This is a genomic window from Phyllobacterium sp. 22229, from assembly GCF_052056495.1.
GTDB classification, from domain to species: Bacteria; Pseudomonadota; Alphaproteobacteria; order Rhizobiales; family Rhizobiaceae; genus Phyllobacterium; species Phyllobacterium myrsinacearum.
The window spans coordinates 1-57,671 of record NZ_JBQEPA010000025.1 but is presented as its reverse complement, the minus strand read 5'-3'; the positions used below and the strand labels follow the sequence as shown (position 1 = coordinate 57,671).

General features: G+C 57.7%; 52 protein-coding genes (1 of these 52 running past the window's edge). 29 read left to right on the top strand and 23 right to left on the bottom strand.

Annotation, left to right across the window (positions count from 1 at the left end; translation table 11 throughout):
* The 3 genes from ACTJJ7_RS24120 to ACTJJ7_RS24110 all read right to left on the bottom strand — a co-directional run.
* Positions 1–453, bottom strand: partial view of an ABC transporter permease gene (locus tag ACTJJ7_RS24120; RefSeq protein ID WP_440969085.1) — the beginning only. Its footprint begins 492 nt before the window's first position; only the first 453 of its 945 coding nucleotides appear in the window; the start codon lies at positions 451–453; the stop codon falls past the left edge of the window.
* A gap of 32 nt (positions 454–485) precedes the next feature.
* Positions 486–2,027: an ABC transporter substrate-binding protein gene (locus tag ACTJJ7_RS24115; protein WP_440969084.1), complete on the bottom strand. Its 1,542-nt coding sequence runs from the start codon at positions 2,025–2,027 to the stop codon at positions 486–488.
* Between the two features lie 67 nt (positions 2,028–2,094).
* The gene (locus tag ACTJJ7_RS24110; protein WP_440969083.1) at positions 2,095–3,240 is read right to left on the bottom strand and encodes a C45 family autoproteolytic acyltransferase/hydolase; all 1,146 of its coding nucleotides are present in this window, start codon (positions 3,238–3,240) and stop codon (positions 2,095–2,097) included.
* A 111-nt stretch (positions 3,241–3,351) separates the two neighbouring features.
* Here ACTJJ7_RS24110 and ACTJJ7_RS24105 point away from each other — a divergent pair, with 111 nt between their 5' ends.
* The 6 genes from ACTJJ7_RS24105 to ACTJJ7_RS24080 all read left to right on the top strand — a co-directional run bounded on the left by ACTJJ7_RS24105 (position 3,352) and on the right by ACTJJ7_RS24080 (position 10,239).
* Complete coding sequence (locus ACTJJ7_RS24105; RefSeq protein ID WP_245421153.1) at positions 3,352–4,230, top strand: GntR family transcriptional regulator; 879 nt, start codon at positions 3,352–3,354, stop codon at positions 4,228–4,230.
* A gap of 160 nt (positions 4,231–4,390) precedes the next feature.
* Positions 4,391–4,642, top strand: coding sequence for an acyl carrier protein (locus tag ACTJJ7_RS24100; RefSeq protein ID WP_105735275.1), 252 nt, complete (start codon positions 4,391–4,393; stop codon positions 4,640–4,642).
* A complete protein-coding gene (locus ACTJJ7_RS24095) occupies positions 4,642–5,814 on the top strand; it encodes an acyl-CoA dehydrogenase family protein (RefSeq protein WP_105735276.1) in 1,173 nt (390 codons plus the stop codon). The genes ACTJJ7_RS24100 and ACTJJ7_RS24095 overlap by 1 nt, the downstream gene beginning before the upstream one ends.
* 14 nt (positions 5,815–5,828) lie before the next feature.
* Positions 5,829–6,737 carry an amino acid--[acyl-carrier-protein] ligase gene (locus ACTJJ7_RS24090; protein ID WP_130272304.1) on the top strand — a complete coding sequence of 303 codons (909 nt, stop codon included), beginning with the start codon at positions 5,829–5,831 and terminating at the stop codon, positions 6,735–6,737.
* An 8-nt stretch (positions 6,738–6,745) separates the two neighbouring features.
* Complete coding sequence (locus tag ACTJJ7_RS24085) at positions 6,746–7,753, top strand: DUF1839 family protein (RefSeq protein WP_440969082.1); 1,008 nt, start codon at positions 6,746–6,748, stop codon at positions 7,751–7,753.
* A 14-nt stretch (positions 7,754–7,767) separates the two neighbouring features.
* On the top strand, positions 7,768–10,239 hold the full coding sequence (locus ACTJJ7_RS24080; protein ID WP_440969081.1) for a beta-mannosidase: 2,472 nt from the start codon (positions 7,768–7,770) through the stop codon (positions 10,237–10,239).
* Positions 10,240–10,242: 3 nt separating this feature from the next.
* Here the strand turns inward: ACTJJ7_RS24080 and ACTJJ7_RS24075 are convergent, their stop codons facing one another.
* Positions 10,243–11,898, bottom strand: a complete 1,656-nt coding sequence (locus ACTJJ7_RS24075; protein ID WP_440969080.1) for an alpha/beta hydrolase — start codon at positions 11,896–11,898, stop codon at positions 10,243–10,245.
* Between the two features lie 408 nt (positions 11,899–12,306).
* Between ACTJJ7_RS24075 and ACTJJ7_RS24070 the strand changes: the two genes are divergently transcribed.
* From ACTJJ7_RS24070 to ACTJJ7_RS24050, 5 genes are all read left to right on the top strand, one after another.
* Positions 12,307–12,534: a hypothetical protein gene (locus ACTJJ7_RS24070; protein WP_105735280.1), complete on the top strand. Its 228-nt coding sequence runs from the start codon at positions 12,307–12,309 to the stop codon at positions 12,532–12,534.
* A gap of 191 nt (positions 12,535–12,725) precedes the next feature.
* Positions 12,726–13,628, top strand: coding sequence for an amino acid ABC transporter substrate-binding protein (locus ACTJJ7_RS24065; protein ID WP_105735281.1), 903 nt, complete (start codon positions 12,726–12,728; stop codon positions 13,626–13,628).
* A 194-nt stretch (positions 13,629–13,822) separates the two neighbouring features.
* Positions 13,823–14,560 (top strand): amino acid ABC transporter permease, encoded by a 738-nt coding sequence (locus tag ACTJJ7_RS24060; RefSeq protein ID WP_440969079.1) that lies wholly within the window; start codon positions 13,823–13,825, stop codon positions 14,558–14,560.
* Entirely contained in the window at positions 14,560–15,252 is a 693-nt protein-coding gene (locus tag ACTJJ7_RS24055) for an amino acid ABC transporter permease (protein ID WP_105735283.1), read from the top strand. Before ACTJJ7_RS24060 ends, ACTJJ7_RS24055 begins: the two co-directional genes overlap by 1 nt.
* Before the next feature lie 19 nt (positions 15,253–15,271).
* Positions 15,272–16,009: an amino acid ABC transporter ATP-binding protein gene (locus ACTJJ7_RS24050; protein ID WP_105735284.1), complete on the top strand. Its 738-nt coding sequence runs from the start codon at positions 15,272–15,274 to the stop codon at positions 16,007–16,009.
* 37 nt (positions 16,010–16,046) lie between these two features.
* On the opposite strand, the gene ACTJJ7_RS24045 is transcribed toward ACTJJ7_RS24050, so the two are convergent.
* The 8 genes from ACTJJ7_RS24045 to ACTJJ7_RS24010 all read right to left on the bottom strand — a co-directional run bounded on the left by ACTJJ7_RS24045 (position 16,047) and on the right by ACTJJ7_RS24010 (position 23,749).
* Positions 16,047–16,805 (bottom strand): AraC family transcriptional regulator, encoded by a 759-nt coding sequence (locus ACTJJ7_RS24045; protein ID WP_440969078.1) that lies wholly within the window; start codon positions 16,803–16,805, stop codon positions 16,047–16,049.
* A gap of 157 nt (positions 16,806–16,962) precedes the next feature.
* Positions 16,963–18,057, bottom strand: coding sequence for an ABC transporter ATP-binding protein (locus ACTJJ7_RS24040; RefSeq protein ID WP_440969077.1), 1,095 nt, complete (start codon positions 18,055–18,057; stop codon positions 16,963–16,965).
* A complete protein-coding gene (locus ACTJJ7_RS24035) occupies positions 18,057–19,103 on the bottom strand; it encodes an NAD(P)-dependent alcohol dehydrogenase (RefSeq protein WP_440969076.1) in 1,047 nt (348 codons plus the stop codon). The genes ACTJJ7_RS24040 and ACTJJ7_RS24035 overlap by 1 nt, the downstream gene beginning before the upstream one ends.
* Before the next feature lie 5 nt (positions 19,104–19,108).
* Positions 19,109–19,924, bottom strand: a complete 816-nt coding sequence (locus ACTJJ7_RS24030; RefSeq protein ID WP_105735287.1) for a carbohydrate ABC transporter permease — start codon at positions 19,922–19,924, stop codon at positions 19,109–19,111.
* A complete protein-coding gene (locus ACTJJ7_RS24025; protein ID WP_440969075.1) occupies positions 19,915–20,784 on the bottom strand; it encodes a carbohydrate ABC transporter permease in 870 nt (289 codons plus the stop codon). The genes ACTJJ7_RS24030 and ACTJJ7_RS24025 overlap by 10 nt, the downstream gene beginning before the upstream one ends.
* Before the next feature lie 98 nt (positions 20,785–20,882).
* Entirely contained in the window at positions 20,883–22,148 is a 1,266-nt protein-coding gene (locus tag ACTJJ7_RS24020) for an ABC transporter substrate-binding protein (RefSeq protein ID WP_440969074.1), read from the bottom strand.
* Between the two features lie 238 nt (positions 22,149–22,386).
* Positions 22,387–23,169 carry a hypothetical protein gene (locus ACTJJ7_RS24015; RefSeq protein WP_130502116.1) on the bottom strand — a complete coding sequence of 261 codons (783 nt, stop codon included), beginning with the start codon at positions 23,167–23,169 and terminating at the stop codon, positions 22,387–22,389.
* 193 nt (positions 23,170–23,362) lie between these two features.
* Entirely contained in the window at positions 23,363–23,749 is a 387-nt protein-coding gene (locus ACTJJ7_RS24010) for an ester cyclase (protein WP_105735291.1), read from the bottom strand.
* Positions 23,750–24,008: 259 nt separating this feature from the next.
* On the opposite strand from ACTJJ7_RS24010, the gene ACTJJ7_RS24005 reads away from it, so the two are divergent.
* Both ACTJJ7_RS24005 and ACTJJ7_RS24000 read left to right on the top strand, forming a co-directional pair.
* Complete coding sequence (locus ACTJJ7_RS24005; RefSeq protein WP_440969073.1) at positions 24,009–24,401, top strand: SH3 domain-containing protein; 393 nt, start codon at positions 24,009–24,011, stop codon at positions 24,399–24,401.
* A 230-nt stretch (positions 24,402–24,631) separates the two neighbouring features.
* Positions 24,632–25,804 carry a DUF2865 domain-containing protein gene (locus tag ACTJJ7_RS24000; RefSeq protein WP_440969072.1) on the top strand — a complete coding sequence of 391 codons (1,173 nt, stop codon included), beginning with the start codon at positions 24,632–24,634 and terminating at the stop codon, positions 25,802–25,804.
* 60 nt (positions 25,805–25,864) lie between these two features.
* On the opposite strand, the gene ACTJJ7_RS23995 is transcribed toward ACTJJ7_RS24000, so the two are convergent.
* Both ACTJJ7_RS23995 and ACTJJ7_RS23990 read right to left on the bottom strand, forming a co-directional pair.
* Positions 25,865–26,971, bottom strand: a complete 1,107-nt coding sequence (locus tag ACTJJ7_RS23995) for an NAD(P)/FAD-dependent oxidoreductase (RefSeq protein ID WP_440969071.1) — start codon at positions 26,969–26,971, stop codon at positions 25,865–25,867.
* A gap of 24 nt (positions 26,972–26,995) precedes the next feature.
* Positions 26,996–27,271: a hypothetical protein gene (locus ACTJJ7_RS23990; RefSeq protein WP_105735295.1), complete on the bottom strand. Its 276-nt coding sequence runs from the start codon at positions 27,269–27,271 to the stop codon at positions 26,996–26,998.
* 378 nt (positions 27,272–27,649) lie between these two features.
* On the opposite strand from ACTJJ7_RS23990, the gene ACTJJ7_RS23985 reads away from it, so the two are divergent.
* A complete protein-coding gene (locus tag ACTJJ7_RS23985; RefSeq protein WP_440969070.1) occupies positions 27,650–29,122 on the top strand; it encodes an oligosaccharide flippase family protein in 1,473 nt (490 codons plus the stop codon).
* A 39-nt stretch (positions 29,123–29,161) separates the two neighbouring features.
* Complete coding sequence (locus tag ACTJJ7_RS23980) at positions 29,162–30,166, top strand: glycosyltransferase family 2 protein (protein WP_440969069.1); 1,005 nt, start codon at positions 29,162–29,164, stop codon at positions 30,164–30,166.
* On the opposite strand, the gene ACTJJ7_RS23975 is transcribed toward ACTJJ7_RS23980, so the two are convergent.
* Complete coding sequence (locus tag ACTJJ7_RS23975) at positions 30,161–31,414, bottom strand: polysaccharide pyruvyl transferase family protein (protein WP_440969068.1); 1,254 nt, start codon at positions 31,412–31,414, stop codon at positions 30,161–30,163. The genes ACTJJ7_RS23980 and ACTJJ7_RS23975 overlap by 6 nt on opposite strands.
* A gap of 200 nt (positions 31,415–31,614) precedes the next feature.
* On the opposite strand from ACTJJ7_RS23975, the gene ACTJJ7_RS23970 reads away from it, so the two are divergent.
* The 5 genes from ACTJJ7_RS23970 to ACTJJ7_RS23950 all read left to right on the top strand — a co-directional run bounded on the left by ACTJJ7_RS23970 (position 31,615) and on the right by ACTJJ7_RS23950 (position 38,116).
* Positions 31,615–32,811 (top strand): glycosyltransferase family 4 protein, encoded by a 1,197-nt coding sequence (locus ACTJJ7_RS23970; RefSeq protein ID WP_440969067.1) that lies wholly within the window; start codon positions 31,615–31,617, stop codon positions 32,809–32,811.
* Positions 32,812–32,848: 37 nt separating this feature from the next.
* Positions 32,849–34,219: a glutamate-1-semialdehyde 2,1-aminomutase gene (locus ACTJJ7_RS23965; RefSeq protein WP_440969066.1), complete on the top strand. Its 1,371-nt coding sequence runs from the start codon at positions 32,849–32,851 to the stop codon at positions 34,217–34,219.
* Entirely contained in the window at positions 34,212–35,546 is a 1,335-nt protein-coding gene (locus ACTJJ7_RS23960; RefSeq protein ID WP_440969065.1) for an apiosidase-like domain-containing protein, read from the top strand. Before ACTJJ7_RS23965 ends, ACTJJ7_RS23960 begins: the two co-directional genes overlap by 8 nt.
* A 142-nt stretch (positions 35,547–35,688) precedes the next feature.
* Positions 35,689–36,759 (top strand): NAD-dependent epimerase/dehydratase family protein, encoded by a 1,071-nt coding sequence (locus ACTJJ7_RS23955; RefSeq protein ID WP_440969064.1) that lies wholly within the window; start codon positions 35,689–35,691, stop codon positions 36,757–36,759.
* 25 nt (positions 36,760–36,784) lie between these two features.
* A complete protein-coding gene (locus ACTJJ7_RS23950; protein WP_440969063.1) occupies positions 36,785–38,116 on the top strand; it encodes a DUF4910 domain-containing protein in 1,332 nt (443 codons plus the stop codon).
* 64 nt (positions 38,117–38,180) lie between these two features.
* On the opposite strand, the gene rfbC is transcribed toward ACTJJ7_RS23950, so the two are convergent.
* Positions 38,181–38,723: a dTDP-4-dehydrorhamnose 3,5-epimerase gene (gene rfbC / locus ACTJJ7_RS23945; protein WP_440969062.1), complete on the bottom strand. Its 543-nt coding sequence runs from the start codon at positions 38,721–38,723 to the stop codon at positions 38,181–38,183.
* A 314-nt stretch (positions 38,724–39,037) separates the two neighbouring features.
* Between rfbC and ACTJJ7_RS23940 the strand changes: the two genes are divergently transcribed.
* The 6 genes from ACTJJ7_RS23940 to ACTJJ7_RS23915 all read left to right on the top strand — a co-directional run bounded on the left by ACTJJ7_RS23940 (position 39,038) and on the right by ACTJJ7_RS23915 (position 46,565).
* Entirely contained in the window at positions 39,038–40,333 is a 1,296-nt protein-coding gene (locus ACTJJ7_RS23940; RefSeq protein ID WP_440969061.1) for a methyltransferase domain-containing protein, read from the top strand.
* On the top strand, positions 40,330–41,142 hold the full coding sequence (locus ACTJJ7_RS23935) for a glucose-1-phosphate cytidylyltransferase (RefSeq protein ID WP_105735305.1): 813 nt from the start codon (positions 40,330–40,332) through the stop codon (positions 41,140–41,142). Before ACTJJ7_RS23940 ends, ACTJJ7_RS23935 begins: the two co-directional genes overlap by 4 nt.
* On the top strand, positions 41,139–41,807 hold the full coding sequence (locus ACTJJ7_RS23930; protein WP_440969060.1) for a PIG-L deacetylase family protein: 669 nt from the start codon (positions 41,139–41,141) through the stop codon (positions 41,805–41,807). Before ACTJJ7_RS23935 ends, ACTJJ7_RS23930 begins: the two co-directional genes overlap by 4 nt.
* Before the next feature lie 562 nt (positions 41,808–42,369).
* Positions 42,370–43,020 carry a response regulator transcription factor gene (locus ACTJJ7_RS23925; RefSeq protein ID WP_245421155.1) on the top strand — a complete coding sequence of 217 codons (651 nt, stop codon included), beginning with the start codon at positions 42,370–42,372 and terminating at the stop codon, positions 43,018–43,020.
* A gap of 51 nt (positions 43,021–43,071) precedes the next feature.
* Positions 43,072–45,270, top strand: a complete 2,199-nt coding sequence (locus tag ACTJJ7_RS23920; protein ID WP_440969059.1) for a GumC family protein — start codon at positions 43,072–43,074, stop codon at positions 45,268–45,270.
* 8 nt (positions 45,271–45,278) lie between these two features.
* On the top strand, positions 45,279–46,565 hold the full coding sequence (locus ACTJJ7_RS23915; RefSeq protein WP_440969058.1) for a polysaccharide biosynthesis/export family protein: 1,287 nt from the start codon (positions 45,279–45,281) through the stop codon (positions 46,563–46,565).
* 33 nt (positions 46,566–46,598) lie between these two features.
* On the opposite strand, the gene ACTJJ7_RS23910 is transcribed toward ACTJJ7_RS23915, so the two are convergent.
* On the bottom strand, positions 46,599–47,588 hold the full coding sequence (locus ACTJJ7_RS23910; RefSeq protein WP_440969057.1) for a GDP-L-fucose synthase family protein: 990 nt from the start codon (positions 47,586–47,588) through the stop codon (positions 46,599–46,601).
* On the bottom strand, positions 47,572–48,642 hold the full coding sequence (gene gmd / locus ACTJJ7_RS23905; protein WP_440969056.1) for a GDP-mannose 4,6-dehydratase: 1,071 nt from the start codon (positions 48,640–48,642) through the stop codon (positions 47,572–47,574). The genes ACTJJ7_RS23910 and gmd overlap by 17 nt, the downstream gene beginning before the upstream one ends.
* 373 nt (positions 48,643–49,015) lie before the next feature.
* Between gmd and ACTJJ7_RS23900 the strand changes: the two genes are divergently transcribed.
* From ACTJJ7_RS23900 to ACTJJ7_RS23890, 3 genes are read left to right on the top strand one after another with little or no spacing between them, the layout of a single operon-like run.
* Positions 49,016–50,272 (top strand): glycosyltransferase family 4 protein, encoded by a 1,257-nt coding sequence (locus ACTJJ7_RS23900; RefSeq protein WP_440969055.1) that lies wholly within the window; start codon positions 49,016–49,018, stop codon positions 50,270–50,272.
* Positions 50,272–51,522 (top strand): glycosyltransferase family 4 protein, encoded by a 1,251-nt coding sequence (locus ACTJJ7_RS23895; protein ID WP_440969054.1) that lies wholly within the window; start codon positions 50,272–50,274, stop codon positions 51,520–51,522. Before ACTJJ7_RS23900 ends, ACTJJ7_RS23895 begins: the two co-directional genes overlap by 1 nt.
* A 55-nt stretch (positions 51,523–51,577) precedes the next feature.
* Complete coding sequence (locus ACTJJ7_RS23890) at positions 51,578–52,756, top strand: glycosyltransferase (protein ID WP_105735312.1); 1,179 nt, start codon at positions 51,578–51,580, stop codon at positions 52,754–52,756.
* Positions 52,757–52,774: 18 nt separating this feature from the next.
* Here ACTJJ7_RS23890 and ACTJJ7_RS23885 read toward each other — a convergent pair whose 3' ends face one another.
* From ACTJJ7_RS23885 to ACTJJ7_RS23865, 5 genes are read right to left on the bottom strand one after another with little or no spacing between them, the layout of a single operon-like run.
* On the bottom strand, positions 52,775–53,362 hold the full coding sequence (locus ACTJJ7_RS23885) for a putative colanic acid biosynthesis acetyltransferase (RefSeq protein WP_130272329.1): 588 nt from the start codon (positions 53,360–53,362) through the stop codon (positions 52,775–52,777).
* A gap of 58 nt (positions 53,363–53,420) precedes the next feature.
* On the bottom strand, positions 53,421–54,713 hold the full coding sequence (locus ACTJJ7_RS23880) for a hypothetical protein (RefSeq protein ID WP_440969053.1): 1,293 nt from the start codon (positions 54,711–54,713) through the stop codon (positions 53,421–53,423).
* Positions 54,710–55,372 carry a YdcF family protein gene (locus ACTJJ7_RS23875; RefSeq protein WP_440969052.1) on the bottom strand — a complete coding sequence of 221 codons (663 nt, stop codon included), beginning with the start codon at positions 55,370–55,372 and terminating at the stop codon, positions 54,710–54,712. Before ACTJJ7_RS23875 ends, ACTJJ7_RS23880 begins: the two co-directional genes overlap by 4 nt.
* On the bottom strand, positions 55,369–56,202 hold the full coding sequence (locus tag ACTJJ7_RS23870) for a glycosyltransferase family 2 protein (protein ID WP_130272331.1): 834 nt from the start codon (positions 56,200–56,202) through the stop codon (positions 55,369–55,371). The genes ACTJJ7_RS23875 and ACTJJ7_RS23870 overlap by 4 nt, the downstream gene beginning before the upstream one ends.
* Before the next feature lie 22 nt (positions 56,203–56,224).
* On the bottom strand, positions 56,225–57,394 hold the full coding sequence (locus tag ACTJJ7_RS23865) for an MraY family glycosyltransferase (protein WP_440969051.1): 1,170 nt from the start codon (positions 57,392–57,394) through the stop codon (positions 56,225–56,227).
* Positions 57,395–57,671 lie beyond the last annotated feature (277 nt).

Here is a 57,671-nt window from a genome sequence, read left to right as displayed (position 1 = left end):
CAGGAGCAGCCCCATCCAGAACGCCGGAATGGAGAGCAGGATGGTTGCACCGCCGACCAGTGCCACGTCCGTCATGCTGTTTTGCCGCCAGGCCGCGATCATCCCTGCCGGTACGGCAACAATGCTGGCCAGGAAAACCGCAATCAGCACGATTTCCGCACTGATGCGCAGGCGTGACAGTATCAGCGGCAGAACCTCCTGCTGATTGGTGATCGACCGGCCAAAATCCCCGTGCAGCAGATTACCGAGCCAGATCGCAAACTGGGCGGGAATGGGCTGATCGAGCCCCAGCCTGGCGCGCAGATCCGCAAGGCTCGCCGGATCCGCCAGGTCACCCAGCATCAGCGATGCCGGATCACCGGGAATGAGGCGGATGAGAAAGAACACGGACACCGCCACGATGAACAATGTCGGGATTGCTGTGCCAATGCGGGTAATGGCGAACTTCAGCATGCTGACCTCTCAAGCCTGCGGGAACGCGGCCACTATTGTTCGAGACTGAGTTCCCAAAGACGCAGCTTGGACTGCCAGACAGGCGTGCCCTTCAGCCGTTTGCCGTTGACGGTTTCGCCGGTCCCGTTGCAGTAAATGATCAGGGGAACATCGTGCAGCAGCTTTTTGTGAAGCTCGTCGAAGATGGCCTGCCGCTGCGCCTGATCGGACACTTCCATGGCCTTGGCAATCAGCTCCAGCACTTCGGGGTTGTCCCAGACCTTGCGCGGCTGTTTGTCCTTGGGCCCGGAGAACTGCTCGAAGCTCAGAGCCGGATCGAGGCGCGCGGAATAGGAGAAGGACATCATCTGGTATTTGCCGGAATTGTAGCGGTCGAGCTGTGTTGACCAGTCGAGGACCTCAATGCGGGCATTGATCCCCACGGCCTGAAGCATGGCCTGTGCCACCACCGCCGCATCGAAACTTGGTGCGGTGGGCCGCTTGTTGGCGATGATGTTGATTTCCTCGCCCTTGTAGCCGGCCTTGGCGAGCAGGTCCGCCACCTTTGCCGGATCAGGGGCGAAGGCTTCTTTCTGGATGTCGCTGTAGTAGCGCGAGCCGGGGAAGATGGCGGAATTGTTGGGACGGCCGGTACCGTTGGTCGCCTGTGCGACAAGGGTCGGAAGATCGAGCGCCGCAGCGATGGCTTGCCGCATCTCCACCTTGGAAAGCAGCGGATCTTTGGTCTGCATCAAGAATGTATGCTTGGAGGCTTCCGCTCCTGCCGTCACGGTGAAATTCGCATTGGCTGAAAACTCCGGAATGTCGGTGCTTAGAACCGATGCGACGTCAAGGGCGCCGGACAAAAGTCCGGCTTTCACCGTGGCCGGATCGGGCACGACGAGGAATTTGATTTCCTTGATCAGCGGGCGCTTGGAGCCGACATAGCCATCGGCCTTGTCTCCCGCTGGCGACACGTAGTTTTCAAAGGCGTCGAGGGTGATGTATTCCCCGCGCTTCCAATCACCGAACTTGTAGGGCCCGGTGCCGATGGGCCTGTCCCAGCTTCCGTCAGCCTTGACAGACGCTTTCTGCAGCACGGCGGTCATTCCGCAATCCGTGCGCGCCAGCGTGTCGAGAAAAATCGCACTCGGGTGATTGATCTTCATGACCACGGTTTGCGGATCAGGCGTCGTGACGGCATCCACCTTGAGACCGTTGCGGCCGTCAAATTCCGGCAGGCAGCGCCACTCGGTCTTGGGGTCCATGTAGCGGGTCCAGCTCCACAGCACATCGGCGGCGGTCAACGGTTCGCCATTGTGAAAGGTGACGCCGGACCTGAGCTTGAATGTATAGGTCAGCCCATCCGGCGAAAGCTCGAAGCTTTGCGCAAGCAGCGGACCGACGGAGCCGTCTTCCTTGTAGCCGACAAGCCCCTCCACCGTGTGCAGAACCACCGCATCCGTATAATCGTCACGGTTGACACCGGGATTGGAACTGCGAATGTCAGCCGGAATTGCCGCCGTGATCGACTGGGCGGCGGCGGGGACCGCAAGCAGCCCCAATGCCAATGACATCAAAATAGCATTCTTCATGTTCTGAACCCCATTATTCATCCGGGCTTAGGTGCCCGTTGGTTGAAGAAGGAAAGATTTCCGTCCTTTAAGCGGCTGCGACTTGAACCGGCTCCGACCGAAGGCTGTAGCGGGTGAAGTTGCGGTTGATGGCCGGCAGGCATGCAACCTCCATGGTGCCGCTGGCGGGGTGCATGATGACCATGGCAACCGTGGCCGAAAGATTGCCTTCGGTGTTCAATCTCGGCGGCCTGCAAACGGCATAGGGCGTCAGAAAGTCATCGAAGAAGGCGCGCTTCATATCGGCGATGCCGAGTTTTTCCCCGGCTTCCTCCAGTATCTTGCGCACGCGCCAGTCCCGGTATGGGCTTTCCGGCACATGCGGCAGCCCCGTATCCCGCAGTTTCGACAGTGCCACGGGACTCACCCAGTGATTGGCGTGAACAACCAGACCATTGGCCGGCAATATCTGGAACACCTCGTCAGGTGCGCATTCAAGATCGATGGCAAAGCCCGCGCCGGTCGAGAGGATCATGTTGTTGGAACAGGCCTTCGGCGTTCCCGCCACCGCCCGCATCGCAAGGGCAAAATGCTCCTGCTCCAATGCCTTGCGACGGATCAGCGCCAGGGGAACACCCTGCTGCCGGTAGTCGCGATCGGATTCAAGATAGTTTGCAGTGATGCAGACGCCGGCGCTGTTCATGCCGTTCCGCGCAAGACCGCCCGCTTCGACGAATGTCAGGAAATCAGGGCCGTCCTCCTGCAGAACCCGCAGGACAATGGCCGTCTCGGCGCACTCCGTCTTCCAGTCCCAGTTCTGGCCATGAATGACGGTGCCATCCAGGCTTCTCTCGGGAAGAATGACCGCCCCGGTGCATCCGTCATCGATCTCATCCTCTTCGTCCAGCGGCGCGTTCTTTTCCAGACGCGCCTTGGCAATGACTTCGGTGCGGGCATTGATCATGACGATATCGTCGAAAGCAACGCCGGCGCCCTCGGCGATGCCGCGCATCTCCTCGATATAGTGCGCACCGAAATTCGCAATTTCTCCGGCAAACTCCTCGATGAGGCGGGTCTTTTCCGCTGCGCTGTAGCCCAGCTTGGCAAGCTGGTCGCCATACAGCGCAACACTTTTTTTCACGCGCTCGGGTACCGCAGCGCCGTATTGGCGCCCGCGCTCAAATGGCGTCCCGGAGACAGTTACGAAGGGAAAGGATGTCGGATAGGAATTCATCGCTGCGCCTTATAGTGTATTTTGTTTGATTTACGTACACTTTAATACACAATGATTGCGTGTCAATTGGCTTTTATGCAAAAATAAGCCGCATAGGATATGGAGCCAGAATTGACCGTCAGTGACCTGCAAATAGAAATCGCCCGCCAGATCGTTTCCTTGGCCTCGTCGGAGCGGTGGCCTGTCGGAGAGCGCGTGTCGGATTTTGCCCTGGCCAGAAGGCTGGGTGTCTCGCGGTCACCCATCCGCTCGGCCCTTGCCTTGCTGGCAAGCCGCGGCGTTCTAGCCCACGCGCCTGGACGGGGCTACGTCCTCGCTCTCCTGCCGGATGGCAATGGCGATATCGATGGCATCGCCCCGCCTTCGGAACTGGAGGATATCCACAAACGGCTGATGGCCGACCGGGCGACGGGCGCAATACCGATGGAGGTGTCAGAGACGCAGCTGGCGGAGCGTTATGACGCCACGCGGGGTACCATTCGCAAAGTCCTGCTGCGGTTTGCCGCCGAGGGTCTCGTCCAGCGCCAGAGAGGCCATGGCTGGGCTTTTGCCGAAAGCCTCGATACCGACCAGGTTGAGGAGGAAAGCTATCAGTTCCGCATGATCCTGGAATGCGGCGCTCTGCGCCATCCCGGTTTCAGGGCGGACAAGGATCATCTTGCATCCATCCGCGCGGCGCAGGCGGATATCATGCGCATTCCGCCCGCATCGGTCCAGCGGGATCAGTGGTTCAGCGTCAACGCGTCGTTCCACGAAGCCCTGGCCGTCTGGTCCGGCAATCGTTTTCTTGTCCAGGCCGTTCGCCAGCAGAACAGCCTGCGGCGTATTACCGAATATGCCTATTTCGAGCGGCTTCCGCACGAACGCATCCGTCAGGTCTGCATCGAACACATCGCCATTCTCGACGCCCTTTCCGAAAACGACCTGACCTTTGCCGAGGCGCTTTTGCGCCGTCACATCGAAGGCGCCAGCCGCTATGAGGTGGACTAACGGGATGCTGGGAAGACCATCCGCCCGGTCATAATCAACCCGTTTTTCCAGTGATTCCCAAAAAAACAACCATAACTAGAAATAAAGACTCCAGACGATAGAAACTGCCGGCATATTCGCGTATTGCAGACAACGATAAATATGTGCGGGGGTGCATCCAATGAATGAAGCCATTCGGGAACTTTTGGCTAAGGTAGGCGGCTTGCCGGTCGCCGTCGAACAGATCAGCGATGAAGAAGACCTATACAATGCCGGGTTGTCCTCATTCGCGTCTGTCCAGCTGATGCTGGGCATCGAGGACAGATTCGACATTGAATTCTCGGACCAGTTCCTCAACCGCAAATCCTTTGCCAGCATCAAGGCTATCGAGCGGACAGTGGAAGCGATCCTCAAGAACAATGAGGATGCCTGATGAACGCCGGCGCCGGTAACAGCCTACAGCAGCGCGCAACACGCGTTGCCGCCATCGCCGCCCAGTTCGCCGACAATGTCGACACCCAGGCACGCTTTCCGCGCGAAGCTATCAGCGCGATGAAGGCCGAACATCTGCTTGGTATCCAGATTCCCGCCGATCTTGGCGGCGAGGCGGCACAGGTCGAGCAGATTGCAGAAATATGTTCCATCATCGGACAGTCCTGTGCTGCCAGCGCGATGATTTTCGCGATGCATCACATCAAGCTGTCGAGTCTTGTCGAACATGGCCAATCTGCGCAATGGCACCGGGCCTTTATGCGCCGGGTTGCGGCCGAGCAGTTGCTGCTGGCATCTGCAACCACCGAAGGCGGCATTGGCGGGGATTTGCGCAACAGCATATGCGCCATCGAAATTGACGGCGATGTCTGCCGCCTTGAAAAGAATGCGACAGTCATTTCCTACGGCACCGAAGCCGATGCGATCCTGATCACCTCCCGCTCGGGCGCGGAGGCCGCATCCTCAGACCAGGTCATGACCGTTTTTGTCAAGGATCAGTATACGCTCGAGAAGACAAACGGCTGGGATACCCTCGGCATGCGCGGCACCTGCTCGGAAGGGTTCGTTTTCCGGGGAGCTGGCAGCACGGAGCAGATCCTGCCCCACCCTTTCGCTGAAATCGCGGCGCAATCCATGCTTGCCATGGCGCATCTCCTCTGGAGCGCGCTCTGGTACGGGATTGCAGTCGATGCCGTCACCCGGGCCCAGTCCTTCGTCAGGGCAGCAGCCAAGCGTGCGCCCGGCGTTCAGCAGCCGGGAGCATTGCGCGTCGCCGAAGCGTCGAACATGCTGCAGATGCTGAAGTCCGAAATCGTCGCCTGCCTCAACACCTACCGGCATGCCAAGGACGACAGCGACAAGCTTGCCTCCATGGGCTTTGCCATCACGATGAACAACCTGAAGGTTGGCGCATCGCAATCCATTCTGCAGATCATCAATCATGCCATGCTTGTCTGTGGCATCATGGGTTACAAGAACGGAACACCCTACAGCCTCGGCCGGCATTTGCGCGACGCCAATTCGGCACAGCTCATGGTTTCCAATGAGCGCATTCTTGGCAACACCGCCACGATGCTGCTCATCCATAAACAGAACACCAGTCTTTTGGGGTAACGGGGTAACACGGCATGGACGCTCAAATATCTTTTCTCGACCGCCTGTTTTCGGCCGGTCTCCTGCTCGATACCGGCGTTGACGGTCTTTATGGACGCAGCGGCCGTTTCGAGGACGTCATCGCCGCATTCGAGCGGCTGATTGACCGCACCGGCGGCGGCGATGGTGCAGAAGCCATCCGCTTCCCGCCCGGGATGAACCGCGCCATCTTCGAAAAAAGCGGCTACATGAAGAGTTTTCCGCAATTGGCCGGAACCATCCACAGCTTCTGCGGATGCGAGCTTGACCATGTCAATCTCATCCAGTGCATGGATGCGGGCAAGGACTGGACGAAGGAACAGGAAGCGACTGATATCGTGCTGACGCCGGCCGCCTGCTATCCGCTCTATCCCGTCATTGCCCAGCGCGGCGACCTGCCGGCAGACGGCGGACTGTTCGACCTGCAATCCTATTGCTTCCGGCACGAACCGTCGAAAGACCCGGCACGCCAGCAGATGTTCCGCATGCGTGAATATGTCCGCATGGGCAAGGCCGACGACGTGATGGAATTCCGCCAGCTCTGGATCGAGCGGGGCACGGACATCATGCAGCGGGTGGGTCTTCCCGTTCACATCGACGTTGCCAACGATCCCTTCTTTGGCCGCGCCGGGCGCATGCTCGTCAACAATCAGCGCGATCAGAACCTGAAGTTCGAACTGCTTATCCCGATCACGTCAATCGAAAACCCGACCGCCTGCATGAGCTTCAACTATCATCAGGATCATTTCGGCACGAAATGGGGCATTCAATTCGCCGATGGCACGACGGTCCATACTGCCTGTGTCGGATTTGGCCTGGAGCGGATTGCACTCGCCCTGTTCCACCACCATGGCCTCGACATCGAAGCGTGGCCGGAGCAGGTTCGCCAGGAATTGTGGGGCTGACCGGCGGCATGCAAGCTGTTTTTCCCCATATCGATCCGCAGACATACCGGCCGCATGCCCTGCATGCGCAGGACCGGATTTGGCCGGAGACCAACTGCTACGTTGATCTGTGGATCGAGGTTCTTGCCGCACAGAACCTGCCGCCAGAAGCAATGCTGGGCTTCACCCTGAACCAGGATTTTGAAGGCGACCAGTTTACCTTTTTCAAGGTGCCGCTGGAGGATCTGGAGACGCTCTATGGCATTCGCGTCGGCGAGCTTGCCATCTTTGACACGGTGGAAAGCCACGTGGCCGCACAGATGGCACGGGGCCGCCTCACCCTCGTGGAAATGGACAGCTATTTCATGCCGGACACCCATGGGGTGGGCTACCGCAGCGAGCACGGCAAGACGACGGTTGCCATCAACCGCATGGATACGCAAAACCGCAGCCTCGATTATTTCCACAATGGCGGCTTCTTCCGCCTGGACGGCGACGATTTCGACGGCCTGTTCCAGCGTCATCTGACCGCTGAGGATATGCCGTTCCTCCCCTACACGGAATTTGCAAAATTCCCGGACAGGCCAGCCGATGCCGCGTCCATACGCGAGATATCCGCGCGTCTCTTGCCCGGCCATTTCACCCGCCGGCCCGCAGCAAATCCCATTCGTGCGTTCATGGACGTGTTTCCGCTGCAGGCCGAGGCCGTGGCGGAGCGGCCCTTTGCATTCTTCCACAAATACGCCTTCAACACGATGCGCCAGCTGGGCGCAAACTTCGAACTCGCCGCCAGCCATCTCGCATGGCTGCGCCCGGACGGGGCCTTTGCAGCGGCCGCAAACGACGCGATCCGCATTGCCGAGGTTGCCAAGGCGGCGCAGTTCCAGCTTGCCCGTGCCGTCACGCGCAAGAAATTTGCTCCGCTGGCCGATGCGCTCATGCCCGCCGCCGATGCGTGGGATCGCATGATGGATGTTCTGGCTTCGGAACTCGGCCATCCCAAAGTGCATGCCGCCGAAAGCCGCGTGGACGCTTGACGCGGATGGAGAGCGTGCCGCGGCCGATCAGCACCGGAGACGGCCAGCACCTCGACGATGCATGGCATCTCATCCTGACGGCGTCGGGCGAGGCATCCGGGCCGGATCAGCTGCGCCGCGAAAGCGCTTTGCCGGATGTCCCGGTACCGGGCACGGTGGCCGAAGCCCTGGAACGGGCCGGCCGCTTTGAACGCGGCGCTCCCTTTCCGCTCAATCAACAGGATGCCTGGTACATCCGAGCGTTCGGCAACGAACCGGCGGGAATGGCCATTCTTCGTTTCGAAGGGCTGGCGACAATTGCCGAAGTCTATTGGAACGGCAGCCGAGTTTTGCAGTCCGCCAATATGTTTCTGGCATCGGACGTTACAGTCGAATTGACCGGCAAGGACGAGCTTGCCATATGCTTTCGCGCATTGGCGCCTCTTCTTAACCGGAAAGGCCCCCGCGCACGCTGGCGCACCCAACTGATGAACGAACCGGGCCTGCGCCTCCTGCGGACCACACCTCTGGGCTACATGCCCGGCTGGTGTCCTGAAATTCATCCGGCAGGTCCATGGCGTCCTGTAAAGCTGTTGCGGCTGGACGAAGAGCCGATAGCCAACATCGACATCCACAGCGAATTGACCGGCGGAGGAGACGGCATCCTCAGCGTAAGTTTCGCTTATTCGGGATCGTTTGAACGTCCCGTTGTGGAATGTTCCGGCTGCAGCATCGAAGCCGTTCTGAACGAAGACGGCCGCTGGCATGCGCGTCTTGATATACCGGGCGCCACTCCGTGGTGGCCCCACACACATGGTTCACCGGTGCTGCATGATGTCGTGCTGCACGCCGGGCAGGAAACATATCGGATGGGGCGCACCGGCTTCAGGAGCCTGGAAATCGACCGGGGTGGGGACAGCCAGGGCTTTGCCTTGATTGTCAACGGCAAGCGCATTTTCTGCCGGGGCGCGGTCTGGAGCTCCGCCGACATTGTCCGCCTGCCGGGCAAACGCAGGGATTACGCACCCTGGCTGCGCCTTGCCGCGGATGCCGGAATGAACATGATCCGCGTCAGCGGCATAACGGCCTATGAAAGCAATGATTTCTTCGATCTGTGCGACGAACTCGGCATCCTGGTCTGGCAGGATTTCATGTTCGCCAATTTCGATTACCCGGTGAAGGATGCCGAATTCGCAGCGCAGGTCGGCGCGGAAGCCCGGCAGTTCCTCAAGCGAACGCACGCGGCCCCATCCCTGGCGGTCCTGTGCGGCGGCAGCGAAATCTACCAGCAGGGCTCCATGCTGGGCTTGCCGGAAACCGTTTGGAAAGGGCCTCTGACCGAGGAAATCCTGCCATCCCTGTCACGCAGCCTGCGTCCAGACGTGCCGTACGTTGCCAATTCACCATGCGACGGTGCCCTGCCCTTCATTGCCAATGCCGGCGTCAGCCACTATTACGGTGTCAGCGCCTATTGCCGGCCGCTGGACGATGCGCGCCGCGCCAATGTCCGCTTCGCTACCGAATGCCTGGCGTTTTCCAACGTTCCGGAAGCCCGCACATTGACAGCGCACCTGAATGTGCCCGCAGTCCACCATCCCCGCTGGAAAGCAAGGGTGCCCCGCGACAACAATGTATCCTGGGACTTCGAGGATGTGCGGGAAGCCTATCTTGCCATGCTGTACGGCTTCGATCCCACGACACTGCGCCGCGAAGACATGCCATCCTACCTGCACCTGTCCCGGGCGGTAACCGCCGAAGTGATGGAAGCCACTTTTGCCGAATGGCGGCGGCCAGGAAGCAGTTGCTGGGGCGGACTGGTCTGGATGCTGCAGGATCTTCTGCCGGGGGCGGGCTGGGGCATCATCGACAGCACGGGTGAACCGAAGGCCGCGTGGTACGGTTTGAAACGCGCCTGGCGCGCCGTCAATCTCACCCTCACGGACGAGGGCGTTAACGGGCTGGCGCTTCACATCGTCAATGAACGGCCGCAAGGGCTGGAAGCCAGCGTGGAGGTCACATCCCTGCGCGCCGGGAAACAGCCGGTTGTATCGGGCCGCCGTGATCTGACGCTCAAACCGGGCCAATCCATGACACTGGCGGCAACGGATCTGTTCGGCGCCTTCTTTGATACAACCTATGCCTATCGTTTTGGCCCGCTTTCCCATGATGTGACCGTAGCGCGCTTGAAGGACCCGCAATCCGGTACGGTTCTCGCCGAGGCTTTCCATTTTCCGCAAGGCCGCACGAAAGCCTTCCATGACGCGGCAATTGAAACCGCCCTTACACTGGAAGGGAATGTCTGGTTCCTTGAGCTGACGACGCCCGTGCTCGCCCAGTCAGTGCACGTGGATATCGAGGGCTATCGCCCCGATGACAACTGGTTTCATCTGGCGCCTGGCGAGCCCAAGCGGCTCGGACTGAGCCCCCGGGACGGCACCACGCTTTCGACCCGCCCAACCGGCGAGATCCGTATTGCCGGAAGTTCCCGCATCGTCTGGTTTGAGTGATCGTCAACCCTGAAAACGCAGTGCCATCCGTTCGAGCGCGTCAATATAGATAGTGCGGGCATGCTGCGGTGTGAGATTGTGATCCGCATCGGGGATCTTCTTGACCGACACATTGGGATACCCGGCAATCCTGTCTTCCCGCGCATCGAAATAATAGCCGAAATATTCAAGCCCCGGATCCCGGTAGCTATAGAGCAGTTCAACGGGAATCTGCCTGTCCTTCAGCACGCCGAATGCCTTGTAAATCGCCCGGCCTTCCGTCGTCCGGCCGCGAAGCAGATGCCGTGCCCGTTTGGCAATGCGCCGGCCCATTCCTCCGGCAACGTTTCGGGCAATGCCGGCAAAATCCAGTTCGCCGCGGACAAGACGTTTGAATGTCGAGGCGCGCAACAGGCGGCTGCCATATTCTTCCAGGGTTCGGCTGCCTTCGCGCACGGCCTCGTCGACCGAACGTCCCGGTTCCCAGTAAAAGGTAATGGGATTGACGAGGACCGCACCGGACAGCCGCGGGTCGGCAACGGCGCTCTGAAACCCGAGATAAGCGCCGCTGCAGCGGCCCGCAGCGATGATCGCCGGCGTGCCGAGGCCATTGAGAAAAGACAGCGCTTCGGCAACATCGGCATTCTGCGCATCATGATAGAGTACCTGATCGGGAACGCCGGGGACTGGCGGACTATCGGATGCATTGGCCGTATCAAACCGGAGCGAGGCGACGCCGCGCCGTGCCAGCGCGCGCGCTATGGTGACAATCGTTCGTCCCCATCCCGCATGCCGGTCATAGGCAGAGGTCAGGAACAAGACCGTCGCGCCGCGCCTTGCCCCCTGCGGCTCGCACAGCACGCCATAAAGCCGGTCACCACGACCGAAACGCAGCGGGGTTTCGCAGAAGTCATCGCCCTGCAGCATTCCAGGCTTCACATCCCGTATGACAGGTGCTTGGACTTCAGGAGACGCGATGCGTCCCGCAACACCAGCAGCCCAGTCGGCAATGCGGCCGGCAACCGCAAGCGGCAGCTGCGAAATGACAGGATTGGAAACCAGCTTGTCGTAGCTGGTATAGTCCTCAATTGCCGTGTCGATGCCGAGCTGGCTGAGATGCGCTGCGAACTCCCGGTCGGACGGCCGGTCCACCCGCGCCAGAACCAGACATTCCGGCGCAATTTTGCTGCCAAGCGTCATCAGGTTTGCCCGGCGCAATCCTTCCGCCACTTCCGCGGGCAGTTTCAGCGACGCAATAGACACACCAGTTTTGTCGCGCTGGGCTTCCGGCAAGCCAAGGTCGGCGTCGACCATGCCGGACCAGATCGACAGTTCGCGCGTATAATGGCGGCCTGAAACGACCGGAGCCATGAACGCAATAGCGTCGAGCCCGTCGATGCGGCCCGCAGCATCGGCGGCAATCACGCAACCCAGGCCCTGGCTCAGAACAATGACGCGCTGGCAGCCTGAGAGGTCCTTCAGCAATGCCGCCCCGGCCACAAGCGCATCACTCCAGACCGCCAGCCCTTTGGAAAAGTCACCACCATCCAGCGCGTCGCCGGTTCCCGGCCAATCGAAGCGGAAGGAGGGAATGCCCTTCTCTGCCAGTTGCTCCGCAATGATGCGCCAGAATTTGCGGATGCACAGTTCTTCAAGCCCCCATGGGCTGGCGAAAAGCACAGCTGTATTACCCGAATGATCCGCATCAGCCTGTTGAAAAAGTCCAATCGTCTGATTGAAAACAACAGGCTGCGCGGCCGCCCGCCCCCCTATCCTTACAGCGTCCGCAAATTCCCCAGACTGCCTATGGATTTCCTTGTTCATGGTCCGCCTCGCCCCCGATGCTGAATGGATTGATCTAGCAGAGGAACAGGGGCAATGGCCACCCGCGCTTGTCATTCCGGTTACCAAACACATAAGAATTCGGCCGGCTGCGCGTGAGGGCAAACAGCTGTAGTGACAATCGGCCCGAGTCTCCATTAACATCAGGCCCGGATTACCTTGGGGCGGCCAATGGTTGAATCAGACTGTATGCCTGCTTCGCGCCGGACACCGCTGACCCGTATAGTGACATCGCGGGAGAAAAACATGGCCTCATACAAATATGGAAAATACCTGCTGAGATACGAGAGCGATCAGTTTGACAAGGAATTCGAGCCTGGGTCTGTCCCCTACAATTCCGGTATTTACCGCTGCAAAAACTGCGGGGAGGAAATAGCGGCACCGGAAGGCGTGCCGCTCCCGGCGCAACACCGGCATTCGAACAGCCTGCCAATCGTCTGGCAGCTGCTCGTCTATGCGGCTCCGAGAGACTGAACATCCGCACATCGCCAGCGGGCGGCGGGCCTATTACATCGCTGCCCATGGGCCGGCCGCGCGCGCCAGGAGCCTTTCACAACAATGAGTGTTCCACAGCCAAGCTGCCCGGATTTGCAAATTGGAAGCCTAAACGCTTTTCAATTACGCCGAATGCGGCCATAGTTACGGCGTTCGAATTGGAGGATTAAATGAAAAAAATTCTGATCACGGCAACAATACTCTTTGCTGCTCTTGGGTCAGCGGCACAGGCTGACGGAACTCTGGACAAGATCAAGTCCTCTGGCACCATCACGCAGGGTGTACGAGAGTCATCCGGATTGGCCTATACGCTCGGCAACGGCGTCTATACCGGCTATCACTACGATGTCTGTCAGAATATCATCGCGGACATCAAGAAGAAGCTTGGGCTTGAAAAGCTGGATATCCGGTATCAGCCCGTCACATCGCAGAACCGCGTGCCTCTGGTCCAGAACGGCACCGTCGATCTCGAATGCGGTTCGACCACAAACAATGCCGCTCGCGCGAAGGATGTGGCATTTGCCGATACCGTGTATGTCGAGGAAGTGAAAATCGCTGTCCGCGCCAACTCGAACATCAGCAAGCTGGAAGACCTGAACGGCAAGAACGTGGCGACCACGACCGGCACCACCTCCGTGCAGACCCTGCGCAAGAACAAGCGCGGCAAGGACATCAGCTTCAACGAGGTCTATGGCAAGGATCACGCCGACAGCTTCCTCTTGCTGCAGAGTGGCCGCGCCGATGCCTTCGTGATGGACGCCTCGATCCTCGCAGCCAATATTGCCCGCGCACAGAAGCCAAGCGATTTCAAGGTCCTGCCGGAGGTCCTTTCGGTTGAGCCCATCGCCATCATGATCCGGAAGGATGACCCCGAGTTCAAGAAGGCGGTCGACGAAAGCATCGTGGAACAGATCAAGGCGGGTACAATCGCCAAACTCTACGACAAGTGGTTCATGCAGCCCATTCCACCGAACAATGTTTCGCTGAACATGCCGGCGTCGGAAGCCACCAAGGAAGCATGGGCCAATCCGAACGACAAGCCGACCGAAGACTACAAGCAGCCCGGTCAATAGGCTTGGGCTTACCAGGGATCAGGGCCGGGAAACGCAGTACCGGCCCTGTTAATGCAACACGTGCGGATGGGCGATAAAGCCTGTCGGCTGACGGCGCGACTGCGGAGGCCGGCTGGGACAAACCTCCGGTCACTGCCCGCAGCCGGATTCAAATTGGCCGGGCTGGGATCGGTTGGCGAGCGGGTGGGCAAGGTATGATGGCGTATTGGCAGAACGTATGGGATCGCTGGCAGTTTCTTTGGGATGACCGGGGTGACGGCGTCACCTACTTTCAATGGATGCTATCGGCTTGGGGCTATACGGTTGCCGTGGCCGCCGCCTCATTGGTCATCGCCCTGGTGTTCGGTATCCTCATTGGCACCTTGCGCACGCTGTCGGGACACCGGATCATCTCCGCCTTCGCGGCGGGATGGGTTGAACTTTTCCGCAATATTCCCATCCTCGTCCAGCTCTTCATCTGGTTCTTCGTGATTTCCGAACTTGTTCCGGGCATGCGGAGCGTGCCGGGCTTCGTTTTGGCCTGCTGTGCGCTCGGCTTCTTCACGTCCGCCCGCATTGCCGAACAGATACGTGCTGGTATCCAGGCCTTGCCGACAGGCCAGCGCAACGCCGCTTATGCCGTCGGCTTCACTCAGTTCCAGGCCTACCGCTATGTGATCCTGCCACAGACCTTCCGCATCATCATTCCGCCACTGACCAGTGAGGCGATGAACATCGTCAAGAATTCGTCGGTCGCCTTCGCGGTCTCGATTCCCGAACTGATCAGCTTCGCCATGCAGACGCAGGAAGAGACCTCGCGCGGGGTCGAGGTCTATCTGGCAGCGACAGTGCTCTATGCGGTGACCGCGCTGGTGGTCAACCGGGTCATGGCCTTCATGGAACGGCGGATGCGCATACCCGGCCTGACACTCCAGACGCAGGGAGCGCATTGATGGCTACGCTCGACTTTTCATTCTATACATGGGCCAACATCAGCAATTATCTGCTCAGCGGCCTCTATTTCAGCGTCGCGCTCACGATCGCCGCCACCGTCGGCGGCATTGCCCTGGGCACCATCATCGCCCTGATGCGCCTGTCCAACATCAAGCCGCTGGAATATATCGCGACCTGGTATGTCAATGTGTTTCGCAGCGTACCCCTGGTGATGGTGATCCTCTGGTTTTTCCTGCTGGTGCCGTCCGGTTTCTACGACCTGTTCCCCGGCGGAAGCGGCCAGAAATACCGGGCCGAGATTTGCGCCCTGATTACCTTCGTCGTGTTTGAAGCGGCCTTCTTCAGCGAGATCGTGCGCGCCGGCATCCAATCCCTGCCGCGCGGCCAAACCAATGCGGGGCAGGCTCTCGGCATGACCTATGCGCAGAACATGCGCTACATCATCCTACCACAGGCGATCCGCAACATGCTGCCGGTCTTCCTGACCCAGACCATCGTGCTGTTCCAGGATACCTCGTTGGTCTATGCGATCGGTGCCTACGACATCCTCAAGGGTTTCGAAATCATGGGCAATACGTTCGGCAGGCGGATCGAAACCTATCTCCTGGCCGCCGTGGTCTATTTTATCATCTCCTTTTTCTTGTCCATGCTCGTCAAGAAATTGAACCAGAAAATCCGCATCGTGCGCTGAACTGAAGGACGCAATCACAATGATCGAAATGAAAAGCGTTTCCAAATGGTATGGCACGACCCAGGTCCTCAACGACTGCTCCGTCAAGATTAACAAGGGAGAGGTCGTTGTCGTTTGCGGGCCGTCCGGCTCGGGCAAATCCACCCTGATCAAGACCATCAACGCGCTTGAACCCATCCAGAAGGGCGAAATCTGGATCGACGGCGTCGCCGTTCACGACAAGGCCACCGACCTGCCGAAATTAAGAAGCCGCGTCGGGATGGTCTTCCAGCACTTCGAACTGTTTCCGCATCTGTCGGTTACGGACAATCTCATCATTGCCCAGGTGAAGGTGCTTGGCCGCCGGCGCGACGAAGCCAAGAAGCGCGGCCTGCAAATGCTGGAGCGTGTCGGCCTCATCGATCATCAGCACAAATTTCCCGGCCAGCTTTCCGGCGGCCAGCAGCAGCGCGTGGCCATCGCCCGTGCGCTCTCCATGGATCCCATCATCATGCTTTTCGACGAGCCGACATCGGCCCTCGATCCGGAGATGGTGGGCGAGGTGCTTGACGTCATGGTCGGCCTCGCCTCCGAAGGCATGACCATGATGGTGGTGACGCATGAAATGGGTTTTGCCCGGAAAGTCTCCAACCGCGTCATTTTCATGGATGTCGGCGGGCGCATTCTCGAGGATACAACCAAGGACGAGTTCTTCGGCAAGATCGAGGACCGCCAGCCCCGCACACGGGAATTTCTCAACAAGATTCTGCAGTACTGACGCCTGCGGCATCTGATGTCACCGGCAAGTGCCTGCGCTATATCCTGTTCGAGCGCGGCACTCCTGCCAGCTTTCTGTAACCGGATGGCGTCAAGCCGCACTCCCGTTTGAAGTGGCGGTTGAAATTGGAGATGTTCTTGTATCCCACATTGAAACAAACCGACGTAATCGGCTCATCCAGCTCATTGATCATATTGCACGCCCGGCCAATCCGCAGCTTGTGAACATAATCGACGAAGTTCTTGCCCGTCGTTCGCTTGAAATAGCGCGAAAAAGTCGACGGCGTCATTTCCGCCAGTTCCGCGGCAACCGACATCCGGACCTCGTCGGTGATATTCCCAAGGATATAGGCGGTAACCCGCTGCATAACGGCCGCACTACCGGGGTCGAGATTGGGCGCGTAGTCATGGCTTGAAAGAACGGTCTTCTCATCCGTTTCGCTCATCAAGGCGATCAATTCGAGGAACAGTGCAAACCGCTGCAATCCCTGCGCTGCCCCGATCCTGCGCATCAGGTCAATGCCCTGCTTCTCAGCGCGGCCGTGAAACTGCAAGCCGCGCAGAGCCTGCTCCAGGAGTGCCCGGGGCGCGGCCATCTCGGGCATGGTGCCCGCGGCACGCGCAAAGATCTGCGGATCAAATTGCAGAACCATGTCCCGCCCCGACAAAGTTTGGTTGCCGAAATTCGTGCTGACCCATTCGTGCGGCAGATTGGAGCCGACAAGACAGAGATTTCCCGGATGGAAATCTCCAATATAATCGCCGACAAAAGCAGTGCCGCTTGATTGGGTAATCAAGTGAATCTCATATTCCGGGTGATAGTTCCAACAGGCAAGCCGATAGGGATAGTCGTGTGTAAACCAGCGGAAGGAGTGACCCGGATCACACAGAATGTGTTCGAGTTCCGCGCTCTTCGAAGCTCCTATGACGACCATTATCCTCTTGCCTTGTTGCTCAGGACAAACTGCGGATCAATGTCAGTTCACTCTCCCGGTCGAATATATGAATATGTCTTTCATCGACCGTCAACCGGCAGGGTTGTTTGCGTTGCGGGCATGCGTTGGAATCGAGCAGCGCGCCAATTTCAACACCGCCAAGCTCAAAATTCACCAGTGCTTCGTTGCCGAGATACTCGATGAGGTCAACGACGCCCGCAATAATGTTGCCGTCATTGCCGTCGGAAGCGGGGACCAGATGGGCGGGCCGGATACCGACGATGACCGTCTGTCCGTCTTGGAGACGGTAGCGCTCCTTGCACACTCTCAATCGGGTTGCAGCATTGGTGAGCACGAAGCTCGCTCCATCCGACGAAACCACCATATCGATGAAATTCATGGACGGTGTCCCGATGAAGCTCGCAACAAATTTGCTGCGGGGATTCTCGTAGATTTCCTTCGGTGTTCCCAATTGCTCGATACGGCCGTCTTTCAGAAGGACGATCCGGTCGGCCAGCGTCATCGCTTCCAGTTGATCGTGGGTTACGTAGACAGTGGTGGTCCTGAGTGATTGATGCAACCGGGCGATTTCAACCCGCATATGGTTGCGCAGCTTCGCATCGAGATTGGACAGGGGCTCATCAAAAAGAAACACGGCGGGGGTCTTGATCATGGCGCGGGCAATGGCCACCCGCTGCTGCTGCCCGCCGGACAGCGCCGCTGGCTTGCGCCCGAGATAAGGCTCAAGGCCAAGCATTGAGGCCACATCCTTCACCCGCTGTTCAATCTCGGATTTTGCAACCTTCAGGCGCTTCAGACCAAAGGCAATATTGTCGAAAACACTCATATGCGGATAAAGCGCATAATTCTGAAACACCATGGCAATGTCCCGGTCGCGCGGCGGCAGATCATTCACCACCTTGCCCGCAATGCTCAACTCCCCATCGGAGATTTCCTCCAGTCCTGCCAGCATCCGCAGGATGGTGGACTTACCACAGCCGGAAGGGCCGAGGAAAACCACGAATTCGTTTTCCCTGACCGCCAGGTTGAATGCGTGCACAACCTGATGATTGCCATAGCGCTTGGTGATTTCATTGCAAACGATCGCGGCCATCACTGAGCGTCCTTCCCAAGATGTATCTGCAGTTTTATGTCACGCGGCCGCCCTTCGGCCGCCCGTTCAAATGCCTGCACGCTCTCTCTAAACGGATATGTTTCGGTGATCAGCGGCTTGAGATCGACCTTTCCCGAGGCAATGAGCGCCAATGCACGATCATAGACGTTGGCATAGCGGAACACTGTTTCGATCCGCACCTCCTTCGATTGCGCGGAGACGATATCCAGTTGAACCGGCTCAACCGGCATGCCGACAAACACTGCGGTTCCGCCAGGGCGAATGAACTCAAAAATCCCCTTGAATGCGCTGGGATGCCCGCTTGCTTCAAAGACGACGTCAACACCCCAATTGCCGGTAAACTCCCGTATGAACCCGGCAAGGTCGCGCTCGCGGCTATTGACTGCAACAATGCCATCGTAACACCCGGCTATTTCAAGCTTGGGATTCTGGATATCAGAGATGATAACCGTGCTGCATCCCCCTGCGAGGGCGGCAAGCGCCACCATGATCCCGATGGGTCCAGCGCCGATCACCAGCGCCACGTCACCCGGCGAAACGCGCGCCTTGGTGACAGCCTGCATGCCGACAGCAAGAGGCTCGATCATGGCACCTTCGGCAAAAGAAACATTATCCGGCAGCTTGAAGGTCAGGTTGGCGGGGTGAACGACATAAGGCGTCAGGCAGCCATGAACCGGCGGTGTCGCCCAGAAGACGACATCCGGGTCGAGATTGTAGAGGCCGAGCCGGGTGGCGCGCGATTTGTCGTTGGCTATTCCCGGTTCCATGCATACCCTGTCGCCCGGCTTGAGCGCACCAACATTTGCGCCGACCTCGACCACCACCCCGGAAGCCTCGTGCCCCAGCACCATGGGCTTTTCGACGACATAGGGTCCAATACGGCCATGGGTATAATAATGCACATCGCTGCCGCAGATCCCGACGGTTTCAACCGCGATTTTCACGTCGTCAAGACCGAGAACAAGCGGTTGTTCCATGTCGCGCAGCGCCAGGTGACGGGTTTTTTCCAGAACAAGAGCCTTCATGCCCACTAGTCCTTTTTCTTGAGTGCTGAATTGATGAAACCGCTCATGACGCCAACGAAAATCAGCGGCGGCAGGGACAGAACGATGACCGACGCGTTCAAAATGCCCCACGGCACGTTGCGGCCGAGCAGGGTGAATTCCGAGGCGATGATCGGAAGCGTCTTGGCATCCGAGGTCGTGAGCATCAGCGCGATCAGGAATTCGTTCCAGACGAGAATGAAGCTGAAGATCACCGCACCGGTCAGTGACTTCGCTGCGATCGGCAGAGCCACCTTGAAGAACACGGCGTAGGCGCCGTAACCGTCGACAATGGCCGCTTCCTCAACCTCGCGCGGCACACGCGTGAACGCCGGAATAGCAAGCCAGATGATCGTTGACATGGTCAACAGCGTATAGGTGATGATCAGTGCCGTCCTGCTGTCATACAGACCGAGATCCAGCCAGATGGCGATGAGAGGTATGGCCACGGCAACGGGCGGCAAAAAACGCAGTGACAAAACAAAAAACTGAATGTCATCGGAAAAACGATTGGGATAGCGCGCAACCGCGTAGGCGGCCGGTATGCCAAGCACCGCTCCGATCAGCACCGATGCGCCCGCGATGACAACCGAGTTGATCAATCCATGCTGAACGTTGTCACGTCCCAATACATAGATGTAATTGTCGAGCGTTGGCGTGAAGAACAGCTTCGGGGTCGTCGAGACAATATCGACGAGTTGCTTGAACGAGTTCAAGAACACCCAGAAAATCGGGAAAATGGCGATGAAAACGAGGATCGCGAGTGCCAACTTCGCCGTTGGAGATTTTGATTTTACTGCCATTTGCGCACCCATTTCCAAAGAACCGTGAAGGTAATAATGGTGGCGAGCATCATCAGAACCGCCATGCTGGAGGCGTAGGAAATTTTGCCGGCCTCCACGAAACCTTGTGAAAAGGCATACATATCGAGCGTTTCCGTTGCGATGCCGGGACCGCCGCGGGTCATGACATAGATGAGGTCGAATGCACGCAGTGACTCAACCATCTTGACGAACACGAGACTGATCAAGGGCGCCGCAAGCATGGGAATGCCGATATAGAAATGCACTTCCCAGGTCTTCGCATTGTCGAGCCGCGCCGCTTCAAAGGGTTGCGGCGGCAAGGTCTCAAGCAGTTTCAAGACAATGACCGAAAAGAAAAGTCCCCATTGCCAGACATCGACAACTGCGACCGATGCGAGTGCCGTTGCGGGCAGCGACAGAAAATCAATCGGCGCGCCAGTCAGCAGCTTGACCGGATAGTTGATCAAACCGAACAGCGGATTGAACATGAACTTCCAGACGAAGGCAGCAGAGACGCGGGGCAGCATCACCGGGATAATGAAGAGGATCGAAACCAGGCTTCGCATGCGCGGTGAAGCGCTCTCGAAGAGGAAGATTGCCAGGAGCACTGCCACCACCATGGTGGCCGTCACCGTCACCACTTCCCAGATCAGCGATATCCATATCGCATTGATGAAACGCCGGTCACCGAACAGATCGATGAAGTTGGCAAACCAGATGTAGCTGCTGTTGGGAAAACTCAGTTCCCGATTCTGCAGCGCAATATTGACTGCAGCGATCGTCGGCACGAATGCCAGGATGGCCAGAATGATCAGTGGCGGTATCAGAAAAACCGCAGGAAGAGTTGTTTTTCGTTTCATTCCGGCAATCCTGTCAAACGATTGGCCAGCTGCCCTGGGGCTCCGCATGACGATGATGCGAAGCCCCGGACAGCGCGACGGGAGGATGTCGCCATGGGTTAGCGGCGGGCGATCAGCTTGTTGGCGTACGCTTCGAGCTCATCGAGCCCGCCCTTGATGTCGGTGCGCGTGCCGGTGATCAGTTCTTCGAGAATGATACCCCAGCGGTCGCCCAGATCCGGCCAATCGGCATTGACCCAGAAGTTGACATCCGTGTATTGCGCCGTCTCGTTCAAGGCATTGCCGATTTCAGCGCCGTATTTCTGCTTGAAAGCATCGCTGTTGATGACACTGGTGCGATTGATGTCGCCAAAAATGCCCCGCTCCAGCCGCCGCTCTTCATTCTGTTTGGACGTCGCCCAAGCGATAAACGCGCCCGCGCATTTCCTCGCCGCATCATCGGCGTTGGCCTTTGCCCCGATAGCGAGGCCATGTCCGTAGCCACCGCCAACCAATGGGCGCGGCGGAACGGTATAGCCAACCTTGCCGGCAACGGATGATTGCTTTGGATCTTCGGTCTGCCCGGCCAGCGGACTGGACTCGATGATCATGGCAACATTGCCTGAATTGAAGGCCTCGGTGACTTCCGTCCAGCTGCCGGTCTGGGTGCCGGGAGCGGAATACTGGAACAGTCGAAGATAGGTCTCCGTCGCTTTTACCGCGGCATCCGAGTTGAATGTCGGCTTGCCGTCAACAAACCACTGGCCGCCAAATGCCTTGAAATAGGTCATCCATCGCCAGACATTGGCCCCGGAGCCACGACCGCCGCGCAACGCCGTTCCATAAAATCCCTTGGCCGGATCATTCAGCTTGGCGAGTGCGGCCTCGTATTCATCTAACGTCTTCGGCGGCGTGATCCCTGCCTTTTCCAGAACGTCCTTGCGGTAGTACAGCAGATCGCCTCCGCCCTGGATCGGCGCGAAATAGGCGACGCCATTGTAACTGGCGACCTTTTTGCGGCCCGCATCGAAGTCATCATAACTGGCATCTGCAGGGTAATATTCAAGCAGCGGCACAATCCATTTCGACTCGGCAAACAACGCGACATTGGCTTCGTCAATGTAGTAGACATTATACTTGCCTGTTGTGGCCGCCTCCGCCCTTGATTTGGCACGGCGGTCATTTTCGTTCAGGTAATCGAATTCGAACGATGCGCCCGACAATTTCTTGAATTCATCTTTGTAGCTTTCAAGCAGGGTAAGACTGTCGCGCGGCTGGGCCAGAACCCGGACGGTACTGGTACATATCTGCGCATTCGCCACATTTGCAAAAACGAGCAGGCTGACACCGCTCACAAGTGCAGTGCAATAAGACGTTCGTAGCATTGGTTATCCTCCCAAAGTTCCTTTTTCCCAGGATATGGCAGGCGTTTCTCCTCTCACCCACTCAATCCGGCAAGAAAATTGGCAGAGGAAAATGAGCTCCGATAGCAGCAAATTTTCAAAAAACTGATACGAATTTGCAAGACTTACCTATCGTCGGCTGCTCCAGCAGCCGATGGCAAACCACGCAGGCTTATTGTCATTGCACCGGTAGGCAGCAAGCCCGCCTTTGGTCAGGCCGTCACTGGGCGCCGACCGGCCGCGGCGGGTAGATGGCCTGCACCTGCGCGGCCCTGGGTGCGCCTGATATCGCACCCGTTGTCATGGCCGAGGTTGCCGGGGCGGTTTTTCCGGCAACCAGCATGTCTTCGTGCACCCAACCGATCATGTCGGTGGCGGGAATCACGATATGATGCCATTTGCCGGTCTTGCCATAGGACCGCATTTCGCGTCCCTTTTCCACGGTACCCGCCGGTTCGGATTTATCCCACGCATTGCGCCGCAAAGTCAGCCTTTCCCGGGCATAGACCACCGACGGCGTCATGTTGGGCATATTGATCCCGCGTGGCAGGTGAATGCCTGTCCGGTCTGTAGGACCAACGGACAAAGCTGGGCGTTGCAACGGTTGTGGCTGCTGCAATGCTGTCCGCTGCAGCGGTGTGGGCACCACCGGGCTCTGCGATTGCGCGCCGACGGGAATGGAGGGGCGCGGAACCGGTGCAGTGAACGCGGTCGCGGGGCTACTGTCCTGGCGCGGCGCGGCTTTCGCAGTCTGTTTGCCATCTGTTTCAGGTTTTGCAGCCGCGGATCGGCTGGTCTGCGCCGCTGGACGCTCAAACCATCCGGCGAAGGCTTTCAGCGGGCCTTTGTGCTGGGTTGCCGACCATATGCTCAATGCACCGACACCGGCAATCACGGCAAGAGCCAGAAATATACCGGTGGAGGACCCACGGGAGGCGGCCCGTGAGGATGTCCGCCTGGGCGAACGTGACGGTGAACGGGTGCTGCGCTTTCTCTTGGCCATATAAATCCTGCCCTTTTCGGCCCGGTTGCGGTTGGGCCAGATCACTATCGGGTTTGACAACACGCCTGAGCGTCGAATCGCGATGTCATCCAGCCTGACAGGGCTTCCTTGGTATTTCGTTACCGGGCAGCAAAGACACGACATAGCAGCGGCCCGAGGGATAAGACCGCTGGAGCCGCCGGCGCTTTCTGGATCAGATCTGCGCTTCGATGGCCGCCTTGTCTATCACCGACCAGACCAGTGCAATCTTCCCGTCACGAAACTGGTAGAACACGTTTTCGCTGAAAGACACCTTCCTGCCATTGATGGGAAGGCCAAAGAAATTTCCCTTGGGCGTCACGTTGAACAGGAGCCGGGCGGCGATATGGGATTGGTCGGAGACCAGCAGGTCAATATTGAAATACAGATCCGGAATTTCGACGAAGTCCTTCACCAGCAGCCCACGATAACCCGTCAACCCGATCAGCTTTCCGTTGTAATGCACGTCCTCCTGAACGAAATTTCCGAGGTTCGGCCAATCCTGCCTGTTTAGGCAGGATATATAGGCCTTGTAGATTTCCGCGAGGTTTGTCTCAGTCATGAAAACTGCTCCTTGGCTACCGGTGAGGTTGGGGATGAGGCGAATAGGTGCGTCGGCGACGCAGTAAGACTCAACTTATGACAACATGCCAGCACTTATCCAAATCGGGCGCGAAGCAGCCATATAGGCATGAGCAATCCGGGTGCCGGAACAAAGGCTCTGGAAACATTCTGTAAAGCAACTGGACAAATCGCGATAAGTTCAATCTATTGTCACGGACATCCAACTTAACTCAGTGTTATTGCAGGGGGATTGAGCAATGAACATGAAAAGCTTTCTCACATTACTTATTTTTTGTTCCACAATGATTTTTTCGGCAGGTTCTGCTTTTGCTGACGCCGCCTATACGACCGGAAATGTCAATCTGCGCACCGGTCCGGCAACACATTACGCGCGCGTTGGTACTCTGGCCGCGGGAACACGCGTCAATGTCCTGGCCTGTCAGTCAAACTGGTGCCGGATCGGCCGGCAGGGGATCCGGGGATGGGTGTCGGCCAACTATCTCGATCGCATCGCCGTTCACAGGCCTGCCATCGTGGTACGGCCAACAATCATTGTACGCCCCCCCTATCATCACGGTCACCGTCCGCCGCACCGGCCTCACCGCCCTCGTCCGAATTGCAAGATCGCACCGGGATTCTCTTGCCGGTGATATCGCCGGCACGCTCCTTCAGCCGCGGAGGTTGAAGGAGCGTTATTCTGCACACCATTAACTGTAAATCGCCTTACAACTCAGTAATATTCAGATAAATCATTTTCATTCGACAGATTAGAGTGTAGAAACGCTTTCTGCGCTCTGAAACTTCACATCTATCAATACCAATCTTAACTTGAACACAACTGATATCTCCCCATAGTGTTGTTACGAGTAGGTATGCGTCGATGAAATTCATTTTCCGCAATGTTCTCGGATTAGGTCTACTCTTGTCTTCCAGCCTCTTTTTTCATGCCCATGCCATGGCTGAACCAGGCATTTGCATCCGGCTCCGACAGCAACTCAAGCTGCCGGTCCGGGAAGAGCCGCAGACCAGCAGAGCCGTTCAGGCGCAGGCGATCAAACTTCAGCAGGCGCGCGCTCGCGCCAGCCAGGCGGGTTGCGGCAACACGCTCTTTTCCCGGGGCGATCCAAAGCAATGCGCGCGTTTTCAGCGGAATATCGAAAGCTTGATGAACGGGCTTGAGAGACAGAAGCGCGCAGAACTCCATTCCATAGGGTCCGCCCCTTCCAGGGCGCGCATTCTTGCGTCCCTCAAAGCAAATGGCTGTTCCGAAGAGCGGCGGCCGGGGCTGCTCGAAGCCCTTTTCGGCAGTTCCACTCCCGAGCCTGCAGTGAGGAAGACCGCAACCCTTCCCCGGCAGATGATTGAAAGAAAGCGGCCGAGGCAACCAAGTCAAACCACCGATGCATCGAGTAGAAAACTTTACCGGACACTGTGCGTGCGAACCTGCGATGGATATTATTTTCCAATCTCTTTCGCGGTCCAGACCATATATTTCGATCGCGACCAGAACACCTGCAGTGAAATGTGCCCCGGATCGGAGGTAAAATTATACTCCCATGCCATACCGGAGCAGTCTTCCGAGGACATGATCTCTGTTGAAACCAAGACCCCTTACAAGGATCTGCCAGCCGCGTTCAATTACCGGATTGTCGGCGTCCCGGCCGCAGCGCAATGCACGTGCCATACTGCGCAACCATCACTGAATGCGGCAGCGCCCGCAAGCCAAAAAGCCTCAACCGTCATTGGTCCCGAGCTGCCAATGGCGAAACATGGCGCCAGGGATGAACGGGCAACAGAAACGGGCACCATAGCCAGGGACGGCGGCAACCCTTTTGGCATGATCCTGGCAGCACCCGCCCAGGAAAATAACCGGCGTAATGTACGCATAGTCGGTTCGGCATATCTCCCCGATGACGAAGGAAAAATCGATTTCAAGGCATCACGGCCATCCGAACCGCTTTTTGCCCAAGACCCCGACCGGGCAAACAGGTTCACCTTCGGCATGGCCATCGAAACGGTCGCAGCCGATATACTGAAGCGGCTTGGAGACTAGGCCGCGCGCACATAAATCTGGTCGAAATGCACCTGAGGGGCATGGCAATTGACCTCCGTTTCAAACCAGCGCCGCCACATATTGCGCGATGGGCAGACAGGAGGTCAGCCCCGGACTTTCAATACCAAACAGATTGACCAGACCTTTTACACCATGCGACGACGGCCCCTCGATAAGGAAATCCGTCACCGTTTCGCCTGCGATACTCAGTTTTGGCCTGATGCCGCAATAGGCAGGCTGGAGAACCCCATCGGGCAAAGCAGGCCAGTATTTCCGTATCGCCTCATAGAAGCGCTCGGCCCGCGCCGGATCGACCGAATAGTCAATGGTATCCACCCACTCGACATCCGGGCCAAACCGCATGCTGCCTCCCAGATCGAGTGTCAGGTGGATACCCAGACCTCCGGGCTCCGGCACAGGATAAATCAGATGCTGAAACGGCGCGGTACCTGGCACCGAGAAATAGTTTCCCTTTGCATATCGGCGCTCCGGCACGTGATGCTTCGGCAATGCCGCGATTTTCGCCGCCAGTTCAGGCGCGTTCAGCCCGCAGGCATTGATAAACACATCCGTGCGGAATTCGTACGGCCGACCGGTTTCCGTCTCGATTGTGTGAACGACAAATCCGTCGCTGTCAGCGTCCACGGACACCACCTTGGTGTGGGTTGCGATCATTGCATCGTGCGCCTGCGCATCTCCAAGCAGCGCCAGCATCAGGTCATGGCAATCAACGATTCCGGTAGACGGCGACATAATCGCGGCCGTGCAGTTCAGTTCCGGTTCGACGCGCCGGGCTTGCGCGCCGGAAAGGAATTGCAGATCACTCACGCCGCATCTGCGGGCGCGCCCGGCAATTTCGGTCAGGGTCTCAACCTGCCGGTTGTCTGTCGCAACGATCAGTTTGCCGCAGCGCTTATGCGCTACGCCGTATGCATTCGCAAACCGGTAGAGCGCCGCATTGCCATCCACGCACAACCACGCCTTCAAACTCGTTTCCGGGTAATAGAGGCCAGCATGGATTACACCCGAATTGCGGGAGCTGATTCCATTGCCCACCCCTCCGCTCTCCTCGGCAATGAGCGTTTCAATTCCTCGCCTTGCAAATTCACGCGCTATGGCAATCCCGATGACGCCACCACCCGCAACAACGCAGCCTATGCGATCCACTCTTCACCCCATCGTCTCACGGAATCATGATGTCAGTTTTTTCTCCAGGCTCTGCAGCGTCTCTATTATCTTGCTGCCGACCCGCTCATAGCTGGGATAATGCAAGAGGTGTTCCTTGTCCCAGTCAGCCGGTGAAAGATCATTGGCACCATCTTGCGGCGCAAAATTCTTCAGCTCGTTGAGAAACTCCTGAACCGAGCGCGCCGTCGGCGGGGTCCCGGTTGCCGCGTACAGGAAAAGAGCCCGCAGCCAGAACTGGATCGCCATCATCTCTGTCCGTATCTGCTCGTCCTCAATCATGGAAATCCTGGCTCACACGCTACGCCCTTCACACCCATTTCTTTACCACTATTGTGAGCCGGATTGGTAATTGGTCTGACGGATATCAGGTATATCCTTAAGCGTTCGGCTGACATGTGAAGACAATAAAAACGATTATCTTCCGATATCTTTCAATGGACACGGCAGCGCCAATTGTCACCCTTCGATTCTTGCCCGCATCGTATTGAGGACCGGGATACGTCGAACGGCTTAGCCGCCTTTCAACTGAAGAGACAGCTTAAACCGGCTTTCGCAAAGCGCTAGGATCAATGCTGCCTGTGTGCCGTACGACGTAAATATCTGCCCGGCGAACAAGCGCTCGAAAAACGGTCGACAATCATTCAGAGAGGTCAGAGGGTGAGCGCTGTACGCCGGGCATTTTTCATGGCGATACTGGAACAGTATTCGCAAGTGATCGTCAGCGTGGCGATGATCACGATCCTGTCGCGCATGCTGAGCAGCAGCGAGATCGGGATAGCCGTCATCGGTTTGGGAATTGGCACGATTGCGCTCACGGTCAGGGAGTTCGTCACGTCGGAATACCTCATTCAACGTGGCACGCTCACACGCGAAGACATAAGAACCAGCTTCACGCTGACCCTCGGCTTCTCCATGGCCATAGGCTGCGCCCTGTTTTTTTCAGCGCCGTTCCTTTCCCGATTTTATGCCGCGCCCGAGCTGCTCGCATTCATCAAAATACTGGCCTTTGCCGGCGTCATCGATGCCGCTGTCTGTCCAATCATCGCCCTGCTGCGCCGGGATCTCACCTTTGGTGCGGTAACCCGCATCAACGCCATCGGAAGCATCACCAATGCGGTCGCAACCATCGCATTTGTCGCCCTGCATTTCGGCTTCATGAGCTTTGCCTGGGGAACGCTCGCCTCGGCTATCGTACGGATGCTTCTTGCTTTTCACACCAGACCAATCTTCTGGATGTTAAACCCCTGCTTGAAGAGCTGGCGGGCGGCTTTCGCCTTCGGCTCCTACAAAGGCGCCTCAACCCTCCTGGACCGCTCCTATGAGGCACTTCCCCAGCTTGTCCTGGGCAGGATCATGCCGCTCACGGCAGTCGGCCTCTACAATCGTGCAAATCTCGTCTGCGGCCTGCCGGACAAGATCCTGCTTTCAGCAATCTTCTCCGTCGCCTTTCCCGCATTTGCATCCGAAGTCAGGGCGGAGCGCGACGTCAAAGCGGCTTATCTGCGCATCATAAGCTACATCACGGCCCTCTATTGGCCGGCAACCCTGGCAATGGCCATTCTGGCCTATCCGATTGTCCGCATCGCGCTTGGCCCGCAATGGTCCGAGACGGCACCTCTGGTCCAGATCTTTGCGCTTGCGGCGCTCTTCTGGTTTCCCAATATTCTGACTTTTCCCGTTCTCGTCGCGATGGGGGCAAACAGACAGGCATTCGAAGCCAATTTCATTGGCCGGGGGCTGTCGATGCTTGTGATCTGCGCCGCCAGCTTTTTCGGGCTCTACGCCCTGGCACTGAGCCAGTTCATTGTCCTGCCCTTCCAGATGTATCTTTCGCTGGTCTATGTCCGCCGGCAGGTCCCCTTCGCCTGGGGTGAGCTGTTCCAGGTTTTATACAGAAGCGGCCTGGTCACGATGTATGCCATTGCCGGTCCACTGCTCGTTCTCGCCGCCAACCGCTTCCAGTTCGACATGTCGATTGCGCAAGCCTGCATTGCCGGTCTGCTCTCGGCCATCGGATGGCTGGCAGCGCTGGCTTACTTCAGGCATCCGTTCTTCGACGAAGTGGAAAACATTGCAAGGATCGCAATGCCTGCACTGCTGGCAAGGATAAACACCGCGGTTGCCAAATGAGCAACCCCGCGCTTCGCTTCAAGGATTGGATCTTCGACAATGAAATCCATTGACGTGGTCATACCAAACTACAATTACGCCCAGTATCTGCAGAACTGCGTCGACAGTGTGCGCAGCCAGCCTGCCGAGAGGCTGCGCATCCTGATCATCGACAATGCCTCCACCGATGACAGCGCTGTTATCGCCAGGACGCTGGCGAGTGCCGATCCCAGAATAGAACTGATGCTGCGCCCCAGAAACCTCGGGGCGCATGCTTCCTTCAACGATGGCATCGACTGGGCCCAATCGGACTATTTTCTGATCCTTTGCTCGGACGATTATCTGGCTCCGGGCGCGCTCGCCAGGGCGATGAGCTTCATGGAGGAAAATGACGACGTTCACTTGACCCATGGCAGGACGCATTTTCGTGCAGACGCCACCGACGGCGATCATCTGCCGGACACCCCCTCGCTTTCGGATTGGTCAAAACAGGACGGCAAATCCTTTCTGACCTCTCTCTGTCAAAGCGGCAGGAATTTTGTGAGCGGGCCCACAGTGGTCGTGCGTACGGCGATCCAGAAGAAAGCCGGGTATTACAAGCCCGCCCTGCCCCACACCGACGATCTTGAGATGTGGCTGCGTTTTGCACTTCACGGTGCAGTAGGCCGAACGGATAATATTCAGGCAGTCGCAAGAGTCCATGCTTCCAATCAGTCCGCGACCGTTCGCACCCTGGAGCAATGGAGCGTCGAATTCGAGGCGGCGTTCCGGTCATTCTTCGAGAATGACGGGGCAGTTCTTCCCGAGGCGGAAGCACTTCTGCGGCAAGCGCGCGATGCGTTGAGTGAACGGGCCTACTGGTCGGCAATCGCGCAAATATGCCGGGGTGAACCGGGCGCTACAGCGTTGATGCGTCACGCTATCCGGCTGCGGCCGTCCGCAGCCTGGCTGCCACCGTTCCGCTATCTGCTCAACAGATCAGACGCCTCGGCATTGATAGGCCGCAGCGCAAAGGCCCTCGGCCGGCGGCTTGGTACATCCATGACCTCGGGCGGCCGGTTATAACGATATGGCGAACTGTGCCGTGAAAAGCGGACCGATAACAGCTTCTTCCAGCAATTTTTCCTGGATGAAAAGCTGCCGTTGAACCCGCGCATTCGCTCTGGCCAGCTCCAGATGCACCTGGTTGAGGTCTGCAAGCATGCGCCGGGTCTGGTCTTTCAGGACTTCGACATCAAAGGTTTCAATGTGCTGGCACGCGTGCTGGTCATATTGGGCCAGGAGTTCATCATTCTTCTGGGCATATCCGAGCGAGATCGTGGGGCGGGCGAGCTTCAAGGCACAGACAACATTGTGATAGCGCGTCACAACCACAATATCGGTCTTGCCGATCTCCCGCATCAGGTCGTGGAGCGTGGCGCCATGCTCCACCGTAATGCGCTCCTCTGGCCTGTCGCGGGCTGGGACCGAGAGTCGCTCGGTAATATCACCCACGGCCTTCCAGTCGCGCTCGTCGCCGGTCAACAGACGGACATTGTGCCCCTCATCGAGCAGCCACTGGATGAAGGAGGCCAGCTTGCCGATATAGGAGCGATAGATTGCTTCACCAAACACCGCATCCTTTGACCATCCGCGGTAATCCATCACGCCGACGCCAACGGTCACCGGGCTGTTATATCCGGGAGACGGGAAAGATGGGACTGGAAGCCGGAACGCAATATCGGGGAACAGGCCATCGCGCTCGACAGAAAGCCCAATCCTTTTCATATAGGCTAGAGAGTAGCTGTCCCGATAGGACCGGTACTGCGCCATCCTGGCTGCCGAACGCAGGAACCAGCGGCTGAGGGGATGCTCGATCGGCCCCGCACCGATGCTGACGAACGCGATGTTCGCCCCCCGCAACCGGGCGGCCAAACACCAGCGAAACAGCACAAACGGCCAGCCAAAGGGCATCTCCTGGAAATCATCCAGAATACCGGTGCCGGGAATGATCAACAGGCCAACGCCGCTCAAGCTTGCAAACAGCATGTAGATGCTGGCGATACGGCGCGGGATATCGGCAAGAAACGCATTCATACGAATGAACCACGGGTCTTGCAGAACCAGACCGCTGATCCCGATCGACTTGATCTTATATTCCTTTTCGACCAGCTCCGGATTGGAACAGATACACATGAGTTCGGCTTCGAACGGTAATGAACGCAGGAAATTCACCATAGCTTCAAGCGAGCCGTCATTCCCGGTATTACCGCTGCCAAACTGCCCCAGTAAGCATATTTTCATCCCTGCATCCTCAACATCGCGCGCGATCAATCGGATATCTTGCAGAGCAAAGTTTGCGGCTGCCGCCCGGCAAAAAACACATGGCCTTTGGAACAGCGCGGCCAGCCTATTGAGCAAGGGGCTTCACCCAAAGGGTTATAGGCCTCACCCGCCGCGACACATTCAATTCGCGCGCCTCCCGGTCCATGCTGTTTTCCGGATGAAGCCGAAACACGCAAGGACAGGACTTCATGAAGTTCGCATATTTCGTCCGCCCCCATATTGGCGGCACATATACGGTGTTCAGACAGCTGCGGGCCGCCCTGGCTGAAAAGGACATAGACGTCCGCTGGCTGGGGATGGCCTCCTACGGCGTGCCCTACGATGCCCAATGGCTTCCGGAGTTCTCATACGGTTCGCTTGTGGAAACACCCAATGGCGCGAGCGAACGGGATCAGGCTGAAGCCCTTGCGCAAGCGCTCGAAGAAGGCCAATTCGACGGAATATTCATCAATGTCCTCAGCGACCGAATTCAAACGAATATTGCGCGTTATCTTCCCGACAGGTTCCTTCGCATCATGATCGTGCACAACATCACTGCCGGCACTTACAGCGCGGCAGGCGCGATCAGGGACCACGTGCACGCAACCGTCGGGGTTTCCGACCGCATTTGCAGTGACCTGGTCAGGAAACTGGGCTTCCCCGCCGACCGAACCTTTGCAATTCCGCATGCTGCGGGCACATCGGCCGTGCGGCAATTCAAAAGGAAACCCAGCCCGGACGATATATTGCGGGTCATTTTCCTTGGCCGCGTCGAGGATGCATCGAAAGGGGTGCTCTGGCTGCCGGATATTTTCGCGCATCTGCCGCAATCCATCCACCTCACCATTGCGGGTGATGGTCCGGATCTCGAACGACTGAAGTCAAGGATGGCGCCACATCAACGGCAGGCCGCTTTCCTCGGCGCTGTTCACCCAGAAGCCGTTTTCGATCTCCTGCTTCGGCATGATGTGCTCATCATGCCCTCGCGTTTCGAAGGATTTGGCCTGACCATTACCGAAGCAATGTCAGCCGGCTGCATACCGGTTGTTTCGCGCATCCGGGGGGTTACCGACACCATCGTCGATGATGGCACCAACGGCTTCCTCTTCACCATCGGCAATGTCCGGGAAGCCGCAGAGATCATCGGCCAGATCCATTCCAGCCCGCAAACAGCGCATTGGATGTCCGATGCGGCCCGGTGCAAGGCAGACGGCACATTCACCATCGGGAATATGGCGGAACGGTATGACGGCGTCATCCGGCAGATCACGGCGCATAGGCCCGCAATCGCACCATCACTTAGAATCAAAGACTGGGCCATGCCGAAAGGTCTGCGCCCGGGTTTGCGAACTTTCGTACCGCGCCCGGTGAAGAATTGGCTGCGCATGATGCGGGAGCGCATTTGAAGATATCGCGGCATATCAGGCAGAAGGGGTTTGGCACATGGCTGCATCCATCCACAATTTCGAAAAGTCCGATCACCTGCGCGAACTGGCACATGATCTGGTGCCCGGCGGCGCACACACCTATGCGAAAGGCGACGACCAATATCCCGTGCTGTCGCCCGGCTTCATAGCCCGGGGGTACGGCAGCCACATCTGGGACATCGATGGCAATGAATATATCGAGTATGGCATGGGCAACCGTGCGGTGGGACTGGGCCACGCCTATTCCCCTGTCCTTGAGGCCGTCATGCGCCAGCTCCAGCGCGGCTGCAACTTCACCCGCCCGGCCGAAATCGAGGTCGAATGCGCAGCGACCTTCCTTGCGACGGTGCAGTCAGCCGAAATGGTTAAATTCTGCAAGGACGGCTCCGATGCGACATCGGCAGCCGTTCGACTGGCACGGGCCGTCACCGGGCGGGATATGGTCGGTGTTTGTGCGGACCATCCATTCTTCTCGACCGACGACTGGTTCATCGGTACGACGCCAATGAATGCAGGTATACCAGCTGCCATTCAGGCACTGACCGTTGGATTCAAGTATAATGATCTCGAAAGTGCGCGCGCGCTCTTTGAACGGCATCCCCACAGGATCGCCGCGCTCATACTCGAGCCGTCGCGCAGTGAAGCCCCGGCGCAACCGTTCCTGAACGATCTGATGGAGTTGTGCCACGAGAACGGGGCTTTGCTCATTCTCGACGAAATGATCACGGGGTTCCGCTGGCATGCAGGCGGTGCGCAGAAACTCTACGGTATCGAACCGGATCTCTCATGCTTTGGCAAAGCGCTTGGTAACGGCTTCTCCGTCTCGGCGCTCGCCGGCAAACGCGAATTCATGAACCTCGGCGGCATCACGCAGGTGGTCAAACCGAGGGTATTCTTGCTGTCGACAACGCACGGCGCAGAAACCCACGCGCTCGCCGCAGCGATTGCCACCATGCGGATCTATCAGAACGAACCGGTGATCGAACATCTTCACGCACAGGGACGTCGGCTGAGAAGCGGTGTTCAGCAGTCGATTGCCCGGCATGATCTTGCCAGTTACGTCAGCGTTACCGGCCGTGATTGCTGCCTTGCCTACACCACTCTGGATACCGAGCGCTTGCCCTCGCAGGCGTTCAGAACATTGTTCTTGCAGGAAACGATCCGCCGCGGTGTTCTCATGCCGTCGCTGGTCGTAAGTTACACACATACGGACGAGGATATCGACCGCACGATAGATGCGATCGATGGGGCGCTGGCCGTCTACAAGAAGGCGCTACAGCACGGCGTGGACAAGTTTCTGGTTGGCCGCGCTTCGCAGCCGGTTTTCCGCCGCTTCAACAGTCCCGACACACCCACGCCCGTTCTAAAACGCGTCAGCAATGCTTGACGCGTTTGCAAGGCGGGTTCTGCAATGGGCGCTGTTGTTGCTTCTGGGGTTGTGCACGCCGGCGGAGGCAGGGAAAACAGCGTTCCCCCTGCAGGTCTCGGTCAACCAACGCCATCTGGAAGATGCGGACGGGCGGCCATTCCTGATAGTAGCGGACACGGCCTGGTCTCTGATAGGGGACCTGTCCCGTGAAGAAGCCGACCACTATCTGGAGGATCGCAGGAAACGCGGTTTCAACACCATTTTGGTTTCGCTCATCGAGCACCGCTTCAGCCGCAACGCGCCGGGTAATTTCTACAGGCGCAAGCCATTTGCGGCAGGCGGCTTTGCCGCCCCCAACGACGCGTATTTTGATGATGCCGAATGGATCCTGCGCCGGGCGCAGGACCGCGGATTTCTCGTTCTGCTCGTCCCGGCCTATCTCGGCGTGAATGGCGGAGACCAGGGATGGTATGGCGAGATGCGCAATGGCGGCGTGGCGGCAATGAACGCCTATGGAACCTATATCGGCAAGAGATTCAGTAAATTCAACAATATTATCTGGGTACAGGGTGGTGATTACGATCCGCCGGATATGAACCTGGTCGATGCCCTGGCCGGATCGATAGCCCGCGCCAACCCCAGCGCATTGCAAACGGTGCATGGCGGGAGAGATGCACGGACCGACCTCGTCTGGCAGGCATCCTGGAAGAGGCTCGATACACTCTACACCTATGGCAATGTTGCCCAGGCAGCGCTTGTTCAATATCGCGTATCACCGGCAAGGCCGTTTTTTCTCATTGAAGGGCTGTATGAGGGGGAGAACGGGGCAACGGAGGAAACGGTCCGGGCAACGGCATATTCCGCCCTCCTGTCCGGTGCCGGCGGCCAGGTATTCGGCAACAATCCCGTCTGGCACTTTTCCGGTCCCGGTGTGCATGAGGAAACCGGGACCTGGCAGAAAGCGCTCGCAAGCCGCGGTGCCCAAAGCATGACCTATCTCATGCAATTCTTCGAAACCATTCCCTGGTGGGAACTTGAACCCGATCAGAACAAGTTGCTGACGCCGCAACGCCAGCCCGCCTCCAGCATCGCTGTGGGCGCCCGTTCTCCCGGCGAAAGGCTTGTCGTGGTCTATCTCTCAGGCGCGGACAGCGTCTCCCTCCAGGTGAAGGCGGACTGGCCCGCAAGCCGGGATATCCGCTGGCTCGACCCGTCCTCCGGACAGTACATGGCTGCCACCGAGCCGATGGCGGGCGTTGCCGGCGCGTTGGAATACCATGTTCCGGCGGCCCGGAATGCGTCGGGTTACCGGGACTGGCTTCTCATTGCCAAACAGCGCGACTAAGGCAGATCAGGCAAAAGAAGTAGGCGCTTCGCCGAAGGTTCAGCCAATTGCATTCTCGATCCTCCAAACTCCTCTCTCGTCCGAGCCCGCCCACTGGAAGTACCGTGGCATCAAAGACGGTTTCTTGGAAAGGGTTGGAACAATGAAGGTACTTGTGACAGGACATCGCGGCTATATCGGTTCAGTCATGGTTCCTTTCCTGCAAAAGGCGGGCCATGAGATTCACGGATTCGACAGCGAACTCTACCGGAATTGCCACTATGCACCCGGTGGGACCCTGCCCGACATACCTGGGGTGTGCAAAGACATCCGTGACGTCACTGCAGACGAATTACAGGGCTATGATGCTGTTATTCATCTCGCAGCGCTCTCCAACGATCCGCTGGGGAACCTCAACCCGGAGGTCACCTACGATATCAACCATCGCGCAAGCGTTCATTTTGCGACGACTGCGAAGAAGGCTGGCGTTCCGCGTTTTCTCTACGCCTCTTCATGCAGCAATTATGGTCAATCCGGCAGCGCAACAATCGATGAAACCGGGGAATTGAACCCGGTCACGGCCTATGGATGTTCGAAAGTATTGGCCGAGCGCGATATTGCGGAACTCGCCGACGACACGTTCAGCCCGACCTATCTGCGACCGGCAACGGCCTATGGCCTGTCACCCATGCTGCGTTTCGACATCGTCTTGAACAATCTCGTCGCGTGGGCGGTGACGGAAGGTGTCATCCTTCTGAAATCCGACGGAACGCCATGGAGACCAATCGTCCACATCGAGGATATCTCGCGGGCTTTCCTGGCCGTCTTGCAGGCTCCCCGGCATGCCGTACACAACGAGGCATTCAATGTCGGGCAGTCCGAACACAATTACCGTATCCGCGATATCGCTGAAATCGTCGCGGATATCGTTCCGGGCTGCCGGCTGGAATTTGCTCCCGGTGCCGGCCCCGATACCCGGTCCTATCGGGTCAGTTTCGACAAGATCAGACGGGTTCTTCCGGATTTCAAACCGCGCTGGGATGCACGGGCCGGGGCCGAGCAATTGCATGCGGCCTATATCACTTCGCATTTGACGTTGGCGGAGTTCGAAGGGCCACGCTATCAGCGGATCAGTCATATCCGCCAGCTGCTCGACGACCGGAAACTCACCTCCAACCTGCGCCGCCTGTCAGCAACGGAGCGCCATTCCGCACTATCCGATGCCATTATATGACCATCCCGCACCCGTTGATAACAACATGGTAAATGCGCCCGACCGGACAAGGTCCTCCGTTGGAACAGCGACAGACATGGGTCTTGCCATTCACACCCTGGCTGCCCGCCTGTTTCCCATATGCCGCAGCATCACGGGCAACGGCGTCCGTGACACCTTGGCCATTCTGGGTCAGCAGATCGATATGGCCGTGCACGAGGTTCCCACGGGCACGCCGGTGTTCGATTGGGTCGTACCTCCCGAATGGAATATTCGCGATGCCTATGTAAAGGATGGCTCCGGCCGCAAGCGCATCGATCTGGCCAAATCCAATCTGCATGTGGTCAGCTACAGCAATCCCATTCACCGCGTCATGCAGCTAAGCGAACTCAGATCCCATATCCACACATTACCGGATCAGCCCGATCTGATCCCATATCGAACCTCATACTACAGTGAGCAATGGGGCCTGTGTACAAGCCATAATGCCCTTCTTGCACTGGCGGATGGCGAATACGAGGTACTGATTGACGCGGAAAAGACCGACGGACATCTCACCTATGGTGAATATCTGCACAAAGGCAGCACTGACAGGGATGTGCTGTTTTCCGCCCATATCTGTCATCCCTCGCTTGCCAATGACAATTGTTCCGGTCTCGCCCTCTTGACCCTGTTGGGCAAGAGCATGCAGTCCCGCAAGACACGCTACAATTATCGCTTCCTCTTTGCGCCTGGAACGATCGGGGCGTTGACCTGGCTTGCCCGCAACGAAGACAAGGTCGCGCGCATCGATCATGGCCTGGTCGTATCGTGCGTCGGAGACGGCGGCGGCCCCACCTACAAGCGCAGCCGGCAAGGCAATGCCATGATCGACCGGGCGATGGAAAGCGTCCTGTGCTGCGGCAACCGGCAAGCGATCATGCAGGATTTCAGCCCCTACGGATATGATGAACGGCAATATTGTTCCCCGGGATTCAATCTTCCCGTCGGCCTGTTCCAGCGCAGCGGTTTTGGAACCTTCCCCGAATATCACACCTCCGCGGACAACATGGCGCTCATCACGCCCGAAAATCTTGCGTTTTCCTACCAGATGATCAGCGAAGTCATTGATATCATTGAAACGAACTGGACCCCGGTCAACCTTTTTCCCAAGGGCGAGCCGCAACTGGGCAGGCGCGGCCTCTACGCCTCGCTGGGAGGTGACAAATCAGCGGTGCAGACCTCGATGGCCTTTCTCTGGGTTCTCAATCTCGCTGATGGAAATTACAGCCTTCTCGACATGTCACTGCGCTCCCGCCTGCCCTATGCGGATATTTTCCGCGCCGCGCAATTGCTGCTGGAAAAAGGATTGCTTGGCGGCGAGCTGCCGCAGGCATGATGAAATGGACACCGCCTGAGGAGCCGGCAGGCTCCTCATATCCCTTGCTGCACTCATGTTTGGGTCAACTGCAAAACTGCGCGCCGAGAAGCGGCCAGGACCGGTCCTTCTCGGAAAGGACCGCGGGCGGCGCCGGCCAATCGATGGCAAAGGCCGGGTCATCAAAGCGCACACCATCGGCAGCGGCTGGGTGGTAAAATTCTGAAATCAGATAGGACACCACGGCATCATCGCTCAGGGTCTGGAATCCATGCGCGAAACCCTTGGGTATATAGAGCTGGCGATGGTTACCCTCCGACAGTTCAAACCCCGCATAACGCCTGTAACTCCGCGAATCCGGACGCAAATCGATGATCACATCCCATATTGCGCCCCTTATGCAGGAAACCAGCTTGACCTCTGCGTGCGGCGCCTTCTGGAAATGCATGCCGCGCACCGTATGCATGGTCAATGAATGCGAGGCGCTATGCTGAACGAACTCGGCGGCAAGCCCGTGTTCACGGAATTCCTGTGTGCAAAATGTCCGGGCAAATGATCCGCGCGCGTCGTGATGAGGCAGCGTCTCCACAAGCCATGCTCCACTCAGTTCTGTCTCGGTGAACCGCATCTGTTCCCGCCTCATCCCCGATGATCTGCCAATAGTGGGCACGATCTTGTCAGAGCCCCGGCATGAATGAAACTCTCCAATAGAGGTAGCGAAAGCTGTACTTGAGGGTGATCGCGGCGCTACCGCGCCCTTTTCGCCGCGGTGCCGTTTCAAAGCACACCGTTTGACGGAACGCCGCTTTCACGGGTCATCCGTTCGGATGATCCGTTTGATCGCATTGGCAGGTCGCCTGCCATCCCGTGAGGCCATAGATTCAGACTGGGGAAGACAATCCCCCGCATCCAGGACACCGGCAATTCATCGGGAGCGAAGGCATGAATCTACTGACGAACACGTTTCCCCTGGCGAACCAATCAGGCAGCAGGACCCATGTCTGCCGCCTTTGCAGCACGCCCCTCAGACATACATTCGTCGATCTCGGCATGTCGCCGCCTTGCGAGAGTTTTGTTTCCCGCGACCGGCTCGATGAGATGGAACCCTATTATCCATTGCACGCCTTCGTTTGCGAGGAATGCCTTCTCGTACAATTGAACGAGTATGTCACGCCGCAGGCCATCTTCGAGGAATATGCGTATTTTTCCTCCTATTCGACCAGCTGGGTCGAACATGCGAGAACCTATTGTCACCAGATAGCCAAGCGGTTGCAGCTCGATACGCAAAGCCTCGTCGTCGAACTCGCCAGCAATGACGGGTATCTGCTGCAGCACTTCATCCCGATGCATATTCCGGCTCTCGGCATAGAGCCGGCCGCAAACGTCGCCAAGGTCGCAATCGAAAAAGGCGTTGCCACCCGGGTGGAATTCTTTGGAGAAGCCTATGCCCAACAGCTGGTTTCGGAAGGTCTGCAGGCCGACCTCATCGTCGGGAACAATGTCCTGGCGCAGGTTCCCGATCTCAATGATTTCGTCGCCGGCATGGTTACGCTGCTGAAACCGCAAGGCGTCATAACCCTTGAATTTCCGCATCTTGAGAAATTGATGTCGCAGGGTCAGTTCGACACGATCTATCACGAGCATTTCTCCTATTTCTCGCTGCTCGCCATCGAACATCTGGCGAAACGGCATCATCTCAAAATTATCGATGTGGAAGAGCTGACGACCCATGGGGGGTCGCTGCGGGTGTACCTTACCCACGCCGCCAGTACATGGCTCGTGCGGGAAAGCGTTGCCCGGATCAGGCAGGATGAAATGAACGCGCGTCTGGATGAGCTGGCCACCTACACCGCCTTCGCCAACCGCGCCCGCAAGGTCAAGCGCGATCTCCTGACCTTTCTCATTGCAGCCAAATCTGAAGGCAAGACGATTTGCGGCTATGGCGCGCCGGGCAAGGGCAACACCCTGCTCAACTATTGCGGCATCGGACCCGACTTCCTCGATTTCACCGTGGACCGCAATCCCTACAAGCACGGCCGCTATACACCCGGGATGCACATCCCGATTGAACCGGTGGAGGCGATCGACCGGCTCAAGCCCGACTACATTCTCATTCTCCCCTGGAACCTCAAGGACGAAATCGTGAAGCAAATGCATCACGTGCGCGAGTGGGGTGCCAAATTCGTCGTGCCCATTCCGGGTGTCGACATTGTTGATCCGAGAGGTGACGAGCTATGAAAGTGGTTCTGTTCTGCGGCGGTATGGGTACCCGTATTCGCGAGTACTCGGAAAATGTCCCCAAGCCCATGATTCCACTCGGCTCCCAGCCTATATTGCGCCACGTGATGCAGTATTATGCCGACTATGGACATGAGGATTTCATTCTGTGTCTGGGTTACAAGGCGAATGTCATCAAGGATTTCTTTCTCAACAGCCGGCCGCAGACATTTGCCGATTGCGTGGTCAGCGGCGACGGGACTGTCGAAGTCCTGGGTGAATCCCAGAAAGACTGGCGCATATCCCTGATTGACACCGGCATCTGGCGCAATATTGGCGAGCGCCTCTGGGCCGTGCGCGACCAGTTGCGCGGCGAGCGCATCTTCCTCGCCAATTACAGCGATGGACTGACCGATGTCGATCTGGACGACATGATTGAAAAATTCGAGGCAAGCGGCAAGATTGCCTGTTTCCTCGCGGTGCGCCCGCCGCTGACCTATCATCTGGCGGACATCGCCGATGACGGCCGCGTTTGCGAATTCCGATCCTCCGACCGTTCGGATATCTGGATCAATGGCGGGTATTTTCTCATGCGCGGTGAAATATTTGACTACATGCGCGAGTCCGAAGAGCTGGTGCTGGAGCCCTTCAGCAGGCTTATCAAGGATAACATGCTCATGGCTTACAAGCATGAGGGGTTCTGGCGTTCCATGGATACGCTCCGCGACTGGCAGGCGTTGCAGGAAATGGTGGAAAGAGGGGAAATGCCGTGGATGATCCATGCGCCCGCCCGCTCTAATTCCAGAACGCAAAAGGTGAAAGCTTTATGAGATCATTGCCCTTTGCCCGCCCCGGGCAACGGCTGTCGGTGTTGTGTCTCGGCGCCCATTCCGATGACATCGAGATTGGTGCCGGCGGCACAATCCTGCACATGATTTCAGGCGGCGCCTTGCTTGACGTTCATTGGTGCGTGATGAGCAGTTCGAGCGAACGCGCCACGGAAGCACGCGCGTCGGCCGATGATTTCCTTGCCGGCGCATTGTCAAAGACGATCGAGATCGCCAATTTCGAAGACAGCTACTTTCCCAGTCAAACGCGTGAATTGAAAGCTTGGCTCAATGCGTTGCGCGGCCGCATCTCGCCCGACATTATTTTCACCCATGCGCGCCACGACGCACACCAGGATCACCGCGAGATCAATCAGCTCACCACGAACGTGTTCCGGGACCACCTGGTGCTGGAATATGAGATTCCCAAATGGGACGGCGACCTGACCGAACGCAATGTCTACCTTCCCTTACCCGCTGAAATCATGCAGCGTAAAACTGAACTCCTCCTCAAACATTTCGGAACCCAGCGGTCCAAGGACTGGTTTGACGAGGATACGTTCCGCGGCCTTGCGCGCCTCAGAGGCATGGAATGCCGTGCACCGAGCCGGTTTGCAGAAGCTTTCACGGTCCGCAAACTGATGCTCGGCATGGGCACCGATCAATAGGCAAATTGCCCGCTGCGCAATCCTCTTGCCTCATTCCAGCAGAACGATCCTTTCACCACGTCCCGTTTTTCCCTACCGGACACACCGTCATGATCCGAGCAGAGCCAACATGGCCTGTCCTGATTCGGAACCGCCGTTTTACAACACCTGCGCGGTCTATAAGGCAGGTCTAAATCACACCCTAAAGCCCGTAATACTCTCGTTCTATTTTGCGCGGGCTACTTCTCTATTTTAATTATACTAATGGATTAGTCACTCCCTAATTGCTCGCTTGCTTCCCATCCAAAGGACTACGCGTGGGGTTAAAGACTTTCTTCAAGGGAAAGCGTAAATTGATATTGCCAAAAGAAGTGCAATTGAGCGGAACAATCCGTTCATGACAAATAAATGTGCAGCAAAGCATCTAACTTGGGGATAAATTATGGAAAATATGCGTAGCAGCCATGCCATAGATGAATCAGTAGATGAAGTTATTCATGAGATTGTCGAAAGCAATGACAATTCATCTTACACAATAAACTCCAATGAGAACAAATTTCAAAAGTATTCTACCAGCGACTATTTGCTTATTATCGACCGGCGCGCCCTTGAGCGAGAGTGTCTCGCTCAGGCTCTGGCCGCCCATCACATGGGCATGAAGGTCAAGACCTGCGGTTCACTGCAGGAATGGCAAACTTCCAATCAAAATGCCGCTGGACTGCGTGCCGTGCTCGTCAACACGGGCAACCGCAACCTGGGCGACGGCGATCTCTCCGCGGAAATATGCGAACTGGTCGAAGCCTTCCAGAGGGTGGCCGTCGTGATGGTCGCAGACAATGATGACCTGACCACCATTCTCAAGGCACTCGAACTGGGTGTGCAGGGTTATATTCCGACGACAGTTGGAATCGAGATCTGCATGCAGGCCATCGAACTTGCGATTGCGGGCGGAAAATTCGTTCCGGCAAGCTGTGTTCTGTCCCTCAGGAAACTCATGGGCGGCCGCAGCGACGAATTCCGGCATATAACGACCTCGTTCACCGCGCGGCAATCGGCCGTTGCCGAGGGATTGCGCCGGGGCAAGGCCAACAAGATCATCGCCTATGAACTCAATCTCTGCGAGAGCACGGTGAAGGTTCACATACGCAACATCATGAAGAAGCTGGGTGCAACCAACCGGACAGAGGTGGCTTACAAGATCGGTGACATGATTCCACACGAATCCAGATTTTGATGCCGGCTGGATCGCAGCCGCTCGCCATCCGATTTTGCAGGAACTCGCGCAATGATCTTCTCCGACAGCATTCCTCACGCATCAGGGCCGGCAATCCATCGCCTTGTGTCAGTTGTTCTCAAGCGGCGCAAAACCATGCTCGCGGCGCTGTCGGCATGCCTCTTGCTGACAACCGCCGCCTATATGACAACACCGGCCCAATATGTATCCGAGGCAATCCTTGCTCTGGACGTGCGCAAATTGCAGGCCCTGCCGACGGAATCGGTCGTCTCGCCTTTGCCGCAGGAAAGCCCGGTATTGCGCACCGAACTCGATATTATCAGCTCACGCATGATGGCGGGCAAAGTGCTGACGCGGCTTGATAGCCTGAACTTCGATGCAGACGGGCGCATCAATCCCGCCGATCAGCAACCGCCAGCAACCGCCGATGGCAATGATCCGGTCAGCCCCTTGCCCGCGCAATCGGACGAGGACCGCAATCGCAGCCGGATCGACAAACTGCTTTCCAACGTCAGCGTGGTGAATGACGGCCGCTCCTACACGATCTACATCAGCTACAGGGCGGACAACCCCCTGTACTCCGCTGCGGTGGCCAATGCCTTTGGCGAAGCCTATCTTGACTATCAGGTCGATCTGCAGACATCCGCAACCCGGCGTGTAAGCGACTGGCTTGGCGGAAAACTTGTCAGCCTGCGCGCAACACTTGAACAATCGGAGCGGGCTGCAGCGGATTTCCGTGAAAAGTCAGGCCTTGTCAAAGCCAACGGCATGACCCTGCAATCGCAACAGATTGCCGCCCTCAACACGGAACTTGCCAATTTGCGGGCCAAGCTCGCGGGCGCCGAGGCGCGCCTTTCCACGGCAATCGACGCGTCGAACAACAAGGCCGGCGTTGCATTGTCTGAAATTCTGGGTTCGCCCGCCATCCAGCAATTGCGCGCCGAGCAATCGCGGGTCGAGCGGTCTCTCCAGGAAATCAGCGAGAGCGGTGCGATGCAAAGTGTGCAGCTGCCACAGCTGAACTCGCAACTGGCCTCGTTGAAGAGCCAGATTGCCGGCGAAGTGCAGCAGGTCATCGATAGTCTGCGGAACGAAATCAATGTCACCCACCGCCAGCAGGCGGCCGTGGAGGCGAACCTCAAGGAAATGCAGGAAGGCATGTCCGCGGCCAACCAGGCCCTCGTACACGCCGACCAGCTCGACCGCGAGGCGAGTGCAAACCGGGCGATCTACGAGAGCTACCTGACCAGATACAAGCAAACCATAGAGCAGGACGGCATCGCAACGGCTGAAGCCCGCATGATCTCGCGCGCCGTCCCGGCACGGTCGAGGGCAAGCCCGCATCTGTCGACCTGGATGGCGCTCGGCATCATCGGCGGCTCATTCCTGGGCATATGCGCGTCCTTCCTTCTGGAAATGAAGGACAAGTCGATCCGTTCGGCACAAGCGCTCGAAAGTGCTACCAGAACCCCCATCATCGGCCGCATCCCCAAACTGTCCAGCCGCGAGCGCAAGAATGCCGCGCTCATTGTCAGCGAAGGGCGCTACAGTTTTGCCCGCGCGATTGCGGATCTGCAGGCGCATCTTCTTTTGTCTTCACCCCAAAAAATGGCCCGTGCGGTTGCAGTCACATCCGCAGGAACCCAGGAAGGCAAAACGCTTATTATTGCCGGTCTGGCCCGGTCATTGGCAGCAACGGGTGTGCGGACCATCATCATCGACGCCAATTTCACCGCTCCTATGGTCGGGCAGGAATTCGGCGATCAGTTCGGGCCCTATCTGGAGGATGTGATCAGAGGCAGGCACACTCTGGAAGCCGTCATTCAGCACGACGTATTTTCCTCGATCGACTTTGTGGCAACGCAAGCCTGTACCGTTCCGGCCGAATTCCTGCTGGGGCACGAGCAATTTGCCAAGGTGATCCATGCCCTGAAGCATCAATATGACGTCGTGCTTATCGATACGCCAGCCGTGTGCCTGGGCGCGGACGCAATCCGTGTGGCCTCGCTCGCCGATACCACAATCCTTGTCGCGCAATGCGAAAAAGCCAACATGGATGACATTCTCAACGCCGTGAAGATACTCAGTTCCGACGGACGAAAACTCAACGGCATTGTCCTCAACAGCGATCCAAGCATCAAGGATGCCTCTCCTCCCGACCAGCTGCCGCCAGCACCCGCCACGGCAAAGCGCTTTGTGCTGGAAATCGCCAGCTACAAGAAACTCCGCTCGTCAGCGGCCAAGGTATGAGGGCGAAAATGCTCAAACAACAAAGGAACAATCCGTCCTCCCTTCTATCACGGATGAGCCGGATTCTCATCGCAGGAACCGTATCTTCCACGCTCTTGCTTTCCCTGGCGGCAACGCCGGCCCGGGCCAATCAGGAGCCGTACAGGATTGCATCAGGGGATGTCCTGCTCATAACGGTCTATGGGGATACCGGGTTGACAGGGATCTTTCCTGTCAGCGTCGACGGAACAATTGCCTACCCTATTCTTGGCAATGTAGCCGTTGCCAATCATACGATCAGCGAAATCGGGCAAACCATCACACAATCGCTCCTGCAGCATATACCCGGTCTTTCCGTTTCCGTTGCCGTGAAGGAATATGCTCCGGTCTTTGTCATCGGCGATGTGCAGAAACCCGGAAAATATGAGTACCGGCCCGGAATGATTGCCCTGGAATTGTTTGCCTTGAGCGGAGGTTTGCGGCAGGCGGCCGACAAGCTCGACACGGCGGGCATCCAGCTGGTTGCGGCGCGGCAGGAATATACCGACACGTCGTTGCAGCTCTTTGCGCAGGATGTGAAGCGCGTGCGCCTTGAAGCCGAACTGAACGGAAAACAGTTCGACTATGACCTGACGGCAAGCGTCGACGCGATCGATGACAAGGCCGAGCGGCAGCGGATCGTCGATTCCGAGCGCAAGCTTTTCGATCTTCGCCTTTCCGCCCTGGAAAGCGAAGCCACCGCACTCGAGGCACAGAAGCAGAACTATGCGGAAGAAATCACCACACTGGAAGAAAGCACGAAGTTGCGCAACGAGGAGATTTCGCTTCTCGAGCAAAATGTGAAAGCGTCGCAGAGTCTGGTGGACAAAGGGCTTACGGCGCAATCGACTCTGCGCGATACCCAACGCCAGCTTTCGGCAATGCGCCGGGATGCGCTCGAATTCGGCTCCTTCCTGGCACGGGCGAAACAGAATGAGAATGCGATTCAGCAGCGCCTGCTTGCCCTGCACGATTCGCGCTCCAACGATGCGGCCAAGGACTTGCGGGACATTGATCTCGATATCATGAGACTGCGCAAGAAAATGACATTCATCGCACAAAGCATGGGTGAAATCGGTGCTGCGGCCCAGCGTGTGTCGTCGCGCGAGGAAACGGTCAAGCTGACCTTCACGGTGGTTCGGGTGGTGGACGGAAACTATCAGGAAACCGCGCTGGCGGAACATGACGAGATCAAGGCCGGCGATATTCTGCGCGCGCAACTTGAACTGCCCAATACGGCCGCACCCAAAGCGATCGTTCCCAAGGCCATCAACTGACCGTGTGCGCGTTGTAATCACCGGGATTCGTCATCACCCCGCCTGCACCAACCCCTGCGAAGACGCTGAGGATGCCTGCCAACGGCTGTAGAGATCGCGAATGCCGGCCTCCAGCTCAATGCGCGGACGCCATCCCATGGCCTCCATCTGCGAACAATCCAGCAGCTTTCGCGGCGCACCGTCCGGCTTCGATGTGTCGAAATCCACGCAACCGCGATAATCCACGATCCTGGCGATCAGGAGTGCGAGATCGTGGATGGAAATCTCCGCCCCCGAACCGATATTGACGTGGCTGGCCGAGGCATGGTTTTTCATCAGAAAGACGCAGGCATCCGCAAGATCGTCGACGTGCAGAAATTCACGCCTGGGCGTTCCCGTGCCCCATACAATGGCGCGGGCATTGCCCGTCTCCCTGGCCACATGCATTTTGCGTATCAGCGCCGGCAAAACATGGGACTGCTGCAGATCGAAATTGTCGTTCTGTCCGTAGAGATTGGTTGGCATGGCTGTGATGAAGCATTGCCCGTACTGGCGCGCATAGGCCTCCGCCAGTTTCAATCCTGCGATCTTGGCAATCGCATAAGCCTCATTTGTCGGCTCAAGGCTTCCTGTCAGCAGTGCCCGCTCCTCAATGGGCTGGTCGGCATATTTAGGGTATATGCAACTCGACCCAAGCCACAGGAGTTTTTCCACATCAAGCCGGTGCGCGGCATGCATGATGTTCATGGCAATCATCGTATTCTCGTAGAGGAAATCGGCGGGGTGATGGGCGTTCGCCAGGATCCCGCCAACCCGTGCCGCAGCGATGAAAACAACATCCGGCCGCGCAACCGCCATCCATTCCTCTGTCTCACGCTGACGCGTCAAATCAAGCTCGGCGTGATCAACGGTAATGAGGCGGCATTCCTCCTGCTTCAGCCGCCGCACCAGGGCGGAACCGACCATGCCGGCATGTCCGGCAACCCAGACCCGTTTGCCCCGAAGCGCGAAACTGTGCCGGGACACCTCAACCATAGAAGTCATTGCGGCTTTCTTCCCGCATGATCGTCCTCATATCCGATTCAACCATTTCCGATACGAGATCCTCAAAGGCGGTCGTATGGCTCCAGCCCAGCTTGATGCGGGCCTTTTCCGGGTTCCCCAGCAGCAGGTCAACTTCCGCAGGCCTGAAATAGCGCGGATCGATCTCGATGATCTCCTTGCCGCTCTTGCGGTCATAACCGATTTCATCAACACCGCTGCCACTCCATTCGATGGATTTTCCGACCGTCGAGAATGCTCGTTCGACAAATTCGCGCACCGTATGGGTTTCGCCTGTCGCCAGCACATAATCGTCGGGATCATCCTGCTGGAGAATACGCCACATCCCGTCGACATAATCGCGTGCATGGCCCCAGTCTCGCTTGGCCTCAAGGTTTCCCAGACGAAGCTTGTCCTGCAATCCACGCTCAATCGCGGCGACGGCACGCGTGATTTTCCTCGTCACGAATGTCTCGCCGCGGATCGGGCTTTCATGGTTGAACAGGATGCCGTTCGAGGCGTGAAAGCCGTAGGCTTCCCGATAGTTGACGGTTATCCAGTAGGCATAGAGCTTGGCCACCGCATAGGGGCTGCGCGGATGAAACGGCGTGCCTTCATGCTGAGGCGCTTCTATGCTTTTGCCGAAGAGCTCGGATGTCGAAGCCTGATAAAAGCGGCAGGTCTTTTCGATCTTCATGATGCGCATCGCCTCCAGCAGGCGCAATGTACCCATTGCATCCGCATTTGCGGTATATTCCGGCGTTTCGAAGCTGACCTGCACATGGCTTTGCGCTCCAAGATTGTAAATCTCGTCGGGTTGGATTTCCTGAACCACCCGGCAAAGGTTGGTGGCGTCGGTCAAGTCACCGAAATGCAGGTGAAACCGGACATCGTCATCGTGCGGATCCTGATAGAGATGATCGATACGGGCCGTATTGAACGACGACGATCGACGTTTCAGTCCGTGCACGGTGTAGCCCTTCTTCAGGAGAAACTCGCTGAGATAGGCTCCATCCTGTCCCGTAACCCCAATGATCAATGCCTTTTTCCCAGTCATTCGCAATTCCCGTCCGTGTGTCCTTGAAGCGTGGTGACAAACGCATTGCCGCGCCGAATTCCATCATGGGGAAACCCGCCACCGGCAATGGATGGAAGCCAAGTATAGGCGGTGGCACCGAATAGGCACTTCGGTAATAGGGATAGGAATGCTGATGAAAAACGGCGATTCCGTCATGCGACGGCCGATAATGACACGACGGCATGCACATCTGTCCGCCTCACCCTCTCCGGAAGGCGTAGAGGCTTAAGCCCGCCAGAACCGCCCGTAGTGCGTTTGTTGATCTTGCTTGCGCGCGCCGCGACCTGCGAAACTTCATTCCTAGCTTTGCCTGCGCCCGCACAAAAGGGCCTGGGTATAGGAAGGATCCGGAATGAGAATTGTCTTCGCAAACCGCTATTTCCTGCCCGATCAATCGGCCACGAGCCGCATGGTATCCAGCCTGGCGTCCGCGCTTGCGCACCGTGGCTTTGACGTCACGGCAATCGCAAGCCGCACGCTGCACGACCATTCGGGTGTCGTTCTTCCGGCGGAAGAGATGATTGCCGGCGTTGCGGTGAAACGGCTTTGGGCCACCCGGTTCGGACGTCATCACCTGGCAGGAAGGATCGTTGACTATCTGACCTTCCACATGTCGGTTTTCATATGGTGCCTGAGATATCTTCGCCCCGGCGACATGTTTGTCGTTTGCACCGATCCGCCTTTGCTATCGGTGACAACCGCCCTGCCGGCCTCGTGGCGCAATGCCCGGACAATAAACTGGGTCATGGATCTTTTTCCTGAAGTCGCCATGGAACTGGAGATGCTTTCAAACAGAGGCATTCCGGGAAAAATCAGCAAGATGCTGCGCAACTGGTCCATGCGCAAATCAACCATGATTGTCTGCCCGACCGAAATGATGGCATCTTACCTGCAGGACGGCGGCATTCCGGCCAACCGGCTCCGTGTCATGCACCATTGGTCGGACGGCAGCGAAATCTATCCGGTTCCACGATCAGTCAATGGCCTGAGACGTCACTGGGGACTGCAGGATAAATTCGTCGTTGGCTATTCCGGCAACTTTGGCCGGGCGCATGACTTTACAACCCTGATTGAAGCGGCAGCCCTGTTGAAGGACGACAGCGATATACAATTCCTCCTGGTCGGGGGCGGGCAGCAGCGGGCGCGCATCGAGGAAATTGCCCAGAAACGTCAGTTGAAAAACATTTTGTTCAAGCCGTTGCAGCCTCCGGAAAGCATTTCGGAAAGCCTGAGTGCTGCCGATGCGCATATCGTCTCGCTCATCCCGAGGCTTGAGCATTGCATCGTACCAAGCAAGTTTTACGGCATTCTGGCCGCCGGCCGGCCCACGCTCTTTGTTGGAGCACCCGATGGGGAGGTTGCAAACGTGATTGCATCAACCCGGTGCGGCGAGGCTGTCGAAATCGGCGAAAGCCAGAAGCTTGCGGCGCTGATCGTCCAGTTGAAGAATTCCCCCCAGCAATGCACCCAGATGGGGCGCAACGCACGGGACCTGCTGGAAACCGTCTATTCGCGCGACAATGCCGTGCAGTCATGGTCCGACGTCATGTCGGCGTTTCAGCAACCGGGTACGGATCCGTTGAGGTCCACCATTTTCAGGTCAGCATGATGGGTGGAACAGTTGTCGTCAGTCAGCTGGGAGCACGTATGCACTATGCCGTGCCCCGCATACTCGCCGCGCAAGGCCGGCTTGCGCATTTCTATACGGATATCTGCGCAACCGATAGCTGGCCACGTGTGATCAACAGCGTGCCCCGGTCGATGCTCCTCCCGTCTCTCAAGCGCTTGATCGGCCGCGTGCCCAAGGGCGTGGCGCCTGACTTGACCTCGACCTTTCCCGCATTCGGCGTCATCTCGGCAATCCGCCGGCTGAGAGTCACAAATGTCGTTGAACAAACCAGGCATGCCGTCTGGGCCGGGACCCATTTCTCGCAACTGGTGGCATCCAGCGGATTTCATGGAGCGGCCGGCCTCTATGCGTTCAGCGGTGATGCTCTTGAACAAATGCAGGCGGCCAAAGCCGAGGGAATGTGGACGGCGGTGGAACAGATGATCGCGCCGCGCGAGGTTGTTGAAGAGCTTGTGCAACAGGAACAGCGCAGTTTTCCCGACTGGGCAGGGAAATATGAAGTGAACCGCTACGCACAAACCTTCGCCGCGCGTGAGAAGGCCGAATGGGCCCTTGCGGACATCATCATCTGTCCCTCCGAATTTGTACGCTCCAATGTCGTCGCTTCCGGTGGGCCTTCCGAACGATGTGTCGTCGTTCCCTATGGCATCGACCCTGAATTCGAGGACCGCAAGACCCTTCGAACGGATGGCCCCCTGCGTGTGCTGACCGTCGGCGAGGTGGGATTGCGCAAAGGCTCCCCCTATGTGGCCGAGGCGGCAAGGCTGGTTGGACCATCGGCACAGTTCCGCATGGCCGGGCCAACCATACTGTCGGCTGACATCCGGCAGAAGCTGGCTGCAGTGGTGGAGCTGCGCGGCATCATACCCAGGTCGGAGATGATGAAGGAATATCAATGGGCTGATGTATTCCTTCTCCCCTCGATATGTGAAGGTTCCGCCACCGCGATTTATGAGGCGCTCGCTGCAGGCCTGCCGGTCATTTGTACCGAGAATGCCGGTAGCGTCGTCAGGGATGGAATAGAAGGCTTCATCGTGCCTATCCGCGATAGCGAGGCGATTGCAGATGCACTTCTGCGGCTTGCAAAAAATCCGGCATTGCGCGCCCGCATGTCGAGCCAGGCACAGGAGCGGGCTTCGGAATTCACTGTCGAACGCTATGGCCATCGCCTTATGGACGCCCTGGCTCCCCGTCTTCAAAAGCAATTCGCGGCGGAACAACAGCCATGAAAACACACGCCGCACAGCCATTGTCTGAACAGACGCCAAGCAGGAGAGTTCCGCTATGCGCATAGTTCATATCATTTCCTCCATAGACCCCGTCCATGGCGGCCCGCAGGGCGGATGCATTCGCCTGGCAGCGGCGCAGTCCAGTCAGGGCCATGATGTGCATATCGTCAGTTATGGAGGACCCGACATACAGAGACGGGCTTTTGGAGCCGCCGCGACCGTCCCGCATTTCGCAGCGATAAAATGGCATTTGCTGCCGGATCCGGATTGGAAGGAGCGCATTCTTTGCCTACGGGGCCGCAAACAGCTACGCGCAATTGTGGACACGGCATCCTTCGTTCATGTCCACGGTGTCTGGGAACCTCTGCTCAAGGTCGCGGCAAAGATCGCACATGGCAAAGGCATCCCGTATTGCGTGCAACCGCACGGAATGCTCGATGTCTGGAGCATGAAACAGAAAGCCTTCAAAAAGCGGCTTGCCTTGCTTTTGGGTTACCGCGCAATGCTGAACAACGCCAAATTCATACTGGCGCTGAACGCGGACGAAGCCCAATTGCTCAAACCGCTGGAACTCGCATCGCCCAATCTCATCATTCCCAACGGCGTGTTTCTCGAAGAATTCGAGGCGCTTCCATCGCACGGGTTCTTCAGAGAACGTTTTCCGTCCATCGGCAACAAACGCATCATTCTGTTTTTGTCGCGGCTCCATACCAAGAAGGGCCTGGATATCCTGGCAACGGCCTTCGCGCGCGTCGCCGGTTCCTATCCCGATGTCGATCTGGTTGTGGCTGGCCCGGACGGCGGCGCACGCGACGCCTTCATCAATCTGGTCAGCCAGCTGCACCTGAATGACCGCGTTCATTTGGTTGGCGGCCTTTATGGCAAGGACAAGCTGCGCGCCCTCGTCGACGCCACCTGCTTTTGCCTGCCAAGCCGTCAGGAAGGCTTCAGCGTCGCTATTCTCGAGGCGCTTGCATGCGGATTGCCGGTTGTGATCAGCGATGCCTGTCATTTTCCGGAAGTCCGCTCAGCCCGCGCCGGCGCTGTGGTGACCCTTGCACCGGAGGACGTCGCATCCGGTCTTTGCGATATTCTCAGCGATGCGGGAATGGCGCATGCCATGGGCCGGAATGGCCGTCAGCTTGTTCGCGACCAATACACCTGGCCGCGGATAGCCGCATCAACCATCAATGGCTACATGCAGAGCATTCGCCCGACACTCCCGGCATCGTGATGCTGCACAGGCATGGGTTCACAAGGGACCGCCGCGCCGGAGCCTGACCGGTTTCGCCGGATTGCCGACATAGATCATCCACGGATCCAAGGCGCGCGCGGCGACCGCCCTTGCGCCAAGGACGGCGCCCTCCCCGATGACGACACCTGGGCCGACAAAGGCCTCCGCCGCCACCCAGGCGTTCGCCCCGATTCTGATCGGACGGCTGGTCAGCGGAAAATCGACGTCATCGACGTCATGGGTGCCTGTACACAAATGGGCGCGCTGTGAAACGATCGCAAAATCGCCGAATGTTATCTCGGCGACGTTGTAACAAAGCACACCTGGCCCCATGGATGCATGCTGTCCCATAACGAGATTACCGGGCCACCAGATCCGCGCACTGCCGCGAACAATAGCCGTGGGATGAATGCGCGCGCCAAAGCGCCTGAGCAGCCAGATACGCCAGCGGCTGCACGGCGACGGGGTCCAGGCAGCCAGAAGGGTCCAGCAAATAATCCAGCTCAATCGCATCAGTCTGAATCTCAAGGCGAAAGTCGCACCGCCTAAGCGAGGCAATGGCTCTCCTGACGTGTCCAGGGCCGTATCGGCAAAACGTGATCGCATCGTATTTCTCCCTTAAAACATTGCCCGGCCGGCGGCGTGCCGGCCTTGTGATCCCGGCCTAGCCCGATGCGGCCGGGTGCAGGCGCAGAGGCGTCGGCATGGCGAGCGATTGCACCGGCAGCGCGTGGGATGCCGGACGCCGCGCCCATCCAAGGGCGGGCACCAGGAAAATCAGCATGTGCACCCACACAATCAGCGCCCAATCCGTCTGATGGGAAATGGCATGCATGGCCGGGACGATCGACAGCATGTAGACGATCTGGGCTGTCGTCGCACCGGCATTGGCCGAGACCCACAATCGGCGGACGATGTAGGACAGAAGAAGAAATTTCAGGGCACCAAAATACCAGAATGACTGAAAAGCATCCGCCATTCCCGTTTCTGTTGTCCCGGTCAAAGGATTATATTCCCGCCCCAGGGACGGCAGTTTTGCCATCAATGTGGTTTTGAACTTGTCGCCAAAAATCTGCGCGGGAACATAGTTGAAGACGAGACGGTTCCAGTGGAACAAGCCATAGTCGAATTCCAGCGACATATCGGTGTTGTAAACCCGCAATATGGCATTGCGCATTTCCGGCCCGCCGTTCTTCAGAAGATTGTCGAAATTGGATGTGATGTCGATCCGGGAGATGTCGCCCCAGATCGGTCCGGAATTGGCGCGCGTTATGTCACGGTAGTCGCTCATCGAGCTCATCAGCAGCATGCCGATCACAATGCCGATGACGGCAAATGCGCGCGGCACAACCCATGATCTCTGGAACCAGAATGCCAGAACGAATATCGCAATCAGTTCCACCGCTTCAGCCCGCTTGCCCGTCACCACGATCCGGTCGAGATAGAAGACCAGATCCCCGGCAATGATGATGGCAGCCATCCAGGAAATGCGGCGGGCGAAACACAGTGCGGCAATGGCGAGGCCATAGCTCATGAACCGGGCAAAGAACAGCCATGCCACGGGCGCGCCGCTCATCTGAACGCCGACGGAAACGTCACCGGGCAACCGGCTCAGCTTGTAATAGAAATAGGCCCCCGTAACCGACAGCAGCAGTGAAACAATCAGAAGCTTCCTCTCTTCAAAGGACTGGTGAAGGAAGCGGAACGGCTGGGCATTTGCCGACCATCCGATCCGGCACATGATCAGGCAAAGAATCGAAAACGCTATCGTCTTGACGTAGGCTCCATGCGGCAGAAACGGGTCCGCCGCGAGTGCTGGAATCTGCGGCAGGATAAAGCTGAATGTGATGACGCCGACCAGAAACGGAAACTGGTAAATCCGTTCGCGCCGCAGGAGACCCCAGCCGATCAGCCAGAGAACTGCAGCGAGCATCAACCATGTGAAAAGCCAGTTCATGCCAGCATCCCCGCGGCAAAGGTCCGGGCATCCCGTTCGCCATGATCTTTCCACAAGGAGGCACGCAGCATATACCAGAGGCTCTTGGGGTATTCCTTGAAAATCTGAACGCCGTCCTGTTCGACCGCGATCCGCCAGATGGGAACGTCCGGCTCGACGGGAACCGACTGCCACTGGATGTTGAACGCGATTTGTCTGAAACTGTTCAGGGCGCGCCGCGAATGAAACCAGCTGGTGACGAGAATAGCTTTACGCACCTGCATGCGTTGCAGGATAGGACTGGAGAAAAGCGCATTCTCCCAGGTGTTCCTGGACTGGCACTCAACCGTGATTGATCCGGCTCCGACGCCGAAGTCTATCAGGGACTTGCGTATCCAGTAGCAATCCCCATCGCCGGTTATCAATATTTTCTGCGCCATGCCAGCCTGCCACAAACGCGCGGCCTGGGCGGCCCGGGCAGGCCCGTCTCCGCCCAGAATAACGATGATGTCCGCCTGGGTAGCGGGGCTGCGGGCGCTCAGCAGCGTGTTGGCAAACAGGATTGCCAGGGGATAGCTGCACAGGGCACACAGGCCGAGGAAAAGGACGGCGGTGAACCTCCAGCGGCGAACCGGACGTCCGCCTTTCCGCTTCGAGATGGGCGCAGGCACCGGCGTCATATCGATAGACCATGTTCGCGGCGGCGCTGCTCCTGAATCTTGATTACAATCATGTATTCGTAAGCAGCAATCAGCCGGCAATAGTGGTAGCCCTGCCAGCCATCGAGGAATCCGCCGCGCAACAGATACATATAGGCAAAGCGGGCTGCCGGACGGAACGGTATCCGGTATGACAGTTCTTTGAGCGCTCTGCGCCGGGCTTCGGGAAGCGGGCTGAAAAACTCCTTCCACGGGATGCCCTTGTCGCGCAGGATCTGCAGCGACTCCTTCGCTTCAAAACCGGAATACCTGTTGTGCTTATCGAACCAGGCAGTCAGGCCCTTGCTGAAACTGTAGTGGATGAAGTGGGATTCCAGCCGTCCCGTCGGGCCGTCGCCCACGCAACGCGAATGGCATTCGCGCTCATATCTTACCCGCTCCGGGCGGCACAGCCTGGTTATCCAGGTCGGATAAAGGCTGCTGTGCTTGACCCAGCGCCCCATGAACATGTTCTTGTAGCGGACGCGGAAGAGCGCTTCCGGCCGGTCGGGATCACGCGCAATGGCCAGCATTTCATCGCGCAGATCGTCCGGGGTAATTTCGTCCGCATCCGGCATGTAGACCCAGGGATGCTTGAATTCGATTTCCTTGAGGCCGTACATGCGCTGCCTGGTTTCCGTTTCATATTTGTGCTGATAGATTCGCGCACCCGCCTTCCGGGCTATCTCAAGCGTTTGATCGGTGCTGAAGGAATCCAGAATGACGATATCATCGCACCAGGACAGGGATGCCAGACAGGCCGGAAGACTTGCTTCCTCATTCAGCGTCATGATCAGGACAGATACTGACACGCGAACACTCCATTCGTAGGTGCTAAACGGGATCCGACAATATGCCGGGGTTCGGCTGCACCGGTTGATGATTGGTGCCGAAGTTCTTGCCCGCCTCGGGGCGCAGAAGAACGGGCGGAATAGAATTGAGCTGTCCCATTGTTGCCGGACGCATGCGCACGGCCTGGCCGGCGCTGCTCGCCAGGAAAACAAAGGCCGAATGAATGATGACCGGGACGAATAGGCCAAACGTCATCAGGTAGTTGGAGGCTCCCGCCAGGATACCGGCGACCCCGACGCCACCGCAAAGCGCGGACGATGCCACGATGATATTCGTGGTCATCGCATGGGAATGCGACCTGTCCAGCAGCAGATGATGCAGATGCCAGCGATCCGCCGTGAGCGGGTTGCGGCCCGCATGCAGCCTTCTGACGATAAGGCTCATCGTATCGGTAACCGGCACGACGACGATCCAGAGCAAGACGGGAAAGGCAATCTCGGCCCGCCGCGACAGGGTGATGATCAGATAGGCAATGACGGCACCCAGCGCAGTGCTGCCGGCATCGCCAAGAAATATTCTGGCGCGCGCGGACCAGGGGCTGCGCATGTTGAACAGGAGAAAGCCGCACACCGCAGCCAGGAGCACGAGGCTGGAGCAGCCCAGCGCTCCAAGCCCCTTGTAGAAAGAAAGCAGGCTGATCCAGAAAATGGCGGCAGCCGCGCAGCCGCCTGCAAGTCCATCCACGCCGTCAACCATGTTCCATGAATTGATCAGGCCGATAACAAACAGAATGGCAATAATCGTCAGGACAGGCAGCGCTGAACCGGCGAGAGCCAGGGGCAGCATGTTTGCCACATAGATGCTCGGTCCGGCCAGCGGGATGACCAGAATGGCGCTGGCGAAAAATTGTACAACGAGCCGGGTTCGCGCCGAAAGTTCCATCCGGTCGTCCATCACGCCAATGCTCAGAACCATCAGAATGCCGATCCAGAAACTGACCGGGAACGGTGCAGCGCCCCGGGAGAAAAGACTGACCAGAAAAAATGCCGAAAAGATCGCGATGCCACCGCACAACGGAACGACATTTTCGTGCTGTTTCCGGCTATCGGGATAATCGACGAGGGCCAATGCATGGGACGTCTTCTTGAGAAATCCTATGAGCAATACTGTCATGGACAGCGTGGCAAGACAGCTGGTGAACCAGAAGAACAAGGTCTACCCCCACTTGGTGATGCATTCACCAATGCCAGGTGTCATCACCTTCATTGTTGACGTGAATGCTTTTCCGAAAAGGTAGCGCTGCCCCGAAACCAGTTCTATTTAGGAGAAATGACGAGAAGGTCCGTCTGAAGTATGAGGTGGTATGGACCTTTGGACTACGGTGGCAAAGGCGGATGCCTATGTTTCTGCCGCGCACGGTGCGTCCTTCGGGTGCGTGCCCGCCAATGCCTGCAAAAGGTTTAAGCAGAACAAGCCCATCAGACTATAT

Excerpts from the sequence above, each read along its gene's own strand:
- rfbC (WP_440969062.1), bottom strand. The coding sequence starts at position 38,723 with ATGCGGTTCACCGAGACAGAACTGAGTGGAGCATGGCTTGTGGAGACG.
- ACTJJ7_RS24110 (WP_440969083.1), bottom strand. The coding sequence starts at position 3,240 with ATGAATTCCTATCCGACATCCTTTCCCTTCGTAACTGTCTCCGGGACG.
- ACTJJ7_RS23930 (WP_440969060.1), top strand. The coding sequence starts at position 41,139 with ATGAGATCATTGCCCTTTGCCCGCCCCGGGCAACGGCTGTCGGTGTTG.
- ACTJJ7_RS23970 (WP_440969067.1), top strand. The coding sequence starts at position 31,615 with ATGAAGTTCGCATATTTCGTCCGCCCCCATATTGGCGGCACATATACG.
- ACTJJ7_RS24010 (WP_105735291.1), bottom strand. The coding sequence starts at position 23,749 with ATGACTGAGACAAACCTCGCGGAAATCTACAAGGCCTATATATCCTGC.
- ACTJJ7_RS23890 (WP_105735312.1), top strand. The coding sequence starts at position 51,578 with ATGCGCATAGTTCATATCATTTCCTCCATAGACCCCGTCCATGGCGGC.
- ACTJJ7_RS24005 (WP_440969073.1), top strand. The coding sequence starts at position 24,009 with ATGAACATGAAAAGCTTTCTCACATTACTTATTTTTTGTTCCACAATG.
- ACTJJ7_RS23885 (WP_130272329.1), bottom strand. The coding sequence starts at position 53,362 with ATGCGATCACGTTTTGCCGATACGGCCCTGGACACGTCAGGAGAGCCA.
- ACTJJ7_RS24000 (WP_440969072.1), top strand. The coding sequence starts at position 24,632 with ATGAAATTCATTTTCCGCAATGTTCTCGGATTAGGTCTACTCTTGTCT.
- ACTJJ7_RS24100 (WP_105735275.1), top strand. The coding sequence starts at position 4,391 with ATGAATGAAGCCATTCGGGAACTTTTGGCTAAGGTAGGCGGCTTGCCG.
- ACTJJ7_RS23920 (WP_440969059.1), top strand. The coding sequence starts at position 43,072 with ATGATCTTCTCCGACAGCATTCCTCACGCATCAGGGCCGGCAATCCAT.
- ACTJJ7_RS23955 (WP_440969064.1), top strand. The coding sequence starts at position 35,689 with ATGAAGGTACTTGTGACAGGACATCGCGGCTATATCGGTTCAGTCATG.
- ACTJJ7_RS23910 (WP_440969057.1), bottom strand. The coding sequence starts at position 47,588 with ATGACTTCTATGGTTGAGGTGTCCCGGCACAGTTTCGCGCTTCGGGGC.
- ACTJJ7_RS23900 (WP_440969055.1), top strand. The coding sequence starts at position 49,016 with ATGAGAATTGTCTTCGCAAACCGCTATTTCCTGCCCGATCAATCGGCC.
- ACTJJ7_RS24030 (WP_105735287.1), bottom strand. The coding sequence starts at position 19,924 with ATGGCAGTAAAATCAAAATCTCCAACGGCGAAGTTGGCACTCGCGATC.
- ACTJJ7_RS24095 (WP_105735276.1), top strand. The coding sequence starts at position 4,642 with ATGAACGCCGGCGCCGGTAACAGCCTACAGCAGCGCGCAACACGCGTT.
- ACTJJ7_RS24040 (WP_440969077.1), bottom strand. The coding sequence starts at position 18,057 with ATGGCCGCGATCGTTTGCAATGAAATCACCAAGCGCTATGGCAATCAT.
- ACTJJ7_RS24050 (WP_105735284.1), top strand. The coding sequence starts at position 15,272 with ATGATCGAAATGAAAAGCGTTTCCAAATGGTATGGCACGACCCAGGTC.
- ACTJJ7_RS24055 (WP_105735283.1), top strand. The coding sequence starts at position 14,560 with ATGGCTACGCTCGACTTTTCATTCTATACATGGGCCAACATCAGCAAT.
- ACTJJ7_RS24065 (WP_105735281.1), top strand. The coding sequence starts at position 12,726 with ATGAAAAAAATTCTGATCACGGCAACAATACTCTTTGCTGCTCTTGGG.
- ACTJJ7_RS23950 (WP_440969063.1), top strand. The coding sequence starts at position 36,785 with ATGGTAAATGCGCCCGACCGGACAAGGTCCTCCGTTGGAACAGCGACA.
- ACTJJ7_RS24035 (WP_440969076.1), bottom strand. The coding sequence starts at position 19,103 with ATGAAGGCTCTTGTTCTGGAAAAAACCCGTCACCTGGCGCTGCGCGAC.
- ACTJJ7_RS23990 (WP_105735295.1), bottom strand. The coding sequence starts at position 27,271 with ATGATTGAGGACGAGCAGATACGGACAGAGATGATGGCGATCCAGTTC.
- ACTJJ7_RS24020 (WP_440969074.1), bottom strand. The coding sequence starts at position 22,148 with ATGCTACGAACGTCTTATTGCACTGCACTTGTGAGCGGTGTCAGCCTG.
- gmd (WP_440969056.1), bottom strand. The coding sequence starts at position 48,642 with ATGACTGGGAAAAAGGCATTGATCATTGGGGTTACGGGACAGGATGGA.
- ACTJJ7_RS23960 (WP_440969065.1), top strand. The coding sequence starts at position 34,212 with ATGCTTGACGCGTTTGCAAGGCGGGTTCTGCAATGGGCGCTGTTGTTG.
- ACTJJ7_RS24025 (WP_440969075.1), bottom strand. The coding sequence starts at position 20,784 with ATGAAACGAAAAACAACTCTTCCTGCGGTTTTTCTGATACCGCCACTG.
- ACTJJ7_RS23915 (WP_440969058.1), top strand. The coding sequence starts at position 45,279 with ATGCTCAAACAACAAAGGAACAATCCGTCCTCCCTTCTATCACGGATG.
- ACTJJ7_RS23980 (WP_440969069.1), top strand. The coding sequence starts at position 29,162 with ATGAAATCCATTGACGTGGTCATACCAAACTACAATTACGCCCAGTAT.
- ACTJJ7_RS23965 (WP_440969066.1), top strand. The coding sequence starts at position 32,849 with ATGGCTGCATCCATCCACAATTTCGAAAAGTCCGATCACCTGCGCGAA.
- ACTJJ7_RS23940 (WP_440969061.1), top strand. The coding sequence starts at position 39,038 with ATGAATCTACTGACGAACACGTTTCCCCTGGCGAACCAATCAGGCAGC.
- ACTJJ7_RS24060 (WP_440969079.1), top strand. The coding sequence starts at position 13,823 with ATGATGGCGTATTGGCAGAACGTATGGGATCGCTGGCAGTTTCTTTGG.
- ACTJJ7_RS23935 (WP_105735305.1), top strand. The coding sequence starts at position 40,330 with ATGAAAGTGGTTCTGTTCTGCGGCGGTATGGGTACCCGTATTCGCGAG.
- ACTJJ7_RS24115 (WP_440969084.1), bottom strand. The coding sequence starts at position 2,027 with ATGAAGAATGCTATTTTGATGTCATTGGCATTGGGGCTGCTTGCGGTC.
- ACTJJ7_RS24070 (WP_105735280.1), top strand. The coding sequence starts at position 12,307 with ATGGCCTCATACAAATATGGAAAATACCTGCTGAGATACGAGAGCGAT.
- ACTJJ7_RS23875 (WP_440969052.1), bottom strand. The coding sequence starts at position 55,372 with ATGACGCCGGTGCCTGCGCCCATCTCGAAGCGGAAAGGCGGACGTCCG.
- ACTJJ7_RS24090 (WP_130272304.1), top strand. The coding sequence starts at position 5,829 with ATGGACGCTCAAATATCTTTTCTCGACCGCCTGTTTTCGGCCGGTCTC.
- ACTJJ7_RS23895 (WP_440969054.1), top strand. The coding sequence starts at position 50,272 with ATGGGTGGAACAGTTGTCGTCAGTCAGCTGGGAGCACGTATGCACTAT.
- ACTJJ7_RS24015 (WP_130502116.1), bottom strand. The coding sequence starts at position 23,169 with ATGGCCAAGAGAAAGCGCAGCACCCGTTCACCGTCACGTTCGCCCAGG.
- ACTJJ7_RS23880 (WP_440969053.1), bottom strand. The coding sequence starts at position 54,713 with ATGAACTGGCTTTTCACATGGTTGATGCTCGCTGCAGTTCTCTGGCTG.
- ACTJJ7_RS24085 (WP_440969082.1), top strand. The coding sequence starts at position 6,746 with ATGCAAGCTGTTTTTCCCCATATCGATCCGCAGACATACCGGCCGCAT.